The sequence below is a fragment of the Enterococcus rivorum genome (assembly GCF_001742285.1).
Classification (GTDB): domain Bacteria; phylum Bacillota; class Bacilli; order Lactobacillales; family Enterococcaceae; genus Enterococcus_L; species Enterococcus_L rivorum.
This window is the reverse complement of sequence record NZ_MIEK01000016.1, coordinates 1-57,121: the sequence shown is the minus strand read 5'-3', so window position 1 is coordinate 57,121 and position 57,121 is coordinate 1. Positions and strand designations below refer to the sequence as shown.

Here is a 57,121-nt window from a genome sequence, read left to right as displayed (position 1 = left end):
ACCATGGACACCCTTGTTTTCGACTAGGTACTTTCCGTTACTTGGACGTACTCGGGACTTTAACCCGTTAGAGTTTGACCATGCCGGGCAAACAAAAAAAGTTGTATAAAACAGCTATCGCTTTATACAACTTTAATTATTTAACTTTTTCAGCAGCCTCTAAAAACTATCCTAGTTTTTTTGTTTTTTTTCATAATTAATAAAAAAGCAATAGTCGCATTGTGATATGCTCATTTAACTTTATCCAAAAATAAATAATTATAAATTTCTTCAATCTTCTCAATTTGTTCCTGCCTTGGGCTATTAATTTCTTTGTAATCTAAGGCAACTATTCCTTTTTCAAATAAGACACCTAGATTCTCAACATTTTCAACAAATAATACAAACTTTCCAAGGCAGTCTTTTTCCCGAATTTTTTTCAAGTCTGCTAAATCCTCTTCACTATTTAAATCTACATGTAAAATATAGAGATTATTCGGTCCAGAAAATGCTAACTTTTGTTTCACTTCAATTAATGTTTTACAAGTTTGAATATAATCCTTTGTTGTTTCACACTGGGCAGCAATTTTTTTAGTTGCTTTTTTAAGCCAAAACCTTCTAAAAAAACTTGTGTCAGAAATAAAAATGTTCACAAATATTTTCATTATTGTTCACTTCCATAACGGCTACTTACTATGCATAAACTAACTCCTAATAATAAGTACCCTATAATCGAAAATCTAACTTTTTTTTCAGAAGTATTAGGAAAAGATTTTCTTGAGTTTAAATTCTTATCCTTATCTGAGTCTCCATCATTGTTTGAGGCTTTTTCATCAGATATTTTCTTGGAGCTAGCAATACTTTCACGCTTAGCCAAATTTATATTTGGTTTTGTCTCAATCAATTCCAATACTTCTAATTTCCCTTTTAAAATTATAAAATTACCTGAAAAATCACTTAAACGAATTTCTATTTCTTTTTCCCCTACTTGATTGGTATCAACTGAATTCTCAAAGGTAATCTTTACTTTTTTCGAATCGTGATTATCTGTAACTTGATCTACGAACATCTCAGGTTTGATATCTTCTCCCTTAATCACTTTTATATTTTTATAAATCCCTGTCGGCGCTTTAGTATCTTCTATTACTATTGTTCCCACCAATATTGTCTGATTACCGCTGTTATCTTTCAATTGAATTTTCACTTCTTGCTTGCCTAATTCAGAGAACTTAGGTCTTTCTAGATAACTTACAATTACTTCGCTATCCGAGTTATCCTGAATCTCTGTTACAAAATCTATTTCAGTTCTAGGTTCATTTACTTCTATAACCTGCTCTTTAAATTTACCTGTTGGTGATATTTTATCTGGAACTTTAGTATACATATTTTTTACTCTGGGTAACCCATAACCATATAGCTTATCTTTTCCATTTATACCCAAGTCAATACTTGAAAAAGCTAAATCCTCTTTTATTTGATTCACAATCGGCGAACTTCCTGTCAGCTTTTTATAATAAGAAATATAATCTGCTAAAATTCCACTAATACAAGGAGCAGCTAAACTGGTACCAGCGCTAAACATGTACCCTTGAGGAATTCCTATACTACCTAGCGTGTTATCTAATGTTGTAGGATACGATGTATAGATTAATTGATTGGCATCTAGCTGACCATCAACAAATACGTAGTCACCTCCAGGAGCTGACTGTTGTATATTACTTCCAATATTACTATATGATGCTAAAATATTATCAGCAGTTAAGGCACTCGTTGAGACTACTCCTGGAACACTCCCAGGTAAATGTCTCAACTCTTTATCTTCAAATTCTAAGTCTAGATCTAATCCTTTATTTCCAGAAGAGGACACAATAACTACATCGTTTTTTAGAGCATAATCTACCGCTCGTTCAAAAGATTCAATCGTGATTTTTTCATCTGCAATATTTTCATATTTATAAGTACCAAGACTCATGTTTAAAATGTCTTGATCGTCATTGACTGCTTGAATCATTGCTTCTAATGTCCAAAATGAGTCCCCACCATTCGAGGAGAGAACTCTGTATGGTGTAATTTTTGTTTGTGGAGCGATTTGAGCAATAATACCTGCAACCATCGTTCCATGACCGTTGCTATCTTTAATAGATAAGTCATTATCAACAAATGATTTCGCTTTAGCTATATCTACTACTGGGGAGAGCAAAGGGTGCAAAATATCAATACCACTATCGATCAAACCTATCTGGACCCCTTGACCTTTTGACTTTTCCAATATTTGCATATCTTCCAACATCGTATTTTTATACCATGCAAGTTCCTCAAGAATAGCCAATTCATCAGCTTCATCCGATTCAAAAGTTACTGTCTCAGGAATAATCATATTTTTTAATAACGATTTTTGTTTAATCAAACGATTGTCTTCGATAAAAACATCTGATAATTTGCCAATCAATTCAACATTTTCATTTTTTTTAATTTCCTGTTTAACTGCTTCGGAGTTTGACTTTACACGCAACAAATGTATTTCAGGTATTTCTTCAAAAACAGCCGTATAATCAATTGTTAGTATTTCTTGCTTCACTGAATCTATTTCAATGCAATCCTTTAATAGCAAATCAATCTGCATTTCTGGCGTATTTTCTGACATCACAGAACTTGGAAAACCTAAAATTAAAATTCCCATAAAAATTGCAAAAAGAATTACTTTGCTCTTTCTAAATCGCACTTTGTTCACCCACGATCTCATCTACATTAGTATTACCTGAATAAATATAACTATACAAACCTTGATTATCCATTAACTCTTCATGCGTTCCATCTTCAACTATTTGCCCCTGATTCATGACGATAATTCTGTCAAAATGTTGTATTGTATTCAATCGATGTGACACTATCACGCAAGGACAATCATTTTCCTTCACTCGGTTCATAATGTAGTTTTCAGAAATATTATCTAATGCACTAGTAGGTTCATCCATCAACATTAACTTAGGCTGCTTTACTAATGCTCTAGCAATCGCAATCCTTTGCATTTGTCCACCAGAAAGATTCATACCACCTTCGGAAATTAATGTTTCATTTCCCATAGGCAACATCCGAGTTATTTCATCTACTCGTGCATCATTAATCGCTTTAGTAAGTAAATCTTCCGATACATTGGAACTATTCATCAAGATGTTGTCCTTTAAACTTAAATTGAAGATTGAAGGATTTTGATTCACTACACTAATCATTTTTCGAACACTCTTTGAGGTCACCAAATTCATACTTTTGTTGTTAAGATAAATGTTTCCCGATGTAGGTAAGTACAATCCTGAAAGTACTTTTAGTAGTGTGCTTTTCCCAGAACCACTTGGCCCAACAATTGCAACTTTTTCTTTTTTTCCAATTTTCAAATTAATGTTTTTTAAAATGGGTTCTTCAAATTTGCTAAAACGAAAGTTAAGATTTTCTAATTCTATTGACTCATATTCATCAAATTCAATTGCTTTTTCTTCATCAGTAATTGTTTTTTGTTCTAAAATTTCAGAAAGTTTACCAAAATAGGAACGCAAAACTAATAACTGCGTGTAGGAGTTCATAATAGTGATGATTGGAACAACAAAAGAAAGTGCAATTGTATTAAAACTGATTAATTCTCCAATACTAAAAGTTCCTTTGCTTACACCAAATAATCCTAATCCTGTAATCAACAACGGTAATACAAACTGCATACTAACAGAAATATTTCCAATCCAACCTGTAATATGACTCTTTTTTTTCTGAATATCTAGCTGACTTTTAAAATCCTTCTCCCAATTCTCATAAAACTGAGGTTCAGCTCCAATCGATTTTACTGTCTCCATTCCTTCAAACAACTCTACTAACGTTCTGTGCACTCTTGAATAGGTAGAAATTTCTTTATCTGTGATCGCTTGGAATGCTTTTGAATTAATTAATGAAGAGGTTAAAATGACCCCAATTGCCGCCAAACTTATCATCGTCAACTCTACCGAATAGCTAAGCATTAACGAAAAATAAGCTAACGCAAAAACAATATCAATTACAGTAGTAATCAATTGACTACTTAATATTTGTTGAATATATGTGGTTAAATTAGAACGAAAAATCAAATCTCCTGTTGAACGGTTGACAAAAAAGTTTAAAGGTAGTGACATGATTTTTTTCATGAATCCTGTCATCAAATTTTTGTCAAAATAAATTTGAAATTTAGTGATGATTAAATTTCTGCCTACTTGCATCAAATAGTATGAAATGAACACAAATCCTACAGCAATCAATATCGAACTCTGGGTCATGTCTTTTGCAACTAAAAGATAGTTATCAACTGCTCGTTGCGTAATGATTGGAATGCCTAAACCGCAAGCTTGAATTAGCACCGTCAGTAAAATGACTGAAAAAACTAAATGTTTTTCTTTCATTAAAATGTTTATCAATATGTTTTTTTGCTTTTTTGATTGTATTGGTGGTTCAATTGATTCGTCGACTCCATTCAGCAACAATGCAAAATTGGAAAAATGTTGTTTAAACTCTTCAATTGAATACTTTTTACGTCCCAAAGCTGGATCTACCACTACAAATTTTCTACCTGTAAATTTTTCAAAAACAACATAATGTTTAAAATCCCAAAATAGAACACAAGGCGTATTATTCTCCTTAAAAAATGAAGTTGGATTATCAATTTTAGCCCCAATAGAATCAACGCCAAAATCATGGAAAATAGATTTCAAATGGAATAATGTGTTTCCTCCTTTAGGAACTCCGTAGTGATCTCTTACATCACTTAATCTAACTTTTAAATCTAAATAGTTTAAAATCATCGTAACCGAAGTAATCCCACACTCACTATGTTCACTTTGTTCAATAAATTTCACTTTTTTACTCATAATAATCGCCTACTTCATTCTTGCTGGGTTGACAAACATTGCTTCAAAAAGTTCTGGCGGAATAGAATGACTATTCTCGTTTCCTGACCCAACAATCACTTTCATAGTATCGTTACTAAGTGCCTCAAATTTTCTTTCTTTTTTTTCAAATTGCTTTTTGAACTTCATTTTCATTTCATACCCCTCCCTTTTAAAATTCTAGATTGAATAAATTCATCTGCTACGTAGCGTACTTGAGCATTACCACTACCCATTGCGCCTTTCAATTCGTCCTCGGTTAATCTGTTCTCCTCTTTAAGTTTAACAGGACTAAACTTTTTTTTCTTTTTAGTGAACATATAAAGCCTCCTTTTTTTTAAGATTTGACAATTATTCGTTAACGGCAATTGTACTTCCCTTCCGAAGTGAAGATATCCCAGATGCCTCTTTTTTGAGGTCTCACATCTCCTTGTCCTTGAACTTTTTTCATGTCTTCCTCTTTCAAATCTTCAAATTTACTCCCAGAAATTTCTTTTGACGAGAGCTTTGCTTTTTTCAATCTATCTTTTCTATTATTTTTATTTGTCATCGTTGCTATCTCCTTAATATTTTTATTTTAACAATAGTATGTTCGGGATCTCAGGATTTAAAATACGTAACCAATAGAACCCGATTCCTGACATCCCTGACATAAATCCTAAATTAGGAAAAGCTTTCATTCCTTCAAGCATTATTCCTTTGTATAACAATTTACTTTCAATTTTTGCTAACTTCTGTAAAATCTGACGATTCCTTACCTTATCCATGTATCCCGTTTTGTACACTTCCGATAAAAAAATGTAACTCCCCGTATTACCATGGCATAAGCAATCATCCTCTAAATCAGAAGAGAGAACACTATCTACACAAGCAACTAGCTCCATTTGAATCCTCTCATCAATAAAACCCGATTGCATTAATTCTAAACGTGCCAAACCAATCCCTGTGCAGCCATGACACCATTGAATAGTGAAATCTACATTTTCACGCAAGTCTTTCCAAATTTTCCCGTTAAAACTGCTTCTTTCTCTCATTAAACATTCCTGAATCATCTGCGCATACTGATGATCTTCGTTTAAAAGCTGGCGTAGCTCGTTTAGTGCAACTATTAAACCAGAGTAGCCATGAGATAATCCATTATGTTCAACCTTTGAAGGTTTAATCTTAAGTGCCAGTTGCTTTGCCAATCTAATGAACACTATATTGTTTGTCAACTTATAAAATTCTGCTAAAAGCTTGATTAATCCAGAAGTTCCTGTCAACCAGTCTACTTTATAATTGATTTCGGTTACTTTATTACTAATTCTCTCTACAAGAGTTAGAGCTAATGCTAAGCTTTGTTTGTCTTTTCTCAGTAAATACCGATAATATAAGGCTACCAGCATTGATAGCTTACCTGTATACACGCTATAGCTTATCAATTGGGTTTCACTATCATTAAATAAGCTGTTTTCTAAATTCTGAATTAACTTTCGCATTTTTGGATTGGAGTAATAATTGTTATAGTAAAGAAAAAATACATAGATTCCTGCCAAACCATCATAAAAATCAATTGTAGATATATCAAAAGTTTTTTCGCCATTTTCCAAAATAAAGTCTAAAAATAATATTTTTTTCTGTTCATTGTCCATGATTCCTCGCTTCAAAATATGTTGAACAATATCTTCCAATTGTTTTTTTGGACTGTCACTTAATAAATAGTTAAATCGTTCGTTGCAATAATTTTTTAAAGAAGTATTCAACATTATCAATTGATAGTTTTTATCCTCTTCACTTAAAAATTCAATCCTGTTTTGTACACGATCTAGTGCTGTCCTAGAGTAATAATTCTTGATTTCTTCCCCTCTACTTGTAAATAAATTCTTTTTAGAGACATTAGTGAAAAAGATCGGCACATCGTTAGTCAATAAATCCTCAATTTCATAATTAACTGATAATTTATTTTTGTAAGAAAACACCCATTGATTTTCAAAAAGCTTCTCTCGTTCTAAATAATCTCTCATACAGCTAGAATGTGTAGCATAATTAAGCATGTCATAATACTGTTGTGTTGGTTTTAATATACATCTGGCTATTGTATTTCCAAATAACTCTTTGATTTTTCTAATGAGAAATTGCTTATTAGTGACAAAAAAATCATACTGATCTATAAAACCTTTCATAACACTATCAACATAAACCATAGGGTTAACTTTTTTATCTTTAAGTATAGGAATGTTCTCCTTCTCTCCCAAATGATGTTCAACATATTCAAAATGAGCGTTATCTGTATTCTCTTCCACAAGCTTCAATACTTTAAAAGGTAACAATTGCTTCCCACCGCTAAAACCGCTCATATTTATCTCAATACCATTACTATTCTCTCTATTAGCTTTGGGTTCAATTCGATTAGAAAAACAGGCTATCGGAAGCAAACTAGTGGATAATACTGATTGTTCTTTTTTCAAAGCTACCTTAGCGTAGAGACTGTCTGTTTCCAACAGTGGACTATCATTTTGCAAAAGCGTTTCAATATCGATAATTACTGGCCTATCCCCACAAGCTACAATATTCTCTGAATGAAAGTCATTACCGCATAAAAAATAACAAATTGCTGTATACTCACCAAAATGATAATAATAGTTGGCTACTTCTTCTTCGGACATACAAGGAACCGATTCGATAAACTCCTCTATTGTATAATCTGTCGCAGTGAATCTCTTGACCTGATAAAAGGAACTTCCCGTTTTCTGTTCAATAATTGATAAAAATTTATTCCATTGCTGACCGATTGTAAGATTTTTAAATTTGAATACATACTTTTGTTCATTGATTTCAAACAGAATCACTGTCTTACCTTTTTCATGACTATCACTCTTGTCTAAAGAATCGATAAAAATATTAGCCGGTGTCGAAAAGTTAAACAAACACTTTAAATCTTCAAAAGACGCTTCTAAGCTTTTGTTAAAAAAAATGAAATTATCGATATGAAACTGTAACCGCTCAGCCAGTAGCCGCCATAGTACAGGATACTCTTCTAAAAAATTTTCAACGGCCTGAACGGTTGAAAACCTTCTAATCAGATAAAAACGAAATCTTTCTGCAGAAGAATCACCGCCAAAAACGACTGTCTTTTTTTGTTCATGTAAATCAAAAATTAATGTTTTTAAACTAATTGACAACAAATCTTTTTGTGCATGTTCAACTAATCGTTTCAATCTCTCCTCATCAAGTCTAAACTTTAAGAATGTTTGTTTCTCCAACTGATTTCGAAAATAACTCATATGAAAACGAATAAAATAGGTAAAATCAACAGGCTTAATTTGAGACATTAACTCCGTTTCAGCAAATATTTTTTGGTTTAATTTAAACCAAGCTTTCCCTTGCAATTGTTTCCATAAAAGCTCCTTATCTTTGCAATTTAATCGTTTAATCCCAATGTTAAATTCTTTAGGATCAATGCCTAATAATTGAGTATATTCCTCAAAATGTTGTTTTTTACATAAAGATTTTCTTTTTTGCCATTTTGATAGCTGATCTTCTATTTCATCTTCTTTACCCTTGTAATGAGGTAATAAGATTTGCATCCGTTCTGCAATAGATAAGGACTTTACTAGATTTAATTTCTCCATTTACTTATACCACCTATCTATTTTGGGGATAAATAGTCGTTCAAGTATTACAAATTATTTTTTGTAGAACCTAAAGTAGCTTCTACAGCCAGACATACAACAGTAGTCCCTTCATTTACCGACCCAGAACCTTGTAATGCTTTCATTTCCTCTTCACTTAATGACTCAAACGAACCGCCACTAACCGATAATTCTAATGCAGCTTGAGCCTTCTTCAGTAACAATTTGTATTGTTCTGGATGCTTATTTATGAACAGCTCCATTTCTTCCCTAGTATTCACGTATAGAGCCATATCATCCTTAATCAAATTTGCCAACTCCATAAACAACTCTTTATTAAAGCTTGCTGACATAGTTTTTCACCCACCTTTCCATTTGCTAGTTAACTATCCCTGTCATCGATCAACGGCATTAGATAGTGATTTTAATCGTCAGATTTTCTATCTATAGTTTAACTATAGTCAGCTTTTGTCTACTTTAATAGGGGTTCACCCTGAATGGTTGTTTTTCCAACCTGAACGCACATTTTTTAATCACTTATTGGATGGATGTCTATTAATTGCAACAGAAGCTGAACTAAATTTCTGAAATTTGAGCATAAAAAAACAACCATTTCAGAGTATTTAGCCGAAATGATTGTTCTAATAGTTCTACTTTTACGGACTACTTTTCTTTAGCAGAGCTTACATCGATTCTTTGCTTCGATTTATTTGTACCACTAAATACATCTATACATAAAATCACACAAACTATTGCTAAAAAGAAAATAGCAATCTCTGTCACAGAAACATTCTGTAGATTTTTTAATATTTTTATAAGAAAGAGCCCTGCAACAGCGCCACATCCAGTTGTTAATATAAAATAATACGCTTTTTTCCCTTTTAATGAATTCAATTTTCTTCCCCCATTTTAAATAATTTCCGAAAAATTTGATTGATTAGCCAGCGATTGATAGATTGTTCAATACATAATAGGTTCTTGTTATCAAGCTAAGCAGAAATGGCTAGTTTCTCTTATATTACATTTTTTTGCCATTGAATATCTTCTAACTTCTACAAAGTAAAAGACTAAATATAACATCGATTGAAATGTTCTGCTTCTAATATGCTTAAATTAATTAGAATTCCTCTTCCGTTGAATAAATTACTCACTGCCAAACCTGTATATGACAAGAATCCAAGATTTAAACTAGCATTTGCTGCATTTTTCTTCTCTTCTTTATTTATTTTACTTTGATGTAAAATAAATGTAACTAAATTTAGAAAGCAATCCACTACTTTCTATTCAAAAATCAATAAATCAGGGATTGCATAGTCAGTCAGGATACGAAGCCATTCATAGCCTATACCAGATAAACCATTCATCAAACCAATTAATGGATACCCACTCATTCCCTCAACTGTTACACCATCAAACAACAACTTATTTTCAATCAAAACAAGTTTTTTTCGAATCTTGTGCTCTTTTACTCCACTTACTATACCGGTCTGTAAAACCTTCATCAAAAATGCATGATTGCCTAAATTCCCATGACACAAACTATCTTTCTCTAATGTTGTATCTAACACTGTATTTATACACGTTTCCAATTCTTGCTTTAGCAGAATATCTTCATTTCCAGACTGAATTAATTCTAATCGAGCTATTCCGATTCCAGCACATCCATGACACCACTGTGCAGTTGCATTTTTTCCTTCTCGTAAATCAGCCCAAACACCATCAGTATAATATTGTCTTTCTTTTGTTAAACAGTCCGATATTAATTGACTATAAGCTTTATTAGGAAGCAACATATTTAATTTATTCAATGCTACAGCTACTCCTGAATACCCACGAGATAGTCCACATAATTTTACAGTTTCAAGTGTAACTTTTCCAGCAAGTTCCTGTGCAAAATTTAAAAATTCTCTATTTGTAGCTTCAGTATACAAATTGACCAATACAGTAATCAATCCTGCGACACCAGATAACCAATCTTCTTGAAATATCAAATCAATCTGCATTTTTTGAAGTGACTGAACAATCAAAAAAGCCCTATTCTTATCCTTCTCCATATGAAAAAGTCGAATGCGATGATATAGCGGAACCAACAAAGACAAACTTCCTTGATAAACACTAAAAGAAGCAAATGTCTCCGGTAATCGCTCAAACAGTATTGTTTCTAAACTATCTAAAAAAATTTTATTTTTTTGATTAGGATAATATTCATTATAATAAAGTAAGAATGTATATATTCCTGAGCTTCCATCATAAAAATCTACTGGTAATGTACCAAATTCTCTTTTACCATTATCAATAAGAAAATCTTGAAATACAGACTTATTACCTTTACTATCACTGACACTACGTTGAACAATTATATTAACAATTTTCTCCAATTGAGTGTAAGGAGTTACACCAAGAGAACAGGTACATTCTTCACCATCATATATACCTAAAGAAGTAGCTAAAAGTACCTTCTGATAATCGAAGTCCGCCTTATTTAAACTTGAAATGCGCTCAATAATTCTTCCTAGAGCAGTTCTATTGTAGTATCCTTTTATTATCCTACCACCACTAGTTATGATTCCTTTGTTTGAAGCATTATTAAAAAATATAGGTACATCGTTTACTAGTAAATCATCAATTTCAAATGCTATTACGGACTTATTTTTATAATTGAAGCCCCAAAGATTTTCGAAAAGCTTTTCCCGTTCTGCGTAATCCATCATGCAATTAGGGTGATACGCATAATTGATCATATCCAGATACTGCTGTGTTGCTTTCAATACATTTCTCACTTCAACATTTGCAAATAAGTCATTTATTTTCCTTATGATTTTTTCTTTATTTTCCATAAAAAATACATACTGATCTGTAAAACCACGAAGTAAGAACCCAGTATACTCCTCTGGTTTTATCTCTCTGTCCAGCATTGCAGGAAGATTGTTCGAAGCTTCCATCCACTGCTCTTTATAATCAAAACGAACTTCATCCGTACCAGGATTAATCAACTGGAGTACTTTAAAAGGTAACATCTGACCTTTTCCATTAAAAGCACTCATCTGTAGACCATCCTGCTTCTCTCCATTTTTCGGTTCTAAACGATTGCTAAAATATTTTGCTGGGAGCAGGCTTGTAGGTAAAACAGATTGCATTTTCTTTAAATTAGCTATTGAAAATACAAAATCCAATTCATTTAAGGGATTGTCATTCTGTAGCAAAGTCTCAATATCAATAAGAACAGGAAAGCTCCCATTTGCTACAATATTTTCAGCATGAAAATCATTCCTACACAGAAAATAACAAATAGCAGTAAACTCTCCAAAACGATAATAATATGTCGAAATTTCTGTCTCGGTATCACAAGTTTCACTTTCTATAAATTCTTCGATTGTATACTTTTCTATGTATATACGTGATACTTTATAAAAATCAGAACCCGTTTATTCTTCCACAAAACCAAGAAATTCGTTAAATTTTTCACCAACAGTAGATTTTTATATTTGAATACTAGCTTTCTACCATTGATTTTGAAAATAATAACACCTTTCCCTTTACAATGACTGTCTCCAGCATCTAGTTTGTACACCTCCAATTTGAAAGGTTTTTTCACCGAAAATACTTTTATTATTTCTTCAATAGATTCCTCAATTCCCTGTATAAACTGGATATAATTATCTAAATGAAATTCTAAACGCTCTGTAAGTAGGCGACAAAGTACTGGATATTCGAAAAAAAATTGCTGAATACTACTAATCGAGCCAAATCTATCCGTTAAATACGAGTAATAACGCTCTTCTGGACTGGATCCTGCAAAAGGTGCCTTTTTTTTGTGTTTATGTAAATCAGATACAAAGGTTTTGATACTAATAGAAAACAAATCCTTCGCTAAATGTTCTAAAAATTTCTTTTTGTTTTCTTCTTCAATTTCCAGAAAAGGCAAGGCATAATCATTAACCTTCTGTTTAAAATAATTGACATGGTAACGAAGTGCATAAGAAAAATCTATAGCCTCTATTTTATCATAGTCTATTTCCTCTTGTGCTAATATCTCTTTTGTTACCAAAAACCAGTTTTGCTTTTCAAGCATAAATAAAGAAGCTTTTTATCATCAGAATCCAACGGTTTTATTCCCAAATTGAACTCCTCTTCTCGAACATTTGTCAATTCAAGATACTCATAAAAAATTTTCTTTGAACATAGTGATCTACGACTAGTCCATTGTGCTATATGATCCTCAACAACCTTATCACAATATTTTTCCGACTAGGCGCGATAACTCTCGTTGATTGATAATTAATAAACTATTTTATACCTTCCGTGACTTTCTCCTCCAGCTATTAACTAATCTTTATCAAAACCATTTCTTGAATACAACCATAAAAACCACCCTATCGATAAAAGAAGTTCACCAATCAAGACTGACCAATTTTGTATACTTAAACTGAATTGTTCATTAGCCAATAATTTAGGGATTGCTTTCATCAGAACACCTGTATATAAATTATCTAAGATTGTCTTCATTGTCGGAGACAAATTTCTCAACAGTGGGATAAACATCAAAAGCATTGTCAAAGGCATTGTAATCAATGTTGCGCTCATTTGATTCTTTGATAAAATACCAAAACACATACCTAAAACCGTGCTACTCACTATCCCAATAAGACTGATAATCATATACATAGTAAATTGTCCAACAGAAAATTGTATACCTAACAATGGGATAATAGCAGCTTGAACAAGTGAACTGACCAACACGATTGGTAATAAGTTACCTAAGAAGAATTCTAACCCACTTATGCTGGATACCATTAATACTCTCAACGTATTTTTTTCTTTTTCCTCAGCTAATAAGGTCGCCGGAGTAACATATGCAACATACGCTACGTTTAAAACTGCCGCAATGTTGATACACATAGTCAATTCCTCTAAAGATAATGGTCTATTATTGATTCGTTCATTAAGAAACTGCAGGACTAATGCAATTCCTAGCGGAAAAAGTAAGTAGCTTCCTATCAACTTGTTATAATAAAAACTCTTCAGTTTCGCTTCTGATAATACCAAAACTCGCTTCATTGATAACACTATTCATACTAATTCCTCCCCTGTAACCGCTAGAAATACGTTCTCTAATGATGGCTCATTAGAATGAATTGTCTCTATCTGATCCGAAGTCAACCACTCACTCACCTGTGCAATATGTTCTGATTGTTGTGCAACTTGATGAAATTCTCAATTTCTCAAACGAATATCGTAGCTGACATTTTGATTATATTTAAGACAAAGTTCATCAGGACTACCAAATTCAAGCAATAGTTTATGAATCCCTTCAGCGGTTGCTGGATCTAGCCCACTAGTTGGTTCATCTAAGAAGAGAATTTCTGGTTTATGCAAAATAGCTCTTGCCAGTATTAAACGCTGTCCCTGTCCTCATGACAACTTACTCGCCTTCTTCTTTCTATGCTCATAAAGTCCTACTTGATTCAATAGCTCGTCCACACGCACTAAGGGAACATTCAATAATCTTGCAAAGAACCTCAAATTTTCATAAACGCTTAACTTCTCATAGAAACCACTATTATCCGATACAATTCCGATTCGTTGATAAATTTCTTTATTGATCTTTCTGGAATCCATACCTAAAATCGTTGCCGTTCCAGCTGTTTGCTTCAATTGTCCCGTCACAATTTTGATTGTAGTGGTCTTACCTGCTCCAGATGGTCCTAATTCTCCCTGCCTTATTTCAAAGTTGATATCGCTCAGAGCTGTATACTCTTTGAATTTTTTCGACACATGATCGATTTTCAATTTTACTTTTTTATCCATTAGCCTTACCTCCTCTTTTGAGTAAACAAATAAACAGTTTGCCTATACCAGTATAGTGATGCACTAGTAAAAAATATTTGTTAAAAAGCTGATTATTCTAGTCAATAAAATAATCAGCTTTTCAAAAGAACTTAGAATTTGTATTTATTACTAGAAATTATTTACAAAATGGACGAATTGATTTCAGTGCTGTAAGAATTCCTGTTGCCACACAACGATAAGTTGTTTCTGGATTTATATCTCCACCGGCACCTACAATCTCTTGTAAATCCTCTTCACTTACTTCATCAATCGCCATTTGCATTTGCTCTAGTTCATCCTGTGTAAATTTTTTCAAGTTTTTTTTACTCATGTTTCTTTCTCCTAAAATTTTATTATTTTTATTATGAAATTCAGCTACTATAACCAATTTCCTGATTCTTCTGTATAGCCACTAAATATTCTCCAAAACTATCAAATTCAATCATTCCAGTTTGCTTCCAATAATCTAATTCTCCCTTTTCACTTTCCACATGTCTAAAAGCTTCTTCTTGTTTCTTTATTGCCCATTTAGCGTCACAAAACACTTGTTCCAAATATTTGTTCGATTGTGGATGCTTATCGGTATATTTAATGATTCGGTGAGTAATTTCACTTGCTACCTCTTTAAGCCATCTTTCATTATTGATTTGATCAGGAAATTGTGCGGCATTGGATTTTGCTATCACATTCCCACCCATAAAATTCATAATTTGACTTAAAGCATTAATAACAGTATGATGCCCATTTGTTCCACAGGTACTTAAAATTACAACTGGCATTCCCTGGAGTCTAAGAGTGTGCGCCCACCAAGATGACTTTTCTAAAATTAATTTAAGATCCGCAGTCATATAATGAAGATAAACAGGAGAAGCAATAACAAATAAATCCGCACTTAATATTTTTTCTTGCAATAAGCTAAGGTCATCTTTTTGAACACATCTAGTACGAATGAAACATTGCTGACATCCTATACATGGTCTTATTTTAAAATCCTGTGGAAACAGATATTCAATAATGAATTCACTTTGAGACAAATCGTTTAAAATACGTTTGGTAAACTTTAGCGTATTCCCTGCTTTACTTCGACTGCCCATTAATGCAACAATTTTTTTCATTTTCCACCTCAAGTTGAACAGTTATTAACACGACCGCTTTAGTATTTATTAAAAAAGCAGCATCTGAATAGCAGCAGGTAGGTTATTCAACATATGAACAACTCCTGATACTTCTAACCGCTTACTCTTCTGATAAATAGTACCGAATATAATACTTGTTCCGATAAACAAGAACAGACTAAAAATAGTTTTAGGTACATGTAGAGCTGTAAACAATACAATATTAATTAGCATGCCAAACCTAGGAGTATCTTTAAACCAATACCCCATTAGAAAACCTCTAAATGCTACTTCTTCAAGAATTGGTGTTATGATACTTGCACTAAAAAAAAGTAAAATTCCTGGAATATTCTTATAAAAATCTAAATTTGGGTTTCCTCCTTGATTGCTTTCCAATAAAAGAAAGAAATTGCTACTAATTTGCATGCTTATATACCCAACAACTATCAATACTATATTTTTCTTAACAAAAAAACGTTCCTTACTAACAACCCCAATTTTTTTTGAAAACCAATAACTTATTCCAAAGATAATAAGCATAGCACTTAATGAAACCATAATCGTTACTAGTTTATTTATCTGATACGTTTTTCCTACCAGTGAAATTAGTATTGATATAAAGGTTGGTGCTTGTGTAAACACTACGAGTAAAACGAAGATGAATAAATTTTTTGTATGAAATCTGATATTTTCACTAAGGGAACGTTTTTTCATCACATTATCCTGTTTTTGTATCCTATTTACTTTCTTTTCGTTTGATAGATGTTCTAACTCCATTTCCTTTCCTCCTATCAATTTTTAACAAATGCTCAAAAAACTGAGCTGTTCAGTATATACTCTTCAAAAGTAAAATATTTACTATATTACCTATTCTTTGAAAAACGTCTAATATTTTTGTCCTCAATTAAATTCTTATAAGTTCCATCTTTCAGGCTTCTCTTTGAAGTAAATACAATATTTTTACTAGACAAATGCCTTCTACCTGCATTTTACTTCACTTTTTTTAATTGTTAAGTCTGTTATATCTTCTCTTAATTCTTTACTACCAATTACATCCAACATGACCAGTGAAGGAAAACTTGGATTCACTAATCTTAATTGTGTATAAGCAACACCTGAAGCCCCTAACATAAATGTATCTAGTGGTAAATCTAATGGAATTCCTAGACTATTTCCATTTATTTCAGGTAATATTTTTGTTCTCTCAGTTATTTTTTCAATTATAGACTTAAACTCTTTTTCTAAAAGTAAATCAGAATATTTGGACAATAGTTCATTTAATGTTTCTAATTCTCCGCTACTTCCATGACATAGGCACAAATTGTTTCTACTTGGAAGTTTCATAAATTCAGCTAAAAAAATGTGAAAACGTTCATTAATTAATCCATATTGTTTAAATCTTTGTCCAGCTCTATTTAATATATTGGCGTATGCCAATAATATTCCGCTCAATCCATAACACCATGATTTATTTTCAATAGCCTCAACGTCACCCTCGTTTAAAAGTAACTGAAACGATTTTTCCATATATTGATCTTTCTTTGTTATCTCAAAAATATCCGCAAATGCTACGGCTACACCCGTCGATCCATGAGCTATTCCCATAGAATCTGGCGTTTCTTTCATTAACAAATATTCTAATTTCTCTACTCCTAAAAGAATAATCTCTTTTAAACAGTCATCCTGTTGTTCTTTATATATATTTGATAGCAAATGAATAGCTCCACTAATTCCAGTTAAATAATCCCAATCCAAACAACTGTCTATTTCTTTTTTAAAGATATTCAGATATTTTCTATAGCGATAAAAATACTCTTCATTCCCAGTACTTTTGAAAAAATTATAATATAAATAGACAGCACCTAAAACATCAGAATATGCTGAACAATCTGAAGAGCCTTTTGATTTATAATTTATCTCTGCTTTCTCTAATAAGCATATAGCAGTATTCTGAATATCCCTATCATCAATCTCTAATCCATAGCAATAAATTGACCAAATCATTCCTCCACCTTCATATAGAGAAAAATTAGAACCTCCCAAGATATATTTTACTCCGCTAGCTCTTACCTGAACTATATCTTTTATCTTTTTATTTGGTAACACTATTTCATAATCAAGTATTTTTTTATAAGTTGCTTCAAAACTTGCTTTTAAGCCAGAATATTTGTTTTTTATACTTTGGATTTTCTCATCTGGAATACTCAAATCATTCAATATGGTCAATATTGAACAATCTATTAATCTCATTTGAAAATGGATTGTTTTTTCAGATAATGATTCTATTTTCCTTTCTATTACTTTTTTTGGTGATTCTGAAAAATAGTTTTTCTGAATTGCCACATCTCCCCGATATAGATCTGTTGAGTTGTAGTAACATTCATATGCAGGAACATTTCCCTCTAATAAAACAGCTACTTCATCTCTCTCTCTTTGATTCCCTTCTCTATCTTCTTGACAAATGACCCGTTCAAATAATTTCTTTCTTTGTATAGAATCAATCAGATATGTTGGATAAATTCCCGTATCCAATATTTTCCCATAAACATAAGTCGGCCTTAAAACTTGTCTGTAACTTGTATTCTCAAATCTTTTACTATTTAACCAGATTTTTAAGCTCTCTTTTTTACTTGTCAAAGCCTCCATTGTTTCTCTAAAACCTGCGGAAAATAGCTCAATATATTTTATTACATCTGTTTCTTTTCCAGGTATAAATGGCATATGAGTTTTGTCAATCTTACTCTCCAATAATACCTTTTTTACAGTCATTTGGTCAGTTCCTTTATTTTGTATATCATATACTTCAAATTTTGAAGATTTCATATCTCCACCGCTTAGACCACTCATATCAATATCAAGATAGCTATCTTGAGTCTGCACAGGTAATAACCCTGAGCGTAAGACGTTATCATGTAGCAAGTTGTAGATAGACCGATTCTCTATCGATGTATCCACACCAGTTGTTATTAATGTCTCTGTATCAATAATAATAGGGTATTCTCCTGCTGCGATTATATTTTCATTATGATAGTCAGAAGCATTTAGAACATAGAATAGGGACAGATAAGAACCTAACCTATGGTAAAAAGATTTCATCTCTTTTTGACTACTACATGGGGCATGTTCAATATATTCTTGCCAACCATAATTATCCCTAGAGAGAACTTTCACTTTTTTTAATTTTACTGTTAAAATAGGATTAACTTGATCAATTAATTCATTAAGAATAATATCGTTCTTCAAACTAGTTGGCTTATAGACAATTTTTCCAAAATCGCCTGTAAGAATTGCAACAGTTTGCCCATTTTCATGACTATCCCCTGCTCCTATCTGCATATCCTTTATATGCCTAAATGGAATTCCAAAATTTTTTTCAAGAATCACTTGGTCTCTATAAAAAGCATTGGCAATCTGCTTCACACATTTAATAATATGATTAAGCTTGCTGTTCATTAAGGTAATAAGAGCAGGATACTTTTTTTCCATATATTCAAGAAAGAACGGTTTCCCAATCATCTTTTCAAAATACTCATATCGTTCCTCGGAAGTTTCCCCTACTAATAAATCATTTTCTCTAAAATTATTTAATTCATAAATCAACGTCAAATAACTCAATGAAAACAATTCCTGGTATAAGTTATCATAAACTGATAGAAATTCTATATCACCATTTTTTGATATATTTGTCTGCATTTCTTCTTTGAGCATTTCATAAAATGGCTTAAAAAAATTTGGGAATAGTATTGTTTCTTTCATTTCTTTACCCTCCAATACTAAAAGTATTATTTTTTATGTAATTATAACAAATATATTATTTTTATATTAGTGTAATTAGAAAAATAAGCTCAAGAGATACAATAACTTAACTTTTGTATGAATGAAATCTACACACAAAAGTTAAGAGTTGAAACATATAAAATATACCTAAAGAAATTTTTCCAACATTTAAAAAATGAAACTCTTTATATAGTTTTCAAATATATACAGGGTACAAATACTATTTACAAAACGGACGCTTTGTCCATAATCCTGTTACCACTTGCGTAACTAGTTGGGCACATTTGAATGTTGTTTCAGCATTCATGTCTCCGCCAGCTCCTACAATGGCTTCTAACTCTTCCTCACTTACGTTACCGATTGCTTTTTGCATCTTTTCCAATTCATCTTGTGTTAGTTTTTTTAAATCCTTTTCACTCATATCTATTCCTCCTATTTTAAAATTCTTAATATTATTTACTGAATTATCATTTACAAAACGGGCGCTTTGTCCATAATCCTGTTACCACTTGCGTAACTAGTTGGGCACATTTGAATGTTGTTTCAGCATTCATATCTCCGCCAGCCCCTACGATGGATTCTAACTCTTCCTCACTTACGTTACCAATTGCTTTTTGCATCTTTTCCAATTCATCTTGTGTTAGTTTTTTTAAATCCTTTTCACTCATTCTTCTTTCTCCTTTTCTTTTATTCTTTGCATTAGTTATCGACGTCAATCTAACTATTTTTTAGATAGCAATTAATCAATTTCTTGTGTGTTGCTTATCCATGACTAAACTATAATCTCATTTTCATGAATTCGATAGGTCTTCACCCTAAATGATCGATTTTCCACCCTGAACGGTCTTAAATTTTTCTTGAACAATCCGTTGAGGGGCAAAAATGAACCATTCACGATAAATGACTTTAAAGCAAATTTCATTTCCTCTATTATTAACGATAAAGAAGAAGGAGGTGTTTACAATGAGAACTGCATATATTATCCTTAATATAGGTAATAAATTTATCAAATTGTCTTTAAACAAACTACTTTATATTTCAACCGTAAAAAAGAAGGAGCATCTCTTGTGCTTCGTCACACAAAATGAAACCTATTATTGTAAGGGAAGTTTAAAAGACTACGAAAAAAAGAGCTACCCTAGTCTATTTCGATGTCACCGATCAGTAATTGTCAATTTGCAAGTTATTAAAGAAATAGACCGGACAAAGAAAAGAATTTATTTCACTGATGAAAAAGAAAACAATTGTATAGTTTCAAGAAGAAAATTAAGCGAGTTAATAGTTCAATGGAAATTTTTAGCTTTATAATCACTATAAAATGACCATTCAAGGCTAAAAAACGACCATTCACGATTTTTTCGTTGCCTTTCCTGAAGAATACGCATACAATTTTATTATGAAATATAAAAAAGGAGAAAAAGAATGACACACAACTTAACACTTTATTGTCTCAGAAAAATTCGAGCACAAGATTACATGTCGGAAGAGGACTATGAAAAGGTTTGTTACTTTTTAGAGGTTGTTTTAATTAACCTATTCAAAAGTATTCAAATTTATGTTTTAGCTTTGTTGTTGGGAACTTTGCTAGAAACATTTGTGATGAACTGCGCATATGTACTTTTAAGATCGCAGGCTGGTGGCTGGCATGCAAAGTCATCCACGATTTGCTCTATTTTTGGTATCACAATTTTTATCGGCATTCCATTGCTGCTAAAAATGACACACAATACTTTCAGTAGTTGGTTCGTTGTGATTCTTTCAATCGTTGTACTTATCAGCGTTTGGCATTATGCTCCAGCCGATACTGAAAAGAACCCTTTAGTTAGTATTAGTGAACGAAAAAGAAAAAGAAGGTTGGCAATCTTTGTTACTTTAGCAATAATAGCTTTCTCATTTATTGTTCAAACTACGATGATTCAAACGTTGGTAATAATTGGGCTTCTCGTTGAGACACTAATGATCAGCCCACTATTTTATAAATTAATGAAAAGGAGTTATAGAAATTATGAAAAATATGTTGAAGAAAAATAGGAATTGGTGTGAACTACTTGCAAAAATATTATTAGTTTGGTCTATAGTACCTTTCGCTGGATGTAAAACAGTTTTTTTCGAACCGCAAAATCCTAATGTAAGAATTTTCAAAAAACTATGATTTTTTTGTTTGATTTAGCTTCTTCAGTATCCATTCAACTGTTAACGATTTGCTTACTATACAAGTCTATTGCAAAAATGGCTATTCCTATTAATCACTTTCTTTTTTTAGTCTTTATAGTGATAACAACGTATCCTTTACTAAATTATTTTAGCTTCATAGTAATTGTTCTCTATTTATTTTTATTAAAATTTTTTCAAAAAAATAAATTAGACACTAATTTAGCTTGGTTTTACAGTATATATTCTGTTTTTTCAAGTTCTTTATTAGCATATTTTTTTACAGTACTTCTCCATTTTATTTTCGGAAAAACTTTATATGATAATTATGAGATTTTACTCAATCTAACATTTATTCCAGCACTATCTCTATTTACTAATTTCATATTAGTAAAAAAAGTAGAACTTGAATTAACTTTTTTGCGAAAAAATATTGATATATTAAACCAAAATTTCCTATTCACTATTAATGTCTTACTAACCATTTGCTGTACTATTCAGTTCACTAGCTATTGGATAGAAACTCACTTACTAAAAAAAGACAATCCTATTCGTGCCTACATGTTAGTATCGTTTATACTATTAATCGTTATTCTCCTACGGTACATTAGATACAAGATTCGTGAAATGGAGCGGCAACGTATTCAAGAGTTAAAGGAGAATCAATTACATGATTTAAACGCTTATGTGCAACAAGTTGAAGCTATGTACGATGAAATTCGTAGCTTTAAACACGACTATCATAATGTTCTCATCAGTCTAAATGAAAGTATCAAAACGAAGGATCTCACGGTTATTGAACATGCTTATAAACAAGTATTGATAAAAGAAGGAATAGCACTTCAAGAAGAACAGTACTCCTTAACAAAATTAAACAATCTGAAAACACTTCCTATCAAAGGAGTGTTTTCAACGCATATTATTAACGCTTGGCAAAAAAAAATTAAGGTCCATTTTGAAGTGGAGGATGTGATTCAGGATGAACCGATTGAAATACTAGACTACATTCGAATTACATCTATTTTATTGGATAATGCAATTGAAGCGGCAGAAATAACTAGGGACCCTTTCCTTACTATTGTTTTTCTGATGAATCATAACCGAAAAGAAAAACGAATCATCATCGAGAATTCTTATGAAAATGAGCAGCTAGACACTAGGAAACTTTTCCAAAAAGGGTATTCCACAAAAGGAGGAGATCACGGAACAGGCTTAGCTACTGTTGAAAAAATTTTAAAAGAATACCCGCACATTTCTTTACAAACTGAAGTTGAACCCTTTTTATTTCGACAAACTTTGATAATCAGAGAGGAGATAAAAAAATGAATGTCTTTTTGTTAGAAGATGATATTCTGCAACAACAAAGGCTAGAAAAGATCATTAGAGAAGTTTTACTTGAAAATAAGTGGCTGGCTCAATCAATTACGACAACTGCTAAACCAAAATTTTTATTAGAAAAAATTAAGGAAACAGTCAGCCAAAATATTTATTTTTTAGATATTGAAATTAATGGAGAAAAGAAAATGGGGTTGGAACTTGCACAAAAAATCAGAGAAGTTGATACAAATGGAGTCATTGTTTTTATTACTACCCATTCTGAATTTGCCCCAATCACATATGCTTATAAAGTTTCAGCATTTGATTTTATTGACAAAGACTGGAATATTGAAGAAATTAAAGAGCACATTGCTTCTTGTTTCGACAATTTAATTGGTTTAAAAAATAAAACAAAAAAAGAAGAGCTATTTGTTTTTGAAAATCAATATACTAGTTTTCAAGTGCCCCTCTCAGATATACTTTATTTTGAAACAACTGAGGTTTCTCATAAGCTACGGCTAATTTGCAAGTCTAGGCTAGTGAATTTCTATGCTACACTAGATGAAATTGAAAAACTTGGAGATAATTTTTACAAAGTACATCGCTCATTCGTTGTCAACTTGGCATCAGTTGTAGAAATTGATCGTTCTGAAGGCATCATTTATTTTGATAAAGAACGTAGTTGCTTGATTTCTCGCCGTAAAATCAAAACAGCTTTAGAAAAATTAAAAGCGATCAACAATGGTATTTCTCTACAATAAGTTGGAAGAAAAAACGGAAAGACGAGTCATGGTAAAATAAGACTCATCCTTCCGATTTTTATAATTTTTTCTCTATTTCTAAGCGTTTAATCAGCTCTGTTGCTATACTTATGGTCGTATAAACTTGTGATTTAAGTCAGAGCTATCCTCTTCTCTTCGCCAATCGATAACAAATCCCTTTCGTTGCAGCATACACTTCTGTATAGATCTGGTATATTTCCTTATATTTTTCTACATTATCTATATTCGGTTCAAATTCTTCTTGGTATTTAACAAAAACATCACTGCATTTTTGAATATCCTCAAACCACTGGCAACCGACAGCAGCTATCATTGCAGCGCCTAGACCTGGTCCTTGCTCTACTTCTAAATTGACTACTTTGGTATTAAAAACATCTGCCTGGATTTGTAACCAGTCTCTATTTTTAGCCCCTCCACCTACCGAAACAATTTTTGTGAATTTCTTGTGAGCAATTTGTTCCATCAACTGTTGGGAATCTTTTAATGAAAAGGTAATTCCTTCCAGAACTGCTTTTGCTAAATGCTTAAGTGTATGATTTGCATCCAAACCAATGAAGCTGCCTCTAATTTGACTATCAGCATAAGGTGTTCGTTCTCCCACAATATAAGGTGAAAAAAGCAACCCTTCTGAACCAGGCTCTATTGCATCGATTCCTTTTAGCATTTCTTCATAAGAAGATTCTTCGGCAAAATTTTCTTTAAACCATGCCAAACTATGACCCGCAGCTAATGTTACTCCCATCGAATACCAGCTATTATTCAGTACATGATTAAATACATGCAAATTCCCAGCATAAGTGACTTTAGACTCTTTCTCAAAGGAAAGAAAAACACCTGATGTCCCAATACTGCACATACCCAAGCCTTCATCAATTACACCCGCACCAATAGCTGCACAAGCGTTATCTGCACCACCTGCGAAAATTCGCACTTCATTTTTGAACCCAAAATGATGACATAATTCTTTTTTTAAAACACCAATTTGTTGCCCCGAATGAACCAATTCTGCTAACATTTCTCGCTTAATTCCAAATATATCCACGATTTTCCAAGACCAACCTCTGCCCTCAACATCTAATAGCAACGTACCTGCTGCATCTGAATAATCCATATGAATCGTATCCGTCATCCAAAAGCCTAAATAATCTTTGGGCAATAACATATGTTCTACTTCTTGCCAAAGTTCAGGTTCATTTTCCTGAAGCCAAAGAATTTTGGGTAAAGTAAAACCTTCCAACGGAGCATTTTTGGTTATTTCCAACAACTCGTCGCCCATTATTTCACTTATTTGCTGGCACTGTTCAGTGGTTCTAACATCATTCCATAAAATAGCGTTTCTAAGAATTTGTTTTTCCTTGTTTAAAACAACTAAGCTGTGCATCTGACCAGAAAAACTAATTCCTTCCAAATATTCCAAAATATCAGGTTGTTCTTTAATAAGTTCAGCAAGCACTTTTTCTGCTGCTTTTATCCAATTTTCAGGATCTTGTTCACTAAATCCCGACTGAGGAGTCTCTATTGAATAATTAGCTGTTGCTGAGCAAACTACCTCTCCTTGTTTATTGACAAGCAAACCTTTTAATCCACTGGTTCCTAAATCTAAGCCTAAAACATAGGACATGTTCTCCCTCCCTCTTAGTTCTTCATTTTTACCTAGTCTCTAAATTAATGACTGTTGTGTTTCCAGTCACTTCTTGTTTAATTATTTTTTCTCCTTCATGAATAAAAATAATATTTTCACCTGTAAATCCTTCTAGCGAGATTGTAATATTTCCTGCATTTTTCTCTATTTTCACCTTAGCAACTAAATCTCCTGAATTGCTCATAAGTTCTTGTTGATGACTCCCGGCAGATAATTGATAACAATGGATTTCTACCTGATCTTTATAGTCATAAGCAACACTTTGATGATTTTCTCGACCCATGATTACAATGCTATTTTCTTTAACCCAAACAGGAAGACTAAGATAATCATGAGTTTCAGTCTGCCATTGCCCGTTTCTACTCACTTCTTTTACTTCGTTATTTAGCAATTGTGTCCAACAACCTTGTGGTAAATAATACTGAACCTTACCACTATCAGAGAAAACAGGAGCAACCATTATTGACTCTCCTAAAAAATATTGTTTATCGATAAAGTAGGTATTTTTGTCTTCAACATACTCCATAAATAGTGGTCGCATCATCGGAACACCTGTCTTAGCGGTAGCTACTGCTTGTGTATATAGATAGGGCATCAGTTGTGCTTTCAATTGCGTAAATTTCCTTGTTACATCAACGGCTTCTTCATCATAAAGCCAAGGTACTCTATATTCAATATTCCCATGATAGCGACTATGTGTTGAAAGTAAGCCAAACTGCGTCCAACGTTTGTAGATATCTGCAGTAGCGTTTTCTTCAAAGCCACCAATATCATGACTCCAAAAACCAAACCCAGACAATAAAAAGGAAAGTCCTCCTCTTAGAGTTTCTGCCATCGAAACATACTGAGAAAGATTATCTCCACCCCAATGAACAGGAAATTTCTGAGAGCCAACCGTGCCTGAGCGGGCAAAGAGGACTGCTTCATTCGCTCCTCTTTTTTCTTGTAGTAAAGAAAAAACAGCCTCATTATACAAATAGCTATAATAATTATGCGTTTTATTGGGGTCTGAGTGGTCAAAATAGACAGCATCCGTTGGAATCCGCTCACCAAAATCTGTTTTGAAACAGTCTACTCCCATTTCCAATAATTCTGACAAATAACCTTGATACCACTTTACTGCTGCTGGATTCGTAAAATCAACAATCCCTTGACCCGCCTGCCACATATCCCATTGCCAAACATTTCCGTCAGCTTGTTTCAAAAAGTAACCATTTTTCTTTCCCTCTTCAAACAACGGTGACTTTTGACCAATATATGGATTAATCCAAACACACACCTTGATTCCTTTATCATGTATTCTCTTAATCATTCCCTCAGGATCTGGAAAAAGTTTTTCATCCCATTTAAAATTGCACCATTCAAAAGCCTTCATCCAAAAACAATCAAAATGGAATACTTCTATCGGAATCTCTCTTTCTAACATACCATCAATGAAGGACATAACAGTTGCTTCGCTATAATCCGTAGTAAATGAAGTGGACAACCATAACCCAAATGACCAAGCTGGCGGTAATGTTGGTTTACCTGTTAACTGTGTATATTTTTCTATAATTTCTTTGGGTGTCGGTCCATAAATAATAATGTACTCCAATGACTCACCTTCAACACTAAATTGCGCACGAGAAACATTTTCAGAAGCGATTTCGAAAGAAACTTTTTCGGGATGATTTACAAATACACCATAGCCATTACTACTCATATAGAAAGGAATATTTTTATAGGCTTGTTCGCTGCCTGTACCCCCATCTTCATTCCAACTATCGACTGTTTGTCCATTTTTTATAAAAGGAGTAAAACGTTCTCCTAACCCATAAATTTGCTCATCTACTCCAAGAGCCAGCTGTTCTCTCATGTAATGTGTTCCATCAACATGATTGATTTCTCCTTGCGCGCCAAAAGGGGATTCCGTTAATAGCTGATTATGTCCAAAAAATTGTAAGCGAAATTTATCGTTCAATGCTATTTTTGCTTTTAAAGAACCTGAAGTAAAAGATAGTTCTTGTTGACTCTCATCTATTGAAGGGTGTGTTTCCTCTTTTTGCAATTCAAAAACAGGTCCAGGGTTATTTTTTTCATGGTGAATAATTTTAACAGAGATCATGTCTTCTAATGGGCTAGATAACGTAATCGTACTCATTCCCATATTAAGTGTATCTCCCCGTCCTTCAATTTTCTTGTATGGTGCATATAACGTTACGGTTTCTTTCGTTGTGTCAAAAGTAAATACTTCTTTTGGCGTCTGAATCGTATAGCCTTTTTTTGTCATCCAATAACCATCTGTAAATTTCATGTTGTCCTCCTCATTTTACGGCACCATCAGAGATGCCTTTTATAATATATTTTTGTAAAAAGACATAAAGAATAATGATTGGAATTATCGCAATAAATAATGCTGCTAAAGCTAAATGCCATTGTTTCGAATATTGTCCAAAGAAGTAAAACATTTTCAGTGGAATCGTGTACATTCCTTCTTTATTAATAACCAATGATGGCAGCAAATAGTCATTCCAAAACCAGATTGCGTTCAGCACTATAACTGTCACAGTAGTTGGTTTCAATAGGGGTAAAATAATGTACCAATAAATTTGAAATTTCGATGCACCATCAATTGTTGCTGCTTCATCTAAAGACTGTGGAATCCCTCTTAATGCACCAAAATACAAGAAAATCGCCATACTACTAGCCAAACCTAAATACATGACAATTAAGCCCGGACGATTCAACAGATTCGCTTTTCCAAAAAAAGAAATTAGCGGAATCATAATCGCTTGAAACGGGATCAACAAACCTATCGCAATCACAAAATAAATGCTGTTACTTAACTTGCTTTTATTTCTAGATAATGCATAAGCAGCCATCGAAGTGCAAATGACCACAACAAAAAGTGAAATTGCTGTAATCATTACTGAGTTGAATGCACTCCTGAAAAAGTCTAACTTTTCAAATGCCACTGGATAATTCTCTGTCGTAAAATTCTGAGGAACATTTAGTGTGTTTTTGAAAATTTCAGCTTTGGTTTTAAATGAATTGATAACGATCAAATAGAATGGATACAGCCACATAATAGTTAACGCAACGCCAGCGATTTTAACCAAAAGTGCTTTTCTCTGCTTCTGAAGCTTCATAAGTCTACCTCCCGTTTTCTAGTGATACTAATCTGAACGACTGAAATAACGGCAATAATTACTAAGAAAATAACGGCCTTCGCCTGTGCATACCCCATTTTCCTTACTGAAAAAGCTTCATTTACAATATTCATTGCTACCATTTGAGTAGAATCAAATGGACCACCTGCCGTTAATGCTAAGTTTTGATCGTAGATTTTAAACGCATTCGACAACGTTAGAAATAAACTTACAGTAAATGCCGGCGCCAACATCGGAAATTTGATTTTCCAAAAAGTTTGCCAGCCTGTCGCACCGTCAATATCCGCAGCTTCTATTAATTCTTCAGGGATATTATTGATAAACGAAATATAAATAATCATAATGTATCCACTCATTTGCCAAACAAACAGAATTACTAAGCCCCAAAACCCAGTATTCGTCGTTGAAAGCCAACCTTTAAAAAATTCAATTCCGGTAGCATCTCCAACTGCAGCAAAAGCTTTAATAAAGATAAACTGCCAAATAAATCCTAAGATAATCCCACCAATTAAGTTGGGCATGAAAAATACAGTTCGAAACAAGTTATTTAGTTTATCTGCCTTTTGTGTTACCAGAAGTGCCAATCCTAATCCAATAATGTTTACGAATAAAATCGCAACAATTGAAAATTTCGTTGTAAACCAGATACTACTTAGAAACCGTTCATCTTGAAATGCCTGCAGATAATTTCCCAATCCTAAAAATTGCTCGATTTTATTGCCATCCCAATCTGTCATGGAATAGTAGGCTCCAGTAACTAAAGGAATAAATAATACAATAACCATCCCAAGTAAACTAGGCGCTAAAAACAACCAAAAAGATTTTGATTTATTATTCATAACCTTCTCCTCCTTAAAATGAATGATGAAAAAGAAGTGGTAAAACCAAGAGGGATTTTACCACAATCTTTCCATTTTTATTTTCTATCTGAAGCCCAAGCATCTTTCGATTTGGTCATCAATTCATCCCAAGAAATATCGTTGTTTAGATATTTTTGAAACTCTGGATAAAATTGTGTTTGTGAATAACCATCAGGGTATTGATTATGCATCCAAGGAACCACATTTCCTTCTGATAAATAATTGAATATCTCCTTGGACGTAGGGTCGCTAATAGAATCTGCTGAGAAATTAGTATACGCTGGAATATATTCCATTTCATCCGTTACTACTTTCATTGCCTCTTTATCGGTATACATCCACTCTAAGAAATCTTTACTTGCTTGAAGGACTTTTTCATCTTTATTTTTATTTACCCCCCAATACCAAGAAGGTCCAGCAGCAATTTTCCCTTTGTTGGAGTCAGCTACATATAATGGTAAAATTCCTAGTTTGTCTTTTGTAAATTCTGGATCTAAACTGTTTAATGTTGGAACAATCCAGTTTCCTTGATGAACAATCGCCACTTGATTATTAGCAAAATCTTCTTCTACAGACGTACTATAATCTAAAGATAATATTGGCTGGACATTATATTGATTAATTAAATCTGTGTATTTTTTAAAGACATCACCATATTTAAAATCAATGGTTTTGGCATCATAGACTTTTTGTAAATCATCATTGAACTCAGGGGAAATAAAATGGGTACTATATTGACTAACAACCCAAAATTCTTTCGCACTGAAACCAAAAACTGCTTTCATGTCTAAGCTATCTTTTTTTGAATCTAATTTTTTTACCGCATTCTCAAAATCGGTATAAGAAGTAATTTTTTCTATATCTACTCCAGCTTTTTTAAATAACTCTTTATTGACTAAAAAACCAAATCCTTCAATGTTCATAGGAAGTCCATACACTTTTCCATCTTTAGAGGCCCCGGCTAAAGTTCCTTCTATCGCATTTTTTGCTAATTTTGTATCCGTTAGATCAGCCAGGCTATCGCTCCATTTTTCCATATCAGCTAAACCGCCTAATAAAAATATACTGGGTTCATCTCCAGATGAAAATTTGGTTTGTAAAGCTGCATTTGCATCTTGTCCACCACCAACTGTCGTTACATTTATTTTTACTCCCTCATGGCTTTTCTCATATTTCTTAGCCAGATCATCTAGCTGATCTTTCGTTTCCACTTTAATATTGAAAACATCTACTGTTGTTTCATCCTTCGAACTCGAACCGCTGCTACCACATGCCCCTAAAATGATTCCCACTACCGCCAACATCGTTACTGAAAAAAGAACTTTACTACGTTTCATCTTCATCTCTCTCCTTTTTGATTTATACTAAATAATCGTTTAGACGTGATTTAACATATTCCAAGTGATCCGATTCATTGACTATTTTATCGTGGGACATGGCGTAAGCTGTTAGGGATTCCAAATTCTCCTGATCTTTTACAATTTTTTCACCAATTCCTTTTGAATAGCTTGCATAACGTTTTTCTTTTAGTTCATCGAAAAAGCGATCTTCTTTTAGTTTGACTGCCGTTTTTAACCCACGAGCAAACGTATCCATGCCTGCAATATGTGCTAATACCAAATCCTTCATTTCAAAGGAAGAGCGACGAACTTTTGCGTCAAAATTAATCCCCCCAGGGGCGATTCCTCCATTCTCTAAAATTTCAACCATCGTTACTGTTGTATCGTAAAGATTTGTTGGAAATTCATCAGTATCCCAGCCTAACAACATATCACCTTGATTGGCATCAATTGAGCCTAACGAATTGTAACAACGAGCTACATTCAATTCATGTTCAAACGTATGTCCAGCTAGTGTGGCATGATTTGCTTCTAAATTTAGTTTAAAATGATTAGCTAATCCATATTTCTGAATAAAGGCCATTGTTGTCGCCGCATCAAAATCATATTGATGTTTTGAAGGCTCTTTTGGTTTTGGTTCCAGTAAAAATTGGACTTTGTGCCCAATTTTATCTGCGTAAGCAATCGCCATTTTAAATAACCGAGCAATGTTATCTTGTTCAAATTTCATATCTGTGTTTAGTAGAGATTCGTACCCTTCACGGCCACCCCAGAAGACATAGTTTTCACCACCAAGTTTTTTACTGATATCTATACCCTTTTTTACTTGAGCGGCTGAATAGGCAAAGACATCCGCATTACATGATGAAGCAGCCCCATGAACGTAACGAGGATTTGAGAACATATTCGCTGTATTCCATAATAATTTAATGCCCGTTTCTTCCATTTTTATTTTGATTAAATCGGTAATCGTATCAATGTTTTGAAAAAATTCTTCTAAGGAATTTCCTTCTGGTGCAATATCAATATCATGAAAACAAAAAAACTCTACATCTAATTTGACTAGTAATTCAAAAAAAGCTTCGACTCTATTTTTCGCGGTTTCTAGGGGTGTTGCTCCTCCCCACGTTCTAATATTGGTAGGCTGTCCAAATGGATCTGAACCATCTTGTGTCATGGTATGCCAATAAGCGATACCAAAACGTAAATGCTCCTTCATTGTTTTTCCCATAAGCACTTCCTCTGGGTTGTAATGACGAAAAGCAAACGGATTAGTTGACTTGCTCCCTTCAAATTTTACTTTGTTTACTTCTGGAAAATAACTCATTAATAGTAGCCCCCTATAAAATTTTCTTTCGTTTAGTTGATTAGTATGATAAACTAACTATGAGCTCATAATAGAACATTCCTATTCTATTGTCAAGCGCTTTCAAAAAATTGTTTGGCGGCTAATTAACCTAACCTATCCAACGAATTCAATTATTGAGACTACACTTTATAGGTACATAGAAGCCTTCTTATTACTAAAAATAATACTTTAAAGTTGATTAGCACGTTGTACTAACTTATACTTTAAAAAGAGATTTTATTTTTATAACTAAAATAATTAGAATTACTGCCTACCCTCAAAGAAACAACTAAATATAGAACCGATTAATATCGTTTCATTAAGCACAAAGGAGTTTAAATAAAATGATTACAAGTAAATATTCCATTCGAGAACAAAACGAAGCGACTATTTTAAAAACGATTATTGATAAAAAAATTATTTCAAGAGCTGAACTCTCTGTTGTTACAGGGTTAAATAAAGCCTCCGTCTCATCCATTACAAAAACACTTTTAGAGGAAGAGTTAGTTACTGAAACAGGAATTGGTGATGGAAGTACGTCAGGAGGTAGGAAGCCTATTCTATTAGAATTTAATGGTCAGTCTGCTCTTTCAATTTCTTTCGATATTGGCTATAACTACGTTGAAGCGTTACTTTCTTATTTAGACGGAACAGAATTAGAAACAGTCTCTCAACGAAAAATTAGTGTCAACACAACTAATGTCGTCTCATTGATTAAAGAAATTATTACACAATTTGAACAAAAAATTCCTAAAACAAAACATGGTATTATTGGTGTCACTATCGCTATTCACGGAATTATTCATCAGAATAAAATTGTCTTTACCCCTTACTATGACTTAGATCAAATGAACCTTTATGAAGAATTGACAGCATCCTTAACCTATCCTATTTATCTTGAAAATGAAGCAAATTTGGCTGCATTAGGTGAATATACTTTTTCATCTACTTTTGATAGTTTAGTCAGTTTAAGTATCCATAGTGGAATTGGGGCAGGAATTGTTGAAGACGGGAAATTACAACTAGGAAAACATGGAAAAGCTGGCGAAATAGGCCACTCTATTCTTTATCCCCATGGACGACAATGTCCTTGTGGAAATCACGGTTGCTTAGAACAATACGCTTCAAACAAAGTACTTTACGATACATTTTCTGAAGCAAAAGGTTTAAGCTCTGTTAATTCTAAAATTATTAGCGAAGCCTATCATTCACAAGATCCAGCGGCAGTAGAACTCATAAATAATAACTGCTTCCTGCTTAGTATTGGCATCAACAATATCGTAACCCTCTATGACCCAGAAATTGTTATTATTAATAGTTCCCTATATCGTGAAATTCCTACCATGATTGAATTAGTAAAACAGCAAATAGAAAGCCAATTTTCAAAAGATATTATTATAAAAAATAGCTCCTTAAAAAATCGAGCGACTTTATACGGCTGCATAACAATTAATGCGCAACATTTTTTAAATGTCCAAAAATTGAAACTCGAAGCATAATACTAAAAAAGATTGTGACAGAAGTGGTTAGCTCCGAGAAATAAACTGAATCATCCAAAAATAGCTTCCCATATTTTTGAGAGTATTTAGCTTATTTCCGAGAGACCTTCACCAAGTAGGTTCTATTAAGCATCGATTCGTTGCCCTCATCGTGATTCATGGCAACTCAAGTATGTCCCATGCATGAAGTTGATGAGATCGAAACGACGTGGAGTACTACTTCTGAAACAACATTTATTCGGTTTTAGGGGGTTGGGGCATACGAAGGTCACAGCCCTTTTGAACATAATCTAACACTTGTGAGAAGTGATTAACCATTTTCAAATAGCAAAACCAATCATAAAAGCTTACCAGAAAAAAACAGACAGTTCACTTAAAAATAAAGTTTTCTGTCTGACTGTGATCCTTTCTATTCTATTTTATCCCATTCTTACTTAAATAATCATGCGCCACTGCTGCTGGTTCTTCTTGTTGAAGATTTACTCGGTAATTCATTTCGCTCATTTCAGCTTCCGTTATTTTCCCTGTTAATTTATTCAAAATCTTTTCAAGTTCAGGGTATTTTTTTAGGGTTTCAGCTTTCATTAACGGTGCCCCTTGGTACGGAGGAAATAGTTGCTTGTTATCTTCTAAAATGACTAAATCATATTGTTTCAGCTCACTATCCGTGGAATACGCATCTACAACGTTGACATCTCCATTTTCAATGGCTTGATACCGTAAAGAAGGCTCCATTGATTTCACATTAAATTCTAAACCATAAAGTTTCTGAAGACCTTTATAACCATCCTCTCGATCTATAAATTCTAAGGTAAAGCCCGCTTTTATTTGACTAGCAATTTTCTTCAAATCCTCAATGCTATTCAAATTATTTTCTTCTGCAAAAGTGCGTTTAACAGCGACTGCATAAGTATTTTGGAAGCCCATTGGATCTAAATAAACCATATTTTCCTGTTTTTCAATCTGGTCTCTAGCATAATCATAAACTTCTTTGGGATCACGGGATGTATTCGTATTTTCATTTAAAAAAGTTTCGAGGACTGTTCCTGTATATTCTGGATAAAAATCAATTTCATCCGATTTCAAAGCATTAAATAAGAAGCTAGTTTTCCCAAAATTGGTTTTCAAATTCACTTTAATATCCGTATTTTCTTCAATCAATTCTTTATACATATTAATAATAATATCTGGTTCAGAGCCTAGTTTTCCAGCAATTGTCAACTGTCTTTGCTCACTTTCCTGATGAGTATAGAAAAACGAACCGCCTAGCAAAACTAATAGCATAAGGGATGCCGTAATAATTTTTTTCAAGCTTGCTTTTTCCAATAAATGAATCCCATAGTTAAAAATAACTGCTAGTAATGCAGAAGATATTGCACCAATTAGAATAAGAGAAATGTTGTTGCGATCAATGCCCAATAAGATAAAAGTTCCTAAACCACCTGCGCCAATCAATGCTGCTAGAGTTGCGGTTCCAATAATCATCACAGTTGCCGTCCGAATCCCAGAAATAATAAAAGGTAACGCCAATTGGATTTCAAACTTCAGCAATTTTTCCTTTTTATTTAAGCCAAAAGCTTCTGCAGCTTCCTCTAAAGATGGATCAATTTCAGTAAGACCTGTATACGTATTCTGTAAAATCGGAAATAAAGCATAAAGGACTAACGCAACAATCGCTGGTGGGCTTCCAATCCCAATTAAGGGGATTAGCAAACCTAACAAAGCCAGCGAAGGAATCGTTTGACAAATTCCTGTCACTTGTAGCACTATCTCAGCTACTTTTTTATGATTTGTTAGCAATATAGCTAAGGGGATAGCGATAACAATTGCGATTAATAATGAGAGCAATGAAAGCTGTATGTGTTCCACTAACGCCTGCACATACTCTTCTTTACGAGAGAGAAGGGTTTCTATTAGTTGATTCACTTGCCTTCACCTCCAACTTTTGTCTCTAAAAATTGTAAAATGTTGTCTCCATTAAGCTCCCCAATGACTTCATTTTCCTTGACTACTTTTAAGCTGGAGTGCTTGTTAACCAAGTGAATGACTGTATTTATTTTGTCTTCTGGTGTTACCGAAACCTCTGCAGTCGATAAAGTATTTTCCAATATGAATCCTGCTAAAATCATATCTTCAACACAATAACTTTCAACCACAATCGAGTCATGTTTGAAAAACTGTGCCACAAAATCATTTTTAGGATGCAATCGAATATTTTCTGGCGTATCCGTTTGAACAATTGCGCCATTTTTAATGACACAAATGCGATCTCCTAGTAACTGCGCTTCATTCATATCATGGGTCACAAACACAATCGTACTCGCTAACTCTTTATGTAATTCTTTAATCAATAATTGTAATTGTTCTCTTGAAATCGGATCTAAAGCACTGAAGGGCTCATCCATCAAAATAATGTCCGGCTTCGCTGCAATCGCACGCAAAATGCCAATTCTCTGTTGCTCTCCCCCAGACAATTCAGCAGGCTTACGATTCAAATAGTCTTCTGGAGGCAAATTAACTTTCATTAACAATTCTTTTGTTCTTGCTCGTCTTTCTTCTTTGCTCCATTTTTTCATTTCAGGAATTAATTCAATATTTTCTGCCACTGTTAAATTGGGAAATAATGCAATTTGTTGTAGAACATACCCAATTCTCAACCGCAATTCCTTTAAATCATAATCAATTAGACGCTTCTGGTTAAAATAAATATCTCCATCTGTCGGCTCAATCAAGCGATTAATCATTTTTAACATAGTTGTTTTTCCACTACCGCTTGGCCCAACTAACACAAAAAATTCGCCATCTGTAATGTCTACTTGAAAATTTTCTACCACTAACTGGCCATTATATTCTTTAGAAACACCTCTAAATTCAATCATCTCTTCTCCTTTTCACCTTTATACTTATTCATTCAAAAATTAAGAACGTATATTCCCTTATCTTTTTACTAGTATACTTGATATTCCATTTCCTTTCTAATATCTTGTCTTTCCAGCGTGTTTCTAAAAACTATAGTGAAATCAAAATTTTTCAGAGAATTGTTTGGAGAATCTAGGAAATAGATACAGCTTATCTAGTGCATAATCGCGGCTTAATGAAAACAAGTTTCAGACAATTCATGAGAATATTCGTCGCTGGGATTTCCAGACTCACCACAGTATACCTAAGCAAACTTGACCACAGTTTGTCAGGTTTTAAAAAAGCTTTTGTCTTTTCTTATCACAAGATATACTATAGAGGTAATAGTATAATAAAAAAAGGACGGTGAAATACTATGGATCTAAGTAATTTTGAAGCACTGATTGATAAGGCAATTATTGATCGTGGTTATAACTATTTTATCGATAATCGAATCGATTTACTTTACTATGACGAAGACAAACAGGAATGGCTGGCCACTATTTTGGGAACCGATGAATATGAAGTCCACGTTTGCCTTTCTAATTCAAATGAAATTATTGAAAGCTATTGTGACTGCCCTTATGATTTGGGAGAATATTGCAAACATCAAGTAGCCGTTTTTTATGCTTTAGATGATCTTAAACCTACTCCTGATAAATCTTCTGAACATTCGATTTCTACTGCTGAATTTGAGAAACTGCTTAACTCTGTAACCAAGGAAGACTTAATCCAATTGCTTTTGACCTTGTCTGCTAAGGACAAGGATCTTAAAAAAAGAATTTGTAACCAATTCTCTTTCAATGCTACTCCTATTCAAAAAGTTAAAAATTTGATTTCTTCAATTTATTTTGAAGAATATGATTACTACGATACCAGTTATGAAACATTTACAGTACCGGTGACAGAAGCTCTTGAAATCTGTTCCACCATTGATAATCCTAATACGCAATTAGCTCTTTATTGTCAATTAGTAGAAGAAATAGCCCTTTTCTTTGATGATGATGACCACTACAACCAAATTTATTTAGCCATAGAGGATACTCTATCTGAACTCACTCAATTTATTGAAACTCTTTCAGAGGATTCTCCACTTAGAAAAAAATGTTTCGATTCTTTATTTTTACTATTGGAACATTTCCCTCACGAGCAATATGATTTCATTTTTGAGTTTATTGATCTATGTATTCAAACTGCTAATACTACTGACAGCCAAACAGCTTTGCATTCTTATTTAAAAAAATTACAAAAAAGTAGTGATACCTTTATTGCAGAAGAAGCTCCAAAGCTTATCTACGCTTTTTTAGAAAAGTATGCTAGTACTGAAGAAGCTTTAGCATTCGCTGAAAATCATATAGAAAATCACTTTTTTAGAGAACTCTTAATTAAGAAAAATATACAAGAAAATCAATTAGACACCGCTTTACAACTTTGCATTGAAGGGGAACACAGTGACACTGATTCACCTAATATTGTTTTGCGCTGGCAATATTTAGAATATGAGATTTACGTTAAACAAAAAAACTTCTTAAAACAAAGAGAATTAGCTGAACAATTTGTCTTAGAAGACAATTTTTCCTACTTTTTAGTATTAAAGAAACTTACACCAGTTATCGAGTGGTCAACTGTTATAGAAAGAATTTTAAAATCTCTCAATACAAATACAGCTTCTTATTACGAAACAATTTATCCCAAAATCCTAATTCATGAAAATCTAACTGAAAAATTATTAACCTATTGCCAAGAATTTCCGCAACGGATTCTTACTTATACATCATACTTGGAAAAAGTCTATCCCATTGAAGTCAACAAGATATTTACTCTTTTTATTTATGGACAAGCTAGTCAAGCCAATAACCGGCAAGCCTATAGAAATATTGCACCATATATTCAACAATTACGAAAAAGTTGCGGTTCCAAAGCCGCTTTAGCACTTCGCCAAGATTTGATGAATAGTTACAAACATCGTCCCGCTTTTATAGACGAGTTGTCAAAAATACCTTTATAGAAAGATGGAATTTGAAATGAAATAAACAATTGAAGAACTCATTTTATTGTTGCTGTATTTGAATTCTTGGGAAGAAAAAACTAGCCTCTATACCTCTACCAGAAGCTGGAAAAGCTATGATTTCAATAGGTTAAATCAACTTACTGATGAAGGACTAATAACGAATAGTAAACGTTCAAAATCCTTCTGCTTTACTAATGATGGAATTGAAAAAGCAAAAAAACTAATTGATAAATACCAAATTGAGTTAAATAAATAAAGCTCTTGAAAAAGATCAGAAAATAGCTATCTCTAAACAACTCTTTCCAAGGAGTCAATCTGCTCTTTTTCTAAACCTCATTCAAAGATTAAAGGCAGAGACAAACCCGTTTTGGTTTATTCTCTGCCTCCAATTTCATTCTCAAAATTTTAACTATGTTCCGCAATATAATGAATCAATTCTTCGGTTGCCTTCCACCCCAGACAAGGATCGGTAATTGATTGACCAAAGACTTTGCCGTCTGCATTTTGGCGCCCATCTTCAAGGAAGCTTTCAATCATAAATCCTCGAACCCATTTTTTCATATCCTCGTTCCAGGTACGGTTAATTAGAGTTTCTTTGACAATCCGAACTTGTTCACTATACTGTTTGCCAGAATTATCATGATTCGTATCCACTACAATAAATGGATTTTTGTATTTGCCAGCTTTATATAAATTCACAACTTTTAAAAGATCTTCATAATGATAATTAGGAATGTTTTCTCCGTATTCATTTAGTCCTCCACGAAGAACTACGTGTGCTAACGGATTCGAACTTGATTGTACTTCCATTCCATTATAAATAAATTCTTGTTGTTGCTGCGCTGCATAAAGAGAGTGGAACAAGACGTTTAGATTACCACTTGTTGGATTTTTCAATCCGGTTGGTTGGTCAATACCACTTGCTACAAAACGGTGTTGTTGATCTTCAACCGAACGAGCACCAACCGCAATGTAACTTACTAAATCTTCAACGAATTCTAAGTTTTCAGGGTAAAGCATTTCATCTGCTGTCGTTAATCCGGTCTCGCTAATTACTTTGTTATGAAGCTTACGAACCGCTGCAATCCCTTGAATTAAATTAGAGGCTTCGCCTTCTTCTGGGTTCTGATGATGCAATAATCCCTTGTAACCATCACCATTGGTTCTAGGTTTGTTTGTATAAATTCTAGGCACCATAAAAATTTTATCTTTTACTTCCTCTTGAACTTTTGCCAAACGCGTAACGTATTCCATTACTGAACTTTCTTCATGGGCAGAACAAGGACCAATAAGAAGTAAAATTCTTTCATCCTTACCTTCCATAATTGCTTGCAACTCTTTGTCCCTCGCTGCTTTAATCTTCGCATGTTCCTCCGTTAATTTAGATAGTGATTTCACTTGTTCAAAGTTGATTGGTTGACTTAAAGCTTTAAAACTCATTTTTCATTACTCCCTTCATTTTTTTATTTTTAATACGATCGATCAGTCTTTCTTCTCTAAAAATGCAACAAAAAGGCCTCGTCTTTTCATCGCTGAAAAGGACGAGACCGAAATGATCCGTGTTACCACCTTAGTTTTCAATCAGTTCACACTAATTGACTCTTCAAGTACAAATTTATACTCTAGCATTATAACGGACGCAATTACCGTCGCAACCTACTTATTTCAGCGCGAAGTTCAAAGAGGAATTCAGATACTTCTCTGTTATGCGCCTCTCATCTGCCGGCTACTTTCTGTTTAACGTCTATATCTTACTAGTTCTTATCAAAACATTTGTCTAATATTTAATCGTTGTATGAATTATATGGGATTTCACTGCACTTGTCAATGGAAATTCCAATAATAACTCTCACAAATTAATTATTTGAATTATTCCGTTTCAATTATTTATTAACGATCAGTCCGACTTTCATTCTAATAAATCAGAAACAATACGCCCTCTACAAAGAAAAAAATCCATTGAATTTTTTTAATCCAGACCTTTGCGCAAAATATAGCTTCACAATACTCAGCATAAAAATCAAATATCTCGCCCAACTGAAATAGTTTGGCTAATGATTTAATTTCCCACTAACTCATATATTATTTCCACAAAAAGAGTAAGATAAAATATACGGATATAACGAAAGATTACTTTTGACTGATTTTCAACAACGTTATCCATCTCTTTATACCTCAAAAAGTACCACTCACTAAAAATTTTAGTGAATAGTACTTTTTTAGTAGAATCAGTTTTATTCTATTCCCTTTTTGGTTCTATTCTACTTCGCCAAACGATAGATTGCATCCGCATAAATAGCAGTCGCACGGAATAGGTCTTCTAGTTCCATGAATTCATTGGCTTGGTGCATTGTATCGGTATAGCCAGGGAACATTGCTCCATAGGCAACTCCACGTTTTAGTAAACGTCCATAGGTTCCGCCACCGATAATTTTTTCTGCTCCTTTTTCGCCAGTGTGATCTTCGTATACTTGTAACAACGTTTCTACCAATGGATCATCTGCAGGTACGTAATGAGGGGCTTGATTTCGATCGCCTTGTTCAAAAATGGCTTCGTTCTTACCGATAGTTTCCTTAATCCCTGCTTCAATGACTTCAGCGGATGTTCCTTTTGGATAACGGAAGTTTAAGCTAATAGAATTTCCTTTTTCACTATCCTTTTTAAAAGTAAACAGACCCGCATTCATTGTCAATTGACCCATTTTTTCGTCTTCAAAAGCAACCCCTAATTTTTCACCATAAAAGTCTTCATGAATTGTTGCAGCAGAATGAATAAAACCTTTCGCAGCTGCTCCAAAATCGTAACTATCTAAGAATACAGCTAAAAAGGTTGCTGCATTAATTCCAGACTGTGGACTTGCTCCGTGTGCGCCTTTTCCTATGACTGAAATTTCTACTACGGTATCATTTCCTGCAAATGTTCCCGTAATCGGCTCTTCTTTCAAGAATACTTCAAAAGCGCCTTTCATTTTACTAGCTATTTCTGTAGAAGGAACTGTAATAATCGCTTTAGCTGTACCAGGAACCATATTTTCACGAAGACCTGATTCAAAGCTTTCTAGTACATACTCATCACTGTTAGTCCCTTTAAAATGTGCATAAATGGAAACATTTCCTTTTTCACCATTAATAATTGGAAATTCTGCATCTGGTGAAAAACCAAAATCAGGGGCTTCTTCATGTTGGAAGTAGTAATCCATATCGCCCCAACCACTCTCTTCATCACTTCCCACAACAAAACGAACTTTTTTTGACAGTGGTAACTCTAAATCTTTAATAATTTTCATAGCATAATAAGCCGCCATACTAGGGCCTTTATCATCACTTGAGCCACGAGCATAGATTTTCCCGTCTTTAATTACCGGCTCATAGGGATCAGTCTCCCAACCATCACCAGCAGGTACCACATCCATATGTCCAAAAATTCCTAGCGTTTCGTCGCCTTCGCCATAATCAATATGTCCAGCATAGTTATCCACATTTTTAACGGTAAAACCATCACGTTCGCCATAAGCCAACATATGCTTTAATCCAGCAACAGGTCCTGGTCCAAAAGGTGCTTCTGGAGTTGCCTTTGTATCATCACGCTCACTATTTATACGTAATAAATTTTGTAAATCTTCCAATAAAGCTTCTTTTCTTGTCTCGACTTCTTTTTGCCAATTAATTGTCATTTAGTTGTCACTCCAATTCATTATTCTACACTCTTCATCATACCACTAACTCAAAGAAAAATAAAAAGGAGCCGAGTATTTTATTCGATTTTTTGCTAGTTACTTTGCTGATTTCTTTTAATCCCTTTATAATAGAGAAAAGAGCTTAGGAGATTATCCCATGAAAAAACTAACTACAACTATTTTGTCTGATGTTATTTGTCAAAGACCTCCAAATTCATACAAAGGAACCTTCGGACGTGCTGTTTTAATTGGTGGAAATGAACAATTTGGTGGAGCAATTCTTATGAGTGCCGAAGCTGCTCTCGCTTCTGGTACTGGTTTAGTTACCGTTGTAACAGCAGAAAAAAACCACGCTGCTCTTCATGCACGTTCACCAGAAGCGATGGTTGTTGACTGGTCAAACGATGAATTGCTGGCTTCAGTTCTTGAAAATGCAACCGTTATTCTGATCGGTCCAGGTCTTGGATTAGAAACAATCAGTCATGAATTATTAACTTTTGTATTAACTCATCAAAAAGAATCTCAATGGCTAGTGATTGATGGTTCAGCTATTACTTTATTCGCTGAAATGAATCTTATTTTAAAATATCCAAAAATGACTGTCTTCACGCCACACCAAATGGAATGGCAACGACTAAGTCAACTTCTTATTAATGAACAATCAGAAACCGCAAACAAAAAGAAACAAGCCGAAATTGGTGGAACAATCGTCTTAAAAAGCCATCGAACTGAAATTTACGGACTAACAGCTACTTATTCAAATCCAATCGGTACCCCTGCAATGGCGACGGGGGGCATGGGCGATACGTTAGCTGGTATGATTACTGGCTTTCTAGCACAATTTGAAAATAAGGAAGCAGCTATTTGTGCGGCTGTCTACCTTCACAGTTTAATTGGCGAAACTCTAGGAAAAACTCACTACGTCGTCTTACCAACTGAAATCAGTAAACAACTCCCTCTGTTTATGAAAAAATATGAACAATAAAAAACTCTGGAACCTTCACAACTTTAAGGGTTTCAGAGTTTTTCATTTTTATCTTGCCTCTTATACTTTTAAATCTTTACGTTGATAAATAGCATAGGTTCCTACGATAAACAAGCCGCTAAACAATATGAACAGACCAATTGTTCCTATAGGTAAGTTCTTTTCCAGCAATTTTGCTGGAATTCCCATGTGAATTGGCGAAAAATGTTGCGCCCATGAAAAAGATTGATTTAAGTCTGCAAAAATCCCAATCAAATAAAAACAGAACACTATTCCCAGCGAAATACTAGTACTTTGTTTACTTGATTTTAAACAGGTCGAAAGCAAAAAGCCTAACGCTAAGAAAAATAACAGAATTAGTCCATCTTGTGTGTAAACTTTCGCAAGAGCTGTTAGAATGTCGTCGGTATTATCTGTAGACTGTTTAAATGCCAAAGTTGCTCCCAAAGAAAAAACAAACGACAGTAACCAAAATACGACTAAAATTCCTGTATTGGCTAGTAACTTTCCACTGACAATTCCTTTACGAGTAATAGGTTGTGCATAAAGAAATTCAATTGTTCCATCGGTTTCTTCTTTAATTAACGCTTGACTCCCTAACATCATTGCATAAATACTTGCCGCCAAAAACATATACTGAAAATAATAAGAGAAAAAGCCCGTCGCTACTAAAAAACTACTTTGGCCATTTACACTGATATTAAAAGTTTTTAACAAGGCTGGTGACAACCCTCCAAGTTTTGCATCTAGAACACTCTTCATTGCTGTGCTATGCATTTGAGGATAGACCGAGCTGAAACCAAAAACAATTACACCAAACAAAATACTCCAAATAATCAAACTTTTGATTAATGAATGACTTTCAATCTTCGCTACAATCATTTTAACTCTCCTCCTTCATATAAAGCCATAAACTGATCTTCTAATTCGGGAGTAGTGATAGTAAAATCTTGAATCGACTGATCCGCCAGCAGTGGCAGCACTTCATGTAAATCTCCTTCATAAAAAAGACGTGTTTCGTTCCCTTCATGTTTTAAAATCGCTGCGCCCATTTTTTCAAATAAAGATAGTGGAATTTCATCTCCAACTAGCGTAATCACTTTGCCTAATGATTTTTCTTTAGAAATATCTTGAACAGTAATAATTTCACCTTCTCGAATAAAAGCCGCTCGATGCGCATGTTGTTGAATCTCATTTAAATCATGACTGGAAAGAAAAATAGTCATGCCCTCTTTATTATAGCGTTCCAATTCTTCGAAAAGTCGATGCTGCATCAGTGGATCTAACCCATTTGTCGGTTCGTCTAAAATTAACAATTCCGGTTTTGATAACAAACCAGCAGCAATAGCAATTTTCTTTTTATTTCCTAAAGAAAGTTCGGAAACCTTCTTTTTATCATCAATTTCAAAAAGTTCTACAAAGTAATCAATTCTTTTCTTACTCTCTTTTAATCCGTGAAATTCTGCAACATATTTCAAGGTATCCATCGTTGTCATATTAGGATAAAAGCGTACATCACTTGAAACATAGCCTACTTTTTCTCGAATCTTTTTCGCCTCTTTAATACTATCTAACCCCAAAATCTTTGCTTCTCCTTTATCAGGATAAATAAAATTTAAGAGTGCTTTAATTGTTGTTGACTTACCAGCTCCATTTGGCCCAATAAAACCATAAATTTCGCCAGCTTCTACAGATAAATCAACCTCTTTAATTGCAGCATGTTTCTTATAATATTTTGTTAACCCTTTAATCTCAATCGCACCCATTTTCAATCCCCCTTTAATCTCCATAACAAGATTAGTCTAGTCTTTTTTACTACCTGAGTCAAAGAAAAAGAGGAACAAACCCTTATCTCATGAGTATAATCTATTAATGAGACATTCCTTAAAAGAAAAAAGTCCAGAAAAACAGTAATGTTCTTCTAGACTTTTTCAAGGATAACTAATTATTGAAAAACAAAAACATTAGACTGACTTTTATTTCCCTTTATATCCATATTAATTAAATGAAGTGTCGTTCCTAAATCTTTAGAAAGAGACAAGGAGAAATTGCCCTTATTATCCGTCTCTACTATTGCTTTTTGTTCACCCAGTTGGTTTTCTAGCAACACTTTACTATTGCGTTCACCAGTTCCTTGTACCGTGCAAATTCCATTATTAGTACTAATTGAGTGAATGATTAGCCCTTGAGGCGGTGTTCGGTCTGTATTGACAAAATTTAATTTGTTAACTGCAATATGAGCATAATCGGTTAAATCATACCAAGCATAATAGCCTAGTTTCCCACCTACTTTGACTTTTGCTTCTTTAGTCTCGTCTGCCGTGTATAATAGTGTTTTCTTTACGTTATTAGAATTATTACTTAATCCTTCATCTTTTTTTATTGAATCAATTCCGTATAAAATATTTCCACGAGTAAATGCTGCAGCCGTTTCATTTTTCCCATTAAAACTTAATTCATACGTCTCTCCAGCTACTACTGGTACATTTTGTCCTACCAAACCATCATTATAGCCATAACGTGCATAAAAACGAATTCCGTCATTGTATTTAGCCGCTGTGACGACATCTTTTTTACCTGAATTCTTAAATACAAATTCTCCATAACTGTTTCTAGCAAGAGCTTTGTTAGTGAATCCAGTATTTTCAAAGGTCGTACTTGTCTCCCAACCATTAAAGTTCGTATTGGTAAAATCAAAGCTTGTATTATTTAAAAGATTGGTGTCTGGAGCAACAACAGGCATTTTGCTTTTCATTGAATAAACACTTTCTAAAAAGGAAAGAACTTTTTGCGTATAGACATCACCACCGACACCAAAAGCTTCAGCATGGCCTGCATTCGGTACTATTAATTGCTCTTTGTAGCCAATTGCATTTGCGTAAAGTAGATTCAGCGCAACTGGTGGAATAAACCAATCTGCTTCTCCATGAATAAACAGTTTTGGTACGCCCGAAGTTTTTACTGCTTCAAAAGGCGAAACCTCATACAAATCAAACTTCAAAACAGGTTTAATTTTTTGCTCATTCAACTTTTGAATTAAGGCACCCTCTTTAGCATACCAATCGGTCAAATTCACAATCGGAATATATTCAAAGTATTTTGTTAAAAGATGCAACGTATCTCTAAGTTGCTGTTCTAAAGAGGAGTAACCACAATCTTCAATATAGGCTTTAACGTTAGGATGTGGCGTTGCTTGAGACATCATGGTGGTTGCTGCCCCCATTGAATTTCCATATAAAACGACTTCTTGACCAGGCTTCTGAGCAACCTCTTGGTCTATCCATTGATTCAAATCATTTTTTTCATAATACCCAAAAGTGATATATTCTCCTTCGCTAACATTATGAGAACGCGTATCTGGTTGTAACACATTGTAGCCGTTATCTGAAAAGAATTTAGCTGCTCTCATCATGCCGTTCTGAGGTGCTCGATACCCTGTATGCAAAATGACCGTTTTACTTGAACTATTATCAATATAACGTGAATATAAACGTAAATTCTTTCCTGTCGGTTCATCAAAAACTGTTAATGTCCGTTCTGAAGTATTCGTCAAGCTATTGTACCAAGCTGTATACTCATCAGAATCCACTGCTTCGTTTGAACCATTCAAACCAGCAATCATGTCAAACAACAAATTATTACGTTTAAAACCGAAATCAAAAGCTAGAGAAACCATTGCATCTTCTATAGTATCCCCGGTGATAGATCTTCCCTTGAGATTCACTTGTCCATTGATATACTGCTCAATGGATGCGATAATTTCTTGTTCTTCTTTCGGAAGTGCTGCCCGTTCTTCTGGAGATTTTTTTTCAAATTTTTCTCCTTCATTTGACTCAACCATACTTCTTCCAGATATTTTTCCCATGTTATCTGCAGTTCCTTTGGAATTTATCCAATAAACACCTTTTTCAACTTCAACATAATCCGATGTGCTTGCTAAAACCGTTGGAGTAGCTACATTTAATAAAAGTACTGTTAGTAATAAACCCGATAAAATTTTCTTCATTCTTTCCCCTCCAAAATTTATTGTTAAAAATTAATTTTTTGACAGATAGTAATGTAATCGTTCTCATATCAATTAAACACTTACTGTCACTAACCCAACTTTAACTCTCAGCTCCTTTCCTCATTTGTATATAATAATATGTAATGCTAAATTTCCATACCAAATATGTACTATTTTTAATAAAAACAACTGTTTTTTTATTAAACACAGAAAACTATTCTTTTTATCTAAAAATTATTAAATCTATTTTTTAGAAAAAAGCGAACAATTAAAATAACAGAAAATCATCTAGACTTCTCCGATAATTTCCTGTTATACAAGATAGATTTTATGCTAGTTGGACGCCTATTCAAAAAAAAATACTACTATCTATTCAGGTTTCAAGCTGTTTAATTCTGCATCTGTCAACTGACGATATTCTCCTAATTCAAGCCGTTCATCTAATACAAGTGAACCCATTCTTAACCGTTTTAAATAAGTTACTTTTTTATCAACCGCTTCAAACATTCGTTTTACTTGATGGAATTTTCCTTCTTGAATAATCAAGCGGATAGTGGAACACTGTTTTACTTCATCTACCGATTCAATAAATAACTGGCTTGGTTTTACCATCTCCCCATTAGAGAGCGGAAATCCTTTTTTAAAACAACGAATGTCTTCTTCGGTTACAACTCCTTCAATTTTTGCAAAGTATTCCTTATCCACATGCTTTTTTGGAGACAACAGCTGGTGCGCCAATTGACCGTCGTTTGTTAGCAACAACAGCCCTTCTGTATCTTTGTCTAAGCGTCCTACAGGGAATAAATCATCTCTAAAATCTGTATCTGCCAGTAAATCTAATACTGTCTCATCCCTTTTATCTTCTGTGGCAGAGATCACTCCTTGAGGTTTATGCAGCATGTAATAGAAAAAACGTTGATAGACTAATGGCTCTTCATCAAATGTAATGACATCCGTTTTTTCGTTTACTTGTATCTTACCATCTTTTGCCAACGAACCATTGACCTTTACCAAATTCTTTTTTATTAGTTGCTTGACTTCCTTACGAGAGCCTAAGCCTACATCTGCTAAAAATTTATCTAAACGCATTTTTATAATCTCCTCCTAATCAAAAATACTCTCCTTGATTGAGTTTTCTAAAAAACAACCAAGAAGAGTAACACTTTATCTTTTACAGTATTAGTAAAACTATCCGATTTTCTTACCCTATACTATTTTATTTTCAGTTTGTGACGTAATCTTCCAACCTTTTCGCCTAACAATTTGTCTGCTAAACGTATTTTCAAAACGATATAGCCATAAACGGCAATTCCAATAGCAGCTACAAATACGACGATAAAGAATGCGGTTGTTTTATGCGTTGGAGCAAGAAACAGATAGAAAATTTGGCGAGAAATAAAGGCTACGAGCATCATTGCTAATGAAATAAGTAAAATTAACAAACTTCTTCGCAAAGTAAACCCGACATTAAATCGACTTACTTTGATGATTTTTCGAATCGTCAAGAAACAAGTCAACGTAAACCCAATCATCGTTGCTAACAACGGTCCATAAACTTCAAAAAGATAAATACATGGAAACTGCACAATAATCTTAAGAATTAAGCCTATTCCTAGATATTTTACAGCCGCTTTATTTTCATACATCCCCATCAACATATTAGAACAAAGCATATATAATCCTAAGAATAAGCCTGCAAAACAAGCTTGGATTAAAACCATATACCCTAATCTATCTGGTTCATAAAACAAGGTGTTTAATGGTTGTGCTAAAACAATCATTCCAAATGTTGCTGGTAAAATTAAGAACATAAACAATTGAAAATTATTACTAATTAATTTTGATAGACCACGACGATCCTTCAACGTTATCGCTTCGGTAATTAACGGTAAACCCGTAATAGACAGCGATGTTGCTAAGGCAATCACAACCATTGTCAATTTGTCAGGGTTAGCATTAAAAATCCCAAACAGTTCTCTTAGTTGACTGTCCGAATACTTCGTAAACATTCCCATCACATTTGCAAACGTGAACTGATCCACTAATTTAAACAGAGTTATACCTGAGCCCACCACAATGAACGGTAACGCTTCTTTCAAAGTTTCCATTAGCAATTCTTGCGTAGAAATTTCATACGTATTAGCACTGTGCGCCTCTAAATAGTCAAACATTGGTTGTTGCTTACGAAGAAAATAAATTAATACAATCATACTTGCCAACATACCAATAAAGGCGGCTAAGGTAGATTGAGTAACTGCTGCCAGATAATCTCCACTACCCATCTTCATGATAATAAAAGCTGTCAATAGCATATAAAATACTCGTGCTGCCTGATCTACAATTTGAGAAAGTGCGAATGGCATCATGTCATTATTCCCTTGGAAATAACCTCGAATAACACTCATACAAGGAAAAACGAGAATAGCTAAGCTTAATGAACGCATTGCGGGAATTAATTCATCCCCACCACCAGACCAATGAGCCAAAGCTGGTGAAGCCAAGTACATAACAAGCGCAAAAACAGCACCTAATATGGCCATTAACTGTAACGCTTTATAAAAAATTTGGCGACTAATTCGATATTCATTCAATGAATTATAATGAGATGTTTGCTTCGCAATTGCAGCTGGGATTCCAGCCGAAGAAATCATTAAAAAAAGGGCATAAATAGTATAACCCATTGAGAATAAACTATTCGCTTCCTTTGCGTGTTCTCCCATCCACATGTACCATGGAATAATATATATTACACCCAACATTCGGGAAATGATGTTGCTTGCTGTCATCCAAGCTGATCCTTGAACCATTTTTTCTTGACTGGTTAGTTCGGACTGCCCAGCAGGATTTGGTTGATTTATCAAATTACTCCCCCCAACTTTTTTAAACACTACTTCTTACTATTTTAATTGTTAAGTCCAGTATATGCAACGACTTTATTTAATAATTTTTTTTACTTAACGTTTCCCTTAACATTATACCTTATTTTAATCATAAGATGCTTTAAAAGTGGAAAATATGCTATAATTATTTAGATTTTTATGAAACGTTTGGAGGTCAAAAAAATGAGTCTCTCTTTAAAAAGTATTCGTGATTGTTTACTACAAGAAAATTTACTAAAAGAATTTATTGTTGCTGAAAAATGGCAGTTAACACTTCCTGATTCTTTAGACAATCGACTAGTCAAAGACATTTCTTATGATTCTAGAACGGTCACTTCCGATACACTTTTTTTCTGTAAAGGATTAAATTTCAAAGAAGAATACCTAGAAAAAGCAATCCAATCTGGATTAGAACTTTATATTTCTGAAACTCCCTATGATGTTCCAGCGACCTTGGGCATTATTGTAACAGATATTAGAAAAGCAATGGCTGTTTTAAGCATGGCTTTTTATGATTATCCGCAAAATAAACTGAAACTAATTGCCTTTACTGGAACAAAAGGAAAAACGACGGCTGCCTACTTTACAAAATATATTTTAGACCACACAACAAATAATAAAGTGGCGATGCTTTCAACCATGAATTCTACTTTAGATGGAAAAAACTATTTTAAATCGCAGCTCACAACCCCCGAATCATTGGATCTTTATCGCATGATGGCCGAAGCTGTAAAAAATGAAATGTCGCATTTTATTATGGAAGTCTCTTCTCAAGCGTACAAAATTAATCGTGTTTATGGATTGTTTTTTGATGTGGGAATCTTTTTAAATATTACACCCGATCACATTAGCCCCATTGAACACCCAACATTTGACGATTACTTTTACTGCAAACGCCAATTAATTGCCCATTCGAAAACCGTGATTATTAATCACGAATCTGATTACTTCTCTTTACTAAAAGAAATGGCTACTCTAAAACAAGTGCCAATGATTGTTTATGGAACTGAAAAAAATGAAGCGGTTGACTATAGTTATCAAACGATTCCAGGAGACTCGCTCTCTTTCACTATTCGCTCGGCTAAAGATCCATTAAATATCAACGGAAACTATCGTCTTCTTTTAGGAGGCGACTTTAACAAGGGAAACGCTCTAAGTGCAATGATCGCTAGTTCTCTTGTCGGAGCTACTCAAAAAGATTGTCAAAAAGGAATTCAAGAAGCAACGGTTCCTGGCAGAATGGAGCTCTTAACAAATAATAACAATGCTAAGGTCTATGTAGATTATGCACATAACTACGATAGTCTAAAAAATTTACTAGCTTATGTCAAAGAGGAACATCCAACTGGACGCTTAATTGTCGTCATTGGCAGTACAGGAAATAAAGCAATCTCTCGTCGAAAAGATTTCAGCAAGGTGCTTTCTGAATTAGGCGATGTAGCAATCCTTACAACAGATGACCCAGCTGACGAAGATCCTATCACTATCTGCAAACAAATTGAAGAGCATATCACGGGAGACGTAAAAATTAGAACCGTGCTTGATCGAGCGGAAGCAATTGCCGAAGCTTTGAGAATCAGTCAACCAGAAGATGCTGTTGTGCTAGCTGGAAAAGGGGCTGATCAATTTCAAAAAATTGGTGGTATCGACACGCCGTATCCAGGGGATTACCAAATTGCAGAAAGCATCATTTGGCACTCAAAAAAATAAACTTAATAAACCCAGAAAAGAGTATTTAGGTGAAAACTTAAGTCTCTTTTTTTTACATTCCCACTTAAACTTTTTCAAGCCTACTACTTAGCATAACAAAGTAGTGGACTTTCCCGCTATATTGTAATACTATATACTGAAAGCTAATCGATTAATCAAAAGAGAAATTGGCTTGGGTTTTAACGACTACCTTTTTTATACCAGCAATGAAAGTGAGGGTTTGACAATATGGAAGGTATCACAGAAATGTTAAAAGGGGTTTTAGAAGGAATGATTCTTGAAAACATTAATCAACACGAAACCTATGGATACGAAATTACAAAAAAACTACAAGACTGTGGTTTTGAAGACATTGTAGAAGGAACTGTCTATACAATTCTCCTCCGATTAGAAAAAAAAGAGCTAGTTAGTGTCACAAGAAAAAAATCGTCTCTTGGACCTATGCGAAAATTTTATTCTCTAAGCGACAAAGGTAAGCAAGAACTCCAATTATTTTGGCAACGCTGGTCATTTATATCAGAGCAAATTGATAAATTGAAAGGAATGGGTACAGATGAATATGAAGTGGATGAAGTCCGTTAAACAATGGTCAAAGGATGGGTTAGACTCTCTAAAAACGATCAAGCAAGATAAAGCCGAATACAAAGCTTTTCTTGAAAGAGTAAAAAAATTACCTAAAGATTATCGAATTGTCTATGAAGAAATAACCAAATTTTTATGGCAGTTTTCATCAGGTGATGGCATGGATATGGTTGATTTAAATCAAGATTTACTTGAATTTTTCGAAGAAAGTGCTGCTGCCGGCATCCCAGTTTTAGAGCTAATTGGTGGAGATGTAGGAGCGTTTGCAGAAAATACGTTACATGAGTATCAAGCGAAAACATGGATTGATTCTCAAAAGACAAAAATGAATCAGCGTGTTGCCAAAAAACTAGAACCATAAATTCAAAAGATCCATAGTTATTTACTTTTCATTCTAATACCAATCAAACGAAGTCAAAGCAAAATTTTTTTACCTCTTTGACTTTAAAGCGTAAAGAGTCCGAGACAAAGCGAAAGACCAGTTTTATCTCGGACTCTATCTCTTAATAAACAGTGGACAAAAGTCTGGTTTTAAGGGAATTTCATCCTCTTCACGCTCATTATTTTCGAGCGATCAAGTCATCAATAACATCACAAGCGTCATTAACAACAAGCTTATCAAGATACTGGCTGAAGAAGTAAATCCGACTGTCTCTTCATCCATCCCAGCCTTCACACAATTAATCACTGAAAAAGTGGGCATTGGCGCGACACATATTAATACTAGTGACGTTCTTAAGAGTGGTTCTAATGGAACCAAAAAAGCAAAAATAAGTGCCAATCCAATTCCTACCAAATAACGTGAAACAAGCACTTCTCCGACTAAATATAGAGCTTTCTTTGGCAAACGAATTTCAAAATATAAACCAATCATAAACATTGATAAAAAACCATTAGCATTCGCTACAATTTGTAAAATTGACAAAACCTCTGATGGAACCCCTACATTTCCTATTCGTAACAATAACATAATCATATAAACAGTAAATGGTGTCGATTTTAACAAGGATAGAGCAATTTTTTTGACACTCGTTTCCTCGTTTTCACCTACTAATTTATCAATTAGTAAGGTACTCCCACCTGTGAGCATGACACTATTTCCAATGTCAAACATTAATAAAAAAGGGATTGCCAACGGAAAAAATCCTTGCACAAAGGGCAAACCAAAGTTACCAATATTGTATCCAGACATAGAATACATTTGATATTTCCGCTCAACATTCGACCTTTTTTTACTAATTACACTCCCTGCAATAATTGTTAGAACGTTAAAACTAATCCCCATTACCAACAAAAAAAATAACGCTCCCGTTACACTAATCTTGGCTAAGCTAACTATTACTACTGCTGGAAGCGTGATATTTACAATAATTTTGGATAAAGTGCCACCATCTGCCTTACTCAGCAATCCAATTCTTTTCATTAAATAGCCTAAAAATATAATAAAACAAAAACCAAACGCCTGTACTAAGATTTCTTTCAATTCATCCGACTCCTTGCTAAACAATTCAAGAAATTTTCACTACAACTTAAATTATACCAGAAAACAACATCATTCCTTCCTTTTATAAAAATAAATGGGACGTTTTCTGATTATTCCTGCAACCACTTACACCGCTCCTACTAAGATACGATTCTTTTTGAACCTAGTAATAGTATACTTAAAATCAGGCTTCGAAAGCTAGGGGTGGAGAAAATGAAAATACAACGCTTTTTGTTCATTTTAAATATTTTTATTGGACTTGCTGGTCTTATGGGTGGTTTTTTAGCTATTTCTTCTGACGCTAGACTTGCCTTTGGTATTAAGGAAAGTATGCTGGTGAATTCACCCTTTGCAACTTTCTTAATTCCTGGGTTACTTCTATTTTTGATTATCGGGTTATGTAATTTAATCGTTGCTAGACTTAACGCTAAGAAGACATCTACATTCCCTTATTACGAATGTTTGATGGGAATCATTCAATGTAGCTGGATCATCATCCAATGTATCATGATTTGGTCTATTGCTCCACTTCATCTTATTTTCTTTAGTCTTGGCTTGATTCAGCTCATTGTAGGAATTTGGCTAGTTAAGAAGACCAACTCTTCTTTTCCGTTTTCTGCCCATCAAAATGAATAATTCTTTCCCCAAAAAAAGGCTGGGACATTCGTATGTCCCACCCCCCTAAAATCGAATAAACGGTGTTCTAGAAGTAACTCTTCTTTGTATTTATAAATTAACGCCTAGTTTTCGCGTTCCAGTATCTCACCATTTTTAGCATTCATTTTTATTTCGTACTCTTTATGACCATCTAAAACTTTTACATCCCAGTATGTCACGCCAACTTCTTTATCTAAAGACCATTCTTTTGCTGTCCCAGCTCCTGCATCTTTCTCAGCTATTGCACTCGCTTCTTTAATAGAAAGGATATCTTTAGTATCTAATGCATCTTCTTTTTTCTTAACACCATTTTGTTCATCTGCATCTAAGCGTTCTTCCCGTGCTTTTTTCACTTCACCAGTAGTTGCTTGAATTCTCACTTCATATTCTGTGGTGTCATCTACCCCTTGAACTTCATAGTAATAATCTCCTAATGAAGAATCTAAATCAATTGATGTAATAGCCGCTTTGGGATATTCTTTTTCAAATAGTTCAATCGCTTTTGCTACTTCAACTTTAAACTCTTCACTTTGTGTTGATGAACTACTGCGAGAGACGGATGATTCTACAATACTGCTACTTGCTTGTGACGATGATTTAACTCCTGTTGTTTCTTTTTTTGTCACTTGGTTACATCCTGCTAAAAGGGCCACTGTTAACCCTGTCATAACGATAACTGTGCTTTTTTTCATTGTAAGTTTCCTCTTCTCATTTAGATTACAAAAACTAGTATAGCCTATTTCCCATAAAAACAACTCATTCTCTAGTATGATTTTCCACTCTTTTTTATTGAATGTTAAAAAAAATCACTATTGCCTTTTGTTCCAGTTAAAAGACAATAATGATTCAGACTAATTTCTTATTTCATCAAAAGAAACAAAATTAAGTTAAATAATCGTTGTTGGAGCAGTGTATGGGATAATTAAATCTGTTGCAACTGCTGTGTTTGTTAAAAAGCCTTTAAAAGTTGTAACCCCTGATAAAAGAGCTGAATTTTCTTCTATGGCAAGTTTAAATCCTTTATTAGCCAACTCTAAAATATAAGGTAAGGTAGCATTTGCTAAAGCAAAAGTTGATGTTTGCGGAACCGCCCCTGGCATATTTGCTACAGCATAGTGAATCACACCATGTTTACTATAGGTTGGATTTTCATGAGTAGTTACTGTATCAATCGTCTCAAAAATACCACCTTGATCGATGGCGATATCGATAATCACTGAATGCTCAGGCATTGAGGCAACCATCTCTTCCGTTACCAGTACAGGTGCTTTATGCCCTGGTAGCAATACAGCTCCAATGACTAGGTCTGCTGTTTTCAACTCTTCTTGTAAATGATAATGATTTGATACCAATGTTTTGACAGCACCATTGAATTGACTATCAATTTCTTTTAGTTTATTGATATTCACATCTAAGACTGTCACATCTGCTCCAAAACCTAAAGCCACTTTAGCTGCATTACATCCTGAATTTCCTCCACCAATGATGGTTATTTTTCCTTTTCTTACTCCTGGAACTCCTCCTAACAAAATTCCTTTTCCTTCAGGAACCTTTTCTAAAAACTGTGCCCCTATTTGTGCTGCCAATCGCCCTGCAACCTCGCTCATAGGCGCTAAAAGAGGTAATGCTCCATTTGTTAATTGAACACTTTCATAAGCAATCGTGGTTATTTTACTTCTCATTAACTCTTCTGCCAATGGTTTGTTTGCTGCTAGATGCAAATACGTAAATAGTACTAAATCTTCTCGCAAAAATTTATATTCTTCCTCTAAAGGTTCTTTCACTTTGACAACTAATTCTTGCGCCCAAGCCTCTTCTGCTGAAGCAACAACTGTCGCTCCAACCGCTTCGTATTCAGTATCCTTAATGGAGGCTCCTAAACCAGCTCCTGTTTCTACGAACACTTCATGTCCATGTTTTATTAAATCTAAAACACCAGCAGCAGGTAACGCCACCCGATTTTCACCAATTTTAATTTCTTTAGGGATACCAATTCTCATAAAACCTGACCTTCTTCTCTTTATAATTTTGTTCTTTGCATTCTTTCATTTTACTCTTATGTAAAAATTATAGAGCAAGCTACACCAATCCGCAACAAAACTCAGAACTTTTTTCACTATCTTAAAAATAGAGACTTTTTCTAATCTCATTATGTTATTGTTATTTCTACAATCACGTAATAGTATTTCGACAATATTAGAATTGAGTGATGCTTGAAGCCAAAGGAGCAGACAGCTAGCCGGAAGCAACTCGACAAAAACCGTGCCGATTTCATTCCTAATTGGAGTCAAACAAGCTGTAAACGCTGTTAAAACAGCTCGTAATTCCCCAATTGCTTTAGAAGCTGCTTGTTCTTGCCTCACAACAAACTTGGTTAACTAATACAAAATAAAAACATCTAACTGTTTTTATAAATAGGAAAACACTTAAAATGAACTTAAAGTTCAAGGTTTTTTCCAGTTTTGTAAAAAAACATGCACTCATTTCATCAAGTACCGTAAATAAATGCTGTTGTATTAAGGATTGTAGTTTATTCATTGACCATTAAATAGACGATAGTTCTAACAATTTTCTAATGTAAGAAAGATATCATCAGTGAGCTAAAAACACTTTTACCGTATCAATTACTTCTCTCCTAATATTACTGTATATTTAATGAATAGTCATCAAGGCTAGTAAAGTCCTTGGAAATTTCATATGTTATTCTACTCAATTAAACACCAACAATAAAATTAAATTTCTTTTGGTGTTTGTTCATTGACTCCTTTTGTTAGATAGCGCTTGTCGTTTTTTTCAAACATGTTTTTCATTCCTCCTTCCTTATTTTTGGCAATACAATCGAGTAGGAGGCTAATCATTAATTGATTAGCCGACCTCTCACACCACCGTACGTACGGTTCTCGTATACGGCGGTTCAACTTTACATCACCTGT

General features: G+C 33.8%; 49 protein-coding genes, 1 pseudogene and 1 other annotated feature. Of the genes and pseudogenes, 12 read left to right on the top strand and 38 right to left on the bottom strand.

What is annotated here, in order from left to right; all coding sequences use genetic code 11:
• Positions 1-230: 230 nt before the first annotated feature.
• The 19 genes and pseudogenes from BCR26_RS07195 to BCR26_RS07115 all read right to left on the bottom strand — a co-directional run bounded on the left by BCR26_RS07195 (position 231) and on the right by BCR26_RS07115 (position 19,880).
• Complete coding sequence (locus tag BCR26_RS07195) at positions 231-632, bottom strand: hypothetical protein (RefSeq protein WP_139124903.1); 402 nt, start codon at positions 630-632, stop codon at positions 231-233.
• Positions 633-643: 11 nt separating this feature from the next.
• Positions 644-2,659 (bottom strand): S8 family peptidase, encoded by a 2,016-nt coding sequence (locus BCR26_RS07190; protein WP_211272289.1) that lies wholly within the window; start codon positions 2,657-2,659, stop codon positions 644-646.
• A gap of 31 nt (positions 2,660-2,690) precedes the next feature.
• Positions 2,691-4,862: a peptidase domain-containing ABC transporter gene (locus tag BCR26_RS07185; protein ID WP_069698302.1), complete on the bottom strand. Its 2,172-nt coding sequence runs from the start codon at positions 4,860-4,862 to the stop codon at positions 2,691-2,693.
• 9 nt (positions 4,863-4,871) lie between these two features.
• Positions 4,872-5,036, bottom strand: a complete 165-nt coding sequence (locus tag BCR26_RS18505) for a hypothetical protein (RefSeq protein ID WP_169818868.1) — start codon at positions 5,034-5,036, stop codon at positions 4,872-4,874.
• The gene (locus BCR26_RS18500) at positions 5,033-5,200 is read right to left on the bottom strand and encodes a hypothetical protein (protein WP_169818867.1); all 168 of its coding nucleotides are present in this window, start codon (positions 5,198-5,200) and stop codon (positions 5,033-5,035) included. Before BCR26_RS18500 ends, BCR26_RS18505 begins: the two co-directional genes overlap by 4 nt.
• A 38-nt stretch (positions 5,201-5,238) precedes the next feature.
• On the bottom strand, positions 5,239-5,430 hold the full coding sequence (locus tag BCR26_RS07180; RefSeq protein WP_069698301.1) for a mersacidin family lantibiotic: 192 nt from the start codon (positions 5,428-5,430) through the stop codon (positions 5,239-5,241).
• 22 nt (positions 5,431-5,452) lie between these two features.
• A complete protein-coding gene (gene lanM / locus BCR26_RS07175; RefSeq protein ID WP_069698300.1) occupies positions 5,453-8,491 on the bottom strand; it encodes a type 2 lanthipeptide synthetase LanM in 3,039 nt (1,012 codons plus the stop codon).
• 47 nt (positions 8,492-8,538) lie between these two features.
• The gene (locus BCR26_RS19095) at positions 8,539-8,844 is read right to left on the bottom strand and encodes a mersacidin family lantibiotic (protein ID WP_069698299.1); all 306 of its coding nucleotides are present in this window, start codon (positions 8,842-8,844) and stop codon (positions 8,539-8,541) included.
• 310 nt (positions 8,845-9,154) lie between these two features.
• On the bottom strand, positions 9,155-9,385 hold the full coding sequence (locus BCR26_RS07165) for a hypothetical protein (protein ID WP_069698298.1): 231 nt from the start codon (positions 9,383-9,385) through the stop codon (positions 9,155-9,157).
• Between the two features lie 386 nt (positions 9,386-9,771).
• Complete coding sequence (locus BCR26_RS07160; protein ID WP_281186443.1) at positions 9,772-11,853, bottom strand: type 2 lanthipeptide synthetase LanM family protein; 2,082 nt, start codon at positions 11,851-11,853, stop codon at positions 9,772-9,774.
• 23 nt (positions 11,854-11,876) lie between these two features.
• Positions 11,877-12,563: a DUF4135 domain-containing protein gene (locus BCR26_RS19090; protein WP_069698296.1), complete on the bottom strand. Its 687-nt coding sequence runs from the start codon at positions 12,561-12,563 to the stop codon at positions 11,877-11,879.
• A 254-nt stretch (positions 12,564-12,817) separates the two neighbouring features.
• Positions 12,818-13,549, bottom strand: coding sequence for an ABC transporter permease (locus tag BCR26_RS07150; protein WP_069698295.1), 732 nt, complete (start codon positions 13,547-13,549; stop codon positions 12,818-12,820).
• A gap of 156 nt (positions 13,550-13,705) precedes the next feature.
• A pseudogene (locus tag BCR26_RS07145) lies at positions 13,706-14,299 on the bottom strand (ABC transporter ATP-binding protein).
• A 157-nt stretch (positions 14,300-14,456) separates the two neighbouring features.
• Positions 14,457-14,651: a class II lanthipeptide, LchA2/BrtA2 family gene (locus BCR26_RS07140; protein ID WP_069698294.1), complete on the bottom strand. Its 195-nt coding sequence runs from the start codon at positions 14,649-14,651 to the stop codon at positions 14,457-14,459.
• Positions 14,652-14,691: 40 nt separating this feature from the next.
• The gene (locus tag BCR26_RS07135; protein ID WP_069698293.1) at positions 14,692-15,435 is read right to left on the bottom strand and encodes a flavodoxin family protein; all 744 of its coding nucleotides are present in this window, start codon (positions 15,433-15,435) and stop codon (positions 14,692-14,694) included.
• 48 nt (positions 15,436-15,483) lie between these two features.
• A complete protein-coding gene (locus BCR26_RS07130) occupies positions 15,484-16,212 on the bottom strand; it encodes a CPBP family intramembrane glutamic endopeptidase (RefSeq protein ID WP_069698292.1) in 729 nt (242 codons plus the stop codon).
• A 201-nt stretch (positions 16,213-16,413) separates the two neighbouring features.
• Positions 16,414-19,191 carry a type 2 lanthipeptide synthetase LanM gene (gene lanM / locus BCR26_RS07125; RefSeq protein WP_069698291.1) on the bottom strand — a complete coding sequence of 926 codons (2,778 nt, stop codon included), beginning with the start codon at positions 19,189-19,191 and terminating at the stop codon, positions 16,414-16,416.
• Positions 19,192-19,432: 241 nt separating this feature from the next.
• Positions 19,433-19,633 (bottom strand): class II lanthipeptide, LchA2/BrtA2 family, encoded by a 201-nt coding sequence (locus BCR26_RS07120; protein WP_069698290.1) that lies wholly within the window; start codon positions 19,631-19,633, stop codon positions 19,433-19,435.
• 46 nt (positions 19,634-19,679) lie between these two features.
• Positions 19,680-19,880, bottom strand: coding sequence for a class II lanthipeptide, LchA2/BrtA2 family (locus BCR26_RS07115; protein ID WP_069698289.1), 201 nt, complete (start codon positions 19,878-19,880; stop codon positions 19,680-19,682).
• A 232-nt stretch (positions 19,881-20,112) separates the two neighbouring features.
• Here BCR26_RS07115 and BCR26_RS07110 point away from each other — a divergent pair, with 232 nt between their 5' ends.
• From BCR26_RS07110 to BCR26_RS07095, 4 genes are all read left to right on the top strand, one after another.
• A complete protein-coding gene (locus tag BCR26_RS07110) occupies positions 20,113-20,520 on the top strand; it encodes a LytTR family transcriptional regulator DNA-binding domain-containing protein (RefSeq protein WP_084387053.1) in 408 nt (135 codons plus the stop codon).
• Positions 20,521-20,634: 114 nt separating this feature from the next.
• Positions 20,635-21,243, top strand: a complete 609-nt coding sequence (locus BCR26_RS07105; RefSeq protein ID WP_069698287.1) for an accessory gene regulator AgrB — start codon at positions 20,635-20,637, stop codon at positions 21,241-21,243.
• A 540-nt stretch (positions 21,244-21,783) separates the two neighbouring features.
• Positions 21,784-22,689 (top strand): GHKL domain-containing protein, encoded by a 906-nt coding sequence (locus BCR26_RS07100; protein WP_245676932.1) that lies wholly within the window; start codon positions 21,784-21,786, stop codon positions 22,687-22,689.
• Complete coding sequence (locus tag BCR26_RS07095) at positions 22,686-23,441, top strand: response regulator transcription factor (RefSeq protein ID WP_069698285.1); 756 nt, start codon at positions 22,686-22,688, stop codon at positions 23,439-23,441. The genes BCR26_RS07100 and BCR26_RS07095 overlap by 4 nt, the downstream gene beginning before the upstream one ends.
• 142 nt (positions 23,442-23,583) lie before the next feature.
• Here BCR26_RS07095 and xylB read toward each other — a convergent pair whose 3' ends face one another.
• The 6 genes from xylB to xylA all read right to left on the bottom strand — a co-directional run bounded on the left by xylB (position 23,584) and on the right by xylA (position 31,780).
• The gene (gene xylB / locus BCR26_RS07090; RefSeq protein ID WP_069698284.1) at positions 23,584-25,083 is read right to left on the bottom strand and encodes a xylulokinase; all 1,500 of its coding nucleotides are present in this window, start codon (positions 25,081-25,083) and stop codon (positions 23,584-23,586) included.
• 28 nt (positions 25,084-25,111) lie between these two features.
• Positions 25,112-27,397: an alpha-xylosidase gene (gene yicI / locus BCR26_RS07085; protein WP_069698283.1), complete on the bottom strand. Its 2,286-nt coding sequence runs from the start codon at positions 27,395-27,397 to the stop codon at positions 25,112-25,114.
• Positions 27,398-27,407: 10 nt separating this feature from the next.
• Entirely contained in the window at positions 27,408-28,232 is an 825-nt protein-coding gene (locus BCR26_RS07080) for a carbohydrate ABC transporter permease (RefSeq protein ID WP_069698282.1), read from the bottom strand.
• Complete coding sequence (locus tag BCR26_RS07075; protein ID WP_069698281.1) at positions 28,229-29,092, bottom strand: carbohydrate ABC transporter permease; 864 nt, start codon at positions 29,090-29,092, stop codon at positions 28,229-28,231. Before BCR26_RS07075 ends, BCR26_RS07080 begins: the two co-directional genes overlap by 4 nt.
• A gap of 77 nt (positions 29,093-29,169) precedes the next feature.
• Positions 29,170-30,450, bottom strand: coding sequence for an ABC transporter substrate-binding protein (locus BCR26_RS07070; protein ID WP_069698280.1), 1,281 nt, complete (start codon positions 30,448-30,450; stop codon positions 29,170-29,172).
• A gap of 22 nt (positions 30,451-30,472) precedes the next feature.
• Complete coding sequence (gene xylA / locus BCR26_RS07065; RefSeq protein ID WP_069698279.1) at positions 30,473-31,780, bottom strand: xylose isomerase; 1,308 nt, start codon at positions 31,778-31,780, stop codon at positions 30,473-30,475.
• 365 nt (positions 31,781-32,145) lie between these two features.
• Between xylA and BCR26_RS07060 the strand changes: the two genes are divergently transcribed.
• On the top strand, positions 32,146-33,300 hold the full coding sequence (locus tag BCR26_RS07060; RefSeq protein ID WP_069698278.1) for an ROK family transcriptional regulator: 1,155 nt from the start codon (positions 32,146-32,148) through the stop codon (positions 33,298-33,300).
• Positions 33,301-33,714: 414 nt separating this feature from the next.
• Here the strand turns inward: BCR26_RS07060 and BCR26_RS07055 are convergent, their stop codons facing one another.
• Together BCR26_RS07055 and BCR26_RS07050 are read right to left on the bottom strand one after the other, a co-directional pair.
• On the bottom strand, positions 33,715-35,226 hold the full coding sequence (locus BCR26_RS07055; RefSeq protein ID WP_069698277.1) for an ABC transporter permease/substrate-binding protein: 1,512 nt from the start codon (positions 35,224-35,226) through the stop codon (positions 33,715-33,717).
• Positions 35,223-36,179 carry an ABC transporter ATP-binding protein gene (locus tag BCR26_RS07050; protein ID WP_069698276.1) on the bottom strand — a complete coding sequence of 319 codons (957 nt, stop codon included), beginning with the start codon at positions 36,177-36,179 and terminating at the stop codon, positions 35,223-35,225. Before BCR26_RS07050 ends, BCR26_RS07055 begins: the two co-directional genes overlap by 4 nt.
• Positions 36,180-36,574: 395 nt before the next feature.
• Here BCR26_RS07050 and BCR26_RS07045 point away from each other — a divergent pair, with 395 nt between their 5' ends.
• The gene (locus tag BCR26_RS07045) at positions 36,575-38,206 is read left to right on the top strand and encodes an SWIM zinc finger family protein (RefSeq protein WP_069698275.1); all 1,632 of its coding nucleotides are present in this window, start codon (positions 36,575-36,577) and stop codon (positions 38,204-38,206) included.
• Between the two features lie 28 nt (positions 38,207-38,234).
• Positions 38,235-38,465 carry a DUF6429 family protein gene (locus BCR26_RS19215; RefSeq protein WP_449260597.1) on the top strand — a complete coding sequence of 77 codons (231 nt, stop codon included), beginning with the start codon at positions 38,235-38,237 and terminating at the stop codon, positions 38,463-38,465.
• Positions 38,466-38,614: 149 nt separating this feature from the next.
• On the opposite strand, the gene BCR26_RS07035 is transcribed toward BCR26_RS19215, so the two are convergent.
• Both BCR26_RS07035 and pepV read right to left on the bottom strand, forming a co-directional pair.
• A complete protein-coding gene (locus BCR26_RS07035; protein WP_069698274.1) occupies positions 38,615-39,649 on the bottom strand; it encodes a 3-deoxy-7-phosphoheptulonate synthase in 1,035 nt (344 codons plus the stop codon).
• Positions 39,650-39,743: 94 nt separating this feature from the next.
• Positions 39,744-39,986: a binding site (T-box leader), on the bottom strand.
• Between the two features lie 484 nt (positions 39,987-40,470).
• Positions 40,471-41,883 (bottom strand): dipeptidase PepV, encoded by a 1,413-nt coding sequence (pepV, locus tag BCR26_RS07030; RefSeq protein WP_069698273.1) that lies wholly within the window; start codon positions 41,881-41,883, stop codon positions 40,471-40,473.
• 160 nt (positions 41,884-42,043) lie between these two features.
• Between pepV and BCR26_RS07025 the strand changes: the two genes are divergently transcribed.
• A complete protein-coding gene (locus BCR26_RS07025; RefSeq protein WP_069698272.1) occupies positions 42,044-42,871 on the top strand; it encodes an NAD(P)H-hydrate dehydratase in 828 nt (275 codons plus the stop codon).
• Positions 42,872-42,931: 60 nt separating this feature from the next.
• On the opposite strand, the gene BCR26_RS07020 is transcribed toward BCR26_RS07025, so the two are convergent.
• The 5 genes from BCR26_RS07020 to BCR26_RS07000 form a co-directional block, all read right to left on the bottom strand.
• On the bottom strand, positions 42,932-43,753 hold the full coding sequence (locus BCR26_RS07020) for an ABC transporter permease subunit (RefSeq protein ID WP_069698271.1): 822 nt from the start codon (positions 43,751-43,753) through the stop codon (positions 42,932-42,934).
• Positions 43,750-44,637 (bottom strand): ABC transporter ATP-binding protein, encoded by an 888-nt coding sequence (locus tag BCR26_RS07015; protein ID WP_069698270.1) that lies wholly within the window; start codon positions 44,635-44,637, stop codon positions 43,750-43,752. Before BCR26_RS07015 ends, BCR26_RS07020 begins: the two co-directional genes overlap by 4 nt.
• Positions 44,638-44,816: 179 nt before the next feature.
• A complete protein-coding gene (locus BCR26_RS07010; protein WP_069698269.1) occupies positions 44,817-46,877 on the bottom strand; it encodes an alpha/beta hydrolase in 2,061 nt (686 codons plus the stop codon).
• Between the two features lie 369 nt (positions 46,878-47,246).
• Positions 47,247-47,966, bottom strand: a complete 720-nt coding sequence (locus tag BCR26_RS07005) for a pseudouridine synthase (protein ID WP_069698268.1) — start codon at positions 47,964-47,966, stop codon at positions 47,247-47,249.
• 122 nt (positions 47,967-48,088) lie between these two features.
• On the bottom strand, positions 48,089-49,738 hold the full coding sequence (locus tag BCR26_RS07000; RefSeq protein WP_069698267.1) for a putative polysaccharide biosynthesis protein: 1,650 nt from the start codon (positions 49,736-49,738) through the stop codon (positions 48,089-48,091).
• Between the two features lie 201 nt (positions 49,739-49,939).
• On the opposite strand from BCR26_RS07000, the gene BCR26_RS06995 reads away from it, so the two are divergent.
• The 3 genes from BCR26_RS06995 to BCR26_RS06985 all read left to right on the top strand — a co-directional run bounded on the left by BCR26_RS06995 (position 49,940) and on the right by BCR26_RS06985 (position 52,409).
• Positions 49,940-51,466 (top strand): UDP-N-acetylmuramoyl-L-alanyl-D-glutamate--L-lysine ligase, encoded by a 1,527-nt coding sequence (locus BCR26_RS06995; RefSeq protein ID WP_084387052.1) that lies wholly within the window; start codon positions 49,940-49,942, stop codon positions 51,464-51,466.
• Between the two features lie 228 nt (positions 51,467-51,694).
• A complete protein-coding gene (locus BCR26_RS06990; protein ID WP_069698265.1) occupies positions 51,695-52,048 on the top strand; it encodes a PadR family transcriptional regulator in 354 nt (117 codons plus the stop codon).
• The gene (locus BCR26_RS06985) at positions 52,020-52,409 is read left to right on the top strand and encodes a DUF1048 domain-containing protein (RefSeq protein ID WP_245341921.1); all 390 of its coding nucleotides are present in this window, start codon (positions 52,020-52,022) and stop codon (positions 52,407-52,409) included. Before BCR26_RS06990 ends, BCR26_RS06985 begins: the two co-directional genes overlap by 29 nt.
• 213 nt (positions 52,410-52,622) lie before the next feature.
• On the opposite strand, the gene BCR26_RS06980 is transcribed toward BCR26_RS06985, so the two are convergent.
• Entirely contained in the window at positions 52,623-53,531 is a 909-nt protein-coding gene (locus tag BCR26_RS06980) for an AEC family transporter (RefSeq protein ID WP_139124901.1), read from the bottom strand.
• Positions 53,532-53,744: 213 nt separating this feature from the next.
• Between BCR26_RS06980 and BCR26_RS06975 the strand changes: the two genes are divergently transcribed.
• Positions 53,745-54,167 carry a hypothetical protein gene (locus BCR26_RS06975; protein ID WP_069698264.1) on the top strand — a complete coding sequence of 141 codons (423 nt, stop codon included), beginning with the start codon at positions 53,745-53,747 and terminating at the stop codon, positions 54,165-54,167.
• A gap of 104 nt (positions 54,168-54,271) precedes the next feature.
• On the opposite strand, the gene BCR26_RS06970 is transcribed toward BCR26_RS06975, so the two are convergent.
• The 3 genes from BCR26_RS06970 to BCR26_RS06960 form a co-directional block, all read right to left on the bottom strand.
• Positions 54,272-54,880, bottom strand: a complete 609-nt coding sequence (locus BCR26_RS06970) for a PepSY domain-containing protein (RefSeq protein WP_069698263.1) — start codon at positions 54,878-54,880, stop codon at positions 54,272-54,274.
• Positions 54,881-55,075: 195 nt separating this feature from the next.
• Positions 55,076-56,188: an alanine dehydrogenase gene (gene ald, locus BCR26_RS06965; RefSeq protein ID WP_069698262.1), complete on the bottom strand. Its 1,113-nt coding sequence runs from the start codon at positions 56,186-56,188 to the stop codon at positions 55,076-55,078.
• Positions 56,189-56,920: 732 nt separating this feature from the next.
• Positions 56,921-57,121 (bottom strand): hypothetical protein (locus BCR26_RS06960; RefSeq protein ID WP_211272288.1); only part of this gene is annotated, 201 nt, incomplete at its 5' end.

Bases quoted from the DNA above. Each gene is read 5' to 3' on its own strand.
- BCR26_RS07190 (WP_211272289.1), bottom strand. From the start codon at position 2,659: ATGGGAATTTTAATTTTAGGTTTTCCAAGTTCTGTGATGTCAGAAAAT.
- BCR26_RS07185 (WP_069698302.1), bottom strand. From the start codon at position 4,862: ATGAGTAAAAAAGTGAAATTTATTGAACAAAGTGAACATAGTGAGTGT.
- BCR26_RS18505 (WP_169818868.1), bottom strand. From the start codon at position 5,036: ATGAAAATGAAGTTCAAAAAGCAATTTGAAAAAAAAGAAAGAAAATTT.
- BCR26_RS18500 (WP_169818867.1), bottom strand. From the start codon at position 5,200: ATGTTCACTAAAAAGAAAAAAAAGTTTAGTCCTGTTAAACTTAAAGAG.
- BCR26_RS07180 (WP_069698301.1), bottom strand. From the start codon at position 5,430: ATGACAAATAAAAATAATAGAAAAGATAGATTGAAAAAAGCAAAGCTC.
- lanM (WP_069698300.1), bottom strand. From the start codon at position 8,491: ATGGAGAAATTAAATCTAGTAAAGTCCTTATCTATTGCAGAACGGATG.
- BCR26_RS19095 (WP_069698299.1), bottom strand. From the start codon at position 8,844: ATGTCAGCAAGCTTTAATAAAGAGTTGTTTATGGAGTTGGCAAATTTG.
- BCR26_RS19090 (WP_069698296.1), bottom strand. From the start codon at position 12,563: ATGCTTGAAAAGCAAAACTGGTTTTTGGTAACAAAAGAGATATTAGCA.
- BCR26_RS07150 (WP_069698295.1), bottom strand. From the start codon at position 13,549: ATGAAGCGAGTTTTGGTATTATCAGAAGCGAAACTGAAGAGTTTTTAT.
- BCR26_RS07140 (WP_069698294.1), bottom strand. From the start codon at position 14,651: ATGAGTAAAAAAAACTTGAAAAAATTTACACAGGATGAACTAGAGCAA.
- BCR26_RS07135 (WP_069698293.1), bottom strand. From the start codon at position 15,435: ATGAAAAAAATTGTTGCATTAATGGGCAGTCGAAGTAAAGCAGGGAAT.
- BCR26_RS07130 (WP_069698292.1), bottom strand. From the start codon at position 16,212: ATGGAGTTAGAACATCTATCAAACGAAAAGAAAGTAAATAGGATACAA.
- lanM (WP_069698291.1), bottom strand. From the start codon at position 19,191: ATGAAAGAAACAATACTATTCCCAAATTTTTTTAAGCCATTTTATGAA.
- BCR26_RS07120 (WP_069698290.1), bottom strand. From the start codon at position 19,633: ATGAGTGAAAAGGATTTAAAAAAACTAACACAAGATGAATTGGAAAAG.
- BCR26_RS07115 (WP_069698289.1), bottom strand. From the start codon at position 19,880: ATGAGTGAAAAGGATTTAAAAAAACTAACACAAGATGAATTGGAAAAG.
- BCR26_RS07110 (WP_084387053.1), top strand. From the start codon at position 20,113: ATGACTTTAAAGCAAATTTCATTTCCTCTATTATTAACGATAAAGAAG.
- BCR26_RS07105 (WP_069698287.1), top strand. From the start codon at position 20,635: ATGACACACAACTTAACACTTTATTGTCTCAGAAAAATTCGAGCACAA.
- BCR26_RS07095 (WP_069698285.1), top strand. From the start codon at position 22,686: ATGAATGTCTTTTTGTTAGAAGATGATATTCTGCAACAACAAAGGCTA.
- xylB (WP_069698284.1), bottom strand. From the start codon at position 25,083: ATGTCCTATGTTTTAGGCTTAGATTTAGGAACCAGTGGATTAAAAGGT.
- yicI (WP_069698283.1), bottom strand. From the start codon at position 27,397: ATGAAATTTACAGATGGTTATTGGATGACAAAAAAAGGCTATACGATT.
- BCR26_RS07080 (WP_069698282.1), bottom strand. From the start codon at position 28,232: ATGAAGCTTCAGAAGCAGAGAAAAGCACTTTTGGTTAAAATCGCTGGC.
- BCR26_RS07075 (WP_069698281.1), bottom strand. From the start codon at position 29,092: ATGAATAATAAATCAAAATCTTTTTGGTTGTTTTTAGCGCCTAGTTTA.
- BCR26_RS07070 (WP_069698280.1), bottom strand. From the start codon at position 30,450: ATGAAACGTAGTAAAGTTCTTTTTTCAGTAACGATGTTGGCGGTAGTG.
- xylA (WP_069698279.1), bottom strand. From the start codon at position 31,780: ATGAGTTATTTTCCAGAAGTAAACAAAGTAAAATTTGAAGGGAGCAAG.
- BCR26_RS07060 (WP_069698278.1), top strand. From the start codon at position 32,146: ATGATTACAAGTAAATATTCCATTCGAGAACAAAACGAAGCGACTATT.
- BCR26_RS07050 (WP_069698276.1), bottom strand. From the start codon at position 36,179: ATGATTGAATTTAGAGGTGTTTCTAAAGAATATAATGGCCAGTTAGTG.
- BCR26_RS07045 (WP_069698275.1), top strand. From the start codon at position 36,575: ATGGATCTAAGTAATTTTGAAGCACTGATTGATAAGGCAATTATTGAT.
- BCR26_RS07035 (WP_069698274.1), bottom strand. From the start codon at position 39,649: ATGAGTTTTAAAGCTTTAAGTCAACCAATCAACTTTGAACAAGTGAAA.
- pepV (WP_069698273.1), bottom strand. From the start codon at position 41,883: ATGACAATTAATTGGCAAAAAGAAGTCGAGACAAGAAAAGAAGCTTTA.
- BCR26_RS07025 (WP_069698272.1), top strand. From the start codon at position 42,044: ATGAAAAAACTAACTACAACTATTTTGTCTGATGTTATTTGTCAAAGA.
- BCR26_RS07020 (WP_069698271.1), bottom strand. From the start codon at position 43,753: ATGATTGTAGCGAAGATTGAAAGTCATTCATTAATCAAAAGTTTGATT.
- BCR26_RS07015 (WP_069698270.1), bottom strand. From the start codon at position 44,637: ATGGGTGCGATTGAGATTAAAGGGTTAACAAAATATTATAAGAAACAT.
- BCR26_RS07010 (WP_069698269.1), bottom strand. From the start codon at position 46,877: ATGAAGAAAATTTTATCGGGTTTATTACTAACAGTACTTTTATTAAAT.
- BCR26_RS07005 (WP_069698268.1), bottom strand. From the start codon at position 47,966: ATGCGTTTAGATAAATTTTTAGCAGATGTAGGCTTAGGCTCTCGTAAG.
- BCR26_RS06995 (WP_084387052.1), top strand. From the start codon at position 49,940: ATGAGTCTCTCTTTAAAAAGTATTCGTGATTGTTTACTACAAGAAAAT.
- BCR26_RS06990 (WP_069698265.1), top strand. From the start codon at position 51,695: ATGGAAGGTATCACAGAAATGTTAAAAGGGGTTTTAGAAGGAATGATT.
- BCR26_RS06985 (WP_245341921.1), top strand. From the start codon at position 52,020: ATGAATATGAAGTGGATGAAGTCCGTTAAACAATGGTCAAAGGATGGG.
- BCR26_RS06975 (WP_069698264.1), top strand. From the start codon at position 53,745: ATGAAAATACAACGCTTTTTGTTCATTTTAAATATTTTTATTGGACTT.
- BCR26_RS06970 (WP_069698263.1), bottom strand. From the start codon at position 54,880: ATGAAAAAAAGCACAGTTATCGTTATGACAGGGTTAACAGTGGCCCTT.
- ald (WP_069698262.1), bottom strand. From the start codon at position 56,188: ATGAGAATTGGTATCCCTAAAGAAATTAAAATTGGTGAAAATCGGGTG.